The following is a 57,671-nucleotide window of genomic DNA, read 5'->3' on the forward strand; positions in this document are numbered from 1 at the left end:
CATTACGTAGATCGATGCCTTGTTCTTTCTTAAACTCGTCAACCAGATAGTTGATCATGCGGCTGTCGAAGTCTTCACCACCTAAGTGGGTATCACCATTGGTTGCCAGAACTTCATACGTTTTTTCACCATCAACTTCATCGATTTCGATGATAGAGATATCGAAAGTACCACCACCCAAGTCATAAACCGCGATGGTACGGTTGCCCACTTCTCTGTCCAGGCCGTAAGCCAGTGCAGCCGCAGTAGGTTCGTTGATGATACGCTTAACTTCCAGACCTGCGATACGGCCAGCATCTTTAGTTGCCTGACGCTGTGCGTCGTTGAAGTATGCAGGAACGGTGATAACCGCTTCGGTTACTGGTTCACCCAGATAGTCTTCCGCTGTTTTCTTCATTTTTTTCAGAACTTCAGCAGAAACCTGAGGGGGTGCCATTTTTTGGCCTTTTACTTCCAGCCATGCATCGCCGTTATCCGCACCTGTGATTTTGTATGGCATGATAGATACGTCACGCTGTACTTCTTCGTCCTGGAAACGACGGCCAATCAAACGTTTAATGGCGAACAACGTGTTTTGCGGGTTAGTAACAGCCTGACGTTTAGCTGGTTGACCAACCAGAGTTTCACCATCCTGAGTATATGCGATGATAGAAGGTGTGGTACGGTCACCTTCGCTGTTTTCAAGCACACGAGTGGTTGTGCCGTCCATAATTGCTACACAAGAGTTGGTAGTTCCCAAGTCGATACCAATGATTTTACCCATCTAAACGCCTCCACAAAGAATTCATATATTCGGTCAAGTTACTAAGCTATATGAGGACGAATGTTTACTTTTCAATGGCTCTGTTCGCCAGACATTCCTCATTTTGTTTTCCAGCTAATGCTGAAATATTCAGTAGTAACTGTAGTTGAGACTTAGATGGGGTCATTCATCTCATCATCAAGGGGAGAATTGAAAAAAAATTGAGATTTAATAAAAAAATTTTTCGCAGGCCATTGTGTAGTTGATGTCATCACATTATGATTCGCCGCCTTTTATGATTTCTTGGTGCAGGAAAGCGCCACGATAAATTTTTTAATATTTTGTTTTATTTGTATTTTCTAGGGGAAGTATGCATTCTAATCAGTTGGCGAACCCAGGCCCATTGGGTTTAATGGGTTTTGGCATGACAACCATTTTGTTGAATTTGCACAATGCAGGTTTTTTCCCATTGGCATCAGCAATTTTGAGCATGGGAATTTTTTACGGTGGTTTGGCTCAGGTGCTGGCCGGCATCTTTGAGTACAAAAAAGGAAATACGTTTGCTGCAACCGCATTTACCTCTTACGGCCTGTTCTGGTTGAGTCTGATCGCTTTGCTTTTCCTGCCAAAGATGGGGCTGGCTGACGCAACCAGTCATGAGTTCCTTGGTGTTTATCTCGCCTTGTGGGGAATCTTCACACTGTTTATGTTCTTTGGTACGTTGAAAGCTAACCGTGTCCTGCAATTTGTCTTTGGCAGCTTGACGCTGCTGTTTGCATTGCTGGCAATTGGCAACATCACCGGCAATGCCAGCATCTTGATCTTCGCGGGTTTTGAAGGTGTTATCTGTGGTGCGAGTGCTTTCTATCTGGCAATGGCTGAGGTTCTGAATGAACAATATGGCCGTACTATTCTGCCAATTGGTGAAGTGAAACACGCTTAACCGTTTTTAACAGGATGAGTCATTCATGCTCATCCTGTGCTTTATCAATCCTCTAATTTCTTACCTACTTCTTCAGATAGATTTTTTCCGCAAGTAAAACCCCAATAACAGGCCAACAGCCGATAAGGTCATCATATAGTAAGCGGGTGCCAGTGCGGTATATGTCAGTAGTAAGGTGACGAAAATTGGTGTCAATCCACCAAAAATGGCATAAGCCAAATTATATGCAAATGAAATGCCACTAAACCTGACTTCTGGCGGATAGCTTTTCACCATAACAAAAGGAGTGGCGCCAATCACACCGACAGTCAGACCAGCGAGGGAATAAGTACTAAATAGTTTAAGTGGTTCATGGCTGATATTGTGGTAGAAAAACCATGTTGTGGCAGCCAATAGAGTGCAACCGATAATCAGCACGATACCGGCTCCCCATTTATCGCATAAATATCCGACAGAGATACAGCCAATCGCCAATGAGATAATAGCCAGACTGTTTGCTTTCAAAGTCAGTGATTGTTCCAGATTAAATACCGACTGCATATAGGTTGGTGTCATCAAGATAACGACGACAATGCCTGCGGAAAGGAGCCATGTCAGCAGCATGGAAATAGAGATGGCGCGTTTGTGATTAAAAACAACAGTTTTTAGTGGCAGCTCTCCTGCCAACGCTTTGCGTTCTTGCATTTCCTTGAAGACAGGGGTTTCATGGAGCCAACGGCGCAGATACATGGCGCATAAACCGAAAATACCGCCTAAGAAAAATGGCAGACGCCACGCCCAATCTAAGACTTCTTGTCTGGAATAAATCGAAGTAATAATGGTTGCGACGAGAGAACCAAATAAAATCCCCAAACTCAATCCTGCCGTTAAAACACCACAGGCAAATCCGATGCGTTTATGAGGAACATGCTCTGCCACAAAAACCCAGGCTCCGGGTACTTCTCCACCAATTGCGGCTCCCTGCATAATCCGCATCAGTAGCAGCAGGATAGGGGCAGCAATGCCTATGGCGTCATAGGTGGGCAACAGGCCGATGGTCAGTGTTGGTACAGCCATCAACAATATGCTGAGTGAAAACATTTTCTTACGCCCAATGAGATCGCCAAAATGGGCCATGACGATCCCACCTAAAGGCCGAACCAGATAACCCGCAGCAAAAATACCAAATGTCTGTAGTTGCCTGAGCCATTCAGGTATATCAGCAGGAAAAAAGAGTTCCCCAAGCGCAACAGCAAAGAAGATAAAGATAATAAAGTCGTAAAATTCCAGAGCGCCACCTAAAGCCGCCAAGGACAGCGTTTTATAATCTTGTTTATTTAATGGACGATTGTGATGTTGTGACATAAGTTACCGGTTTATAGTTATAAAATGGGTTCTAAGGTGATTATTTTCAATGTCCTGACCAGACTCAAAATAGATGAAAATAAAACTTACACTATATTAAAAGATATTTATTCTACAATTTTTAAAAAGAACCCATTGTGGTGATATGTAACTTAGATTTGAACAGAGGAAGAATTTACAGCTATATATCAGGGAAAATGTGAAATAGAAGAGTACCCAGCCCACATATTAGATCACTTTCATGTCGAATATTTTTTGTCAATTAAGGGGCGAAATACTCTTCCATAACGCGATTAATCTCGAACTTATTCTGACAGATATTGTTTCAGTAGTGAAATAACGGTTTCAATATCTGGTAATGAAGGATGTCCAACCATTCGTTGTAGTGAAACATCAAAATTTTCGTGCCATACAGGTTCAATAACGTGATAGCCATCATCACGTAATTGATTGATATTGCGACGTGTTGCTTTTTTTTCCCACATTACGTGTCCCATGACAGGAAAAAACAGCACAGGAAATGTGGAGGCCAGCACGACAGTTGTTAATCGATTGGTTGCGCCACCACAAGCAACGGTCGCAAGCGTGTTAGCTGTTGCAGGTAAAACCGCCATAATGTCATGATCCGCGACAATGCGTGAAGGTTTGTCTGTTGGCCAATCGTGGGGCATCTCTCCGCTAATGACCCGATCGGCATAGAGCGCTATGGTTGAAGCGGGTAAAAAGGTGGTGGCATTGTTTGTCATCAATACTGTTAATGTACAGTCGATCGCCGCCTTAATTGCTGAAAGATATTTGGGGAGGAGGGTGATATCTACTGACCCGGTTGTCCCAATTAAGATCCGAGGTTTTATCTGTGGAATTATTTCATCATTTTTCATCGTTAAATTAGCCTCTTATTATAAAAATAGATGATTAGCTATACGCGTTAGCGTGTTCCAGTAATCCGTCTAGTTGTACTAAGTAAGAACTTCTGCCACGCTCTTGCCATTCCCGCGGATATCCCAAAGAGACTTCCAAATGAGCAACATCTTGAATATATTCGAGATTAGGAATGTGTAGGTGTCCATATACCACCATGCGAACCCCTTTTTTTGATGCCCATTGGTGAGTTTTTTCACTGCCACACCAAATGGAAAATTCACTGTTGCGTAAGGATTCGAGCGGCTTACGGATAATGGGGAAATGGCTTATCAGTACGATATCTTTGCCATCTGGAATGGTGTTCAAGCGTTTGGCGGTATATTGGATACGTTCCCGACACCAATCGATAATATTTCTATGGGGATAGGTTTTCAGGAAGAATTCGTCAGAGCTAATGACACCACAACGACGAGCGCGTTCTATAGCCTGTTCCGCCGTATAGTCATAGGTATTTCTAAATGAATAATCGTATAGGGTAAAAATAGGGGCAATGGTAACCGTTGTACCATTCCCCATGCGGTAATGACGAAACTCATCTTCGGGGGTGAGTACGTTATGCTGCCGACAGATATTGACCAGATGTTCATAACGCAGTACGCCAGGCAACTTTAATTGATCTTTTGGTGTGCACCAGAGTTCATGATTTCCTGGCGTCCAGACGACTTGAGCAAACCGTTGGGAAAGCATACTGATGACCCATGTAAAATCTGACTCCTGCTCTGCGATGTCGCCTGCCAGCAGCAGCCAATCGTCAGGTGTTGATGGCCTGAATGATTCGACTATAGCCCTATTTGTTGCATGAGATACATGTAAGTCACTGACGGCCAACAACATAAGCTCACCTCTCTAACTTTACCTGTAAGTTTCTTTAAAAATCAGGGCGTTCCTGGAGGAGCTTCTCCCCATCCCCACTTGGGTACGGTTTCGCGACGTGAAGGAGCAGCATTGGGTTGAGAATTGGCCTCAGCCCTGCGTGAACCCCATTCGATGTAACCGGCGAATGCTGCGCGAAATTCAGGATCAGAAGGTAAGCCGATTTCATCAGCAGATTCCATCAACAGTTCTACCCATCTCTTTCTTTGTTCAGGTTGGATGCTTCTGCCTCTGTGACGGCTTATCATAACCTTGAAGCCACCACGATCTTTGGTATAGCGATTTTCTCCGCCGAGTACTTCTTCCAACCACATGGCGACGTGACCAGGGTGATCGGATTTCATATTTTTAAACAGCGGAGCAAGCAGCTCATCTTTTTCAACCTTGGCATAAAAGGTGTCCATGAGTTTCATGAGCACCTCACGACCGCCCATCCATTCAAATAAGGTCGGTGTTTCATTTGCCATAACATAACCTCTCGTATGAATATATTAATGATGTTGCGACTCAGGTAACGGCTATTTGTTGATATCCATTACCCTAACTCCAAAGATGCAATGGCCTTGACCTTATCCAGCCGCCCCTTTGGTATGAGATTGCCTTTGTACATTCTGTATGTGTTAAACAGTCCCTTTAGCCCATATTCGTTAGCCAATTGGAGAAACTCGTTGTTATCGGTTTCGGGAACATCGACCGATACAGGTAAACCATCAGGGATCTGTGCGAATGCGGTAAGAGCTAATGTTTCAACAGCTTCAGCGTTATCGGCAAAGAAAGGGCCTATTCGGTAGCCATTTTGCGATCGTCTTATGCCAATAACGCCGGAAATTCCCGTTCTGGAATAAGTACAAAATCCATAACGTTCTTTTCCCCAAAACCAATTAGCAAGTAATGCCCCTCGATGAACACCAATGCATTCAGTATCATATTTAATGACTTCATCAATATTGGCTGGCGTAATTAGAATAGCGCCAGCTGGTGGAGTGATTTTTTGCTTGATGAGTCCGGAAAGCCGGACATTACGATAATGGATGGCAAATCCTCTTCTTTCGTAGAGTTGCGTTCTATCCCAGTTACCATCACAGCCAATGGTGCGATGTTCTGCATAGTCCATAGAGCATTTCCATATTTTTCCTGCACAAACATGATTGCGGAATTCTGGTTGTATAATGAAATTGCCACCGAACGAATAAAAATCTGAATAATTCACCATCGATATTGATGCGATGGGTTGAATACCACGATAGGCAATAAAAAAAGCCTCTGGATCTACCCTAAAGAAACAGGCTGCATCGTCCACATTCATATCCCAGTTTTCGGCCTTTGCCCAATTAAGAATGATTGAGTTCCATTGACTGACATTGACCGATCGAATGAGACACGACTTGCTGTTCATCTTATTCATAACCAATATATCCTCTCCAACCGCGTATTATTATGCTTTAAAGTCCGATTGATTTACTGATGATTTCTTGCAGTACCTCGCTGGTTCCACCGTAAATAGTCTGGGCGCGGCTATTCAACCAATTCTTGCCCGCAATGGAATCACGCATATAACCCAAGCCGCCGTGCAATTGCAGGCAACGATCTGCCACTTTCATTTGCAGTTCGGTCGTCCACCACTTGATGCGGGCTGCATCTACTAAACTGAAAAGCCCCTGATTAAAGAGATCAACGGCGTTATCCAGGTAGATTCGGGCAATTTTTACTTCGGTATCTAATTGCGCCAGAATAAAACGGTTGTATTGAAAGGAGCCGATCGGTTGATTGAAAGCTGTTCTTTCTTTCACATATTCCAGTGTGCTCTGCAATATATGTTCTGCACTGGCAACCGCCACAGTTGAGATGCTGAGGCGTTCGCGGGGCATTGCTGACATAAAGTAATAGTTACCGAGGTTTTCACGGCCAATCAGGTTGGTAACAGGGACCTTACAGTCATGGAAAAAGAGTTCAGCCGTGTCGCTGCCATTCCAGCCAATTTTCTTTAATGGCGCTCCTCTGGTGAATCCGGTCATATCCCGTTCTATTGCCAGTAAACTGATACCCTGGCCTTGTTGCCCCTCTTCTGTTTTTACCGCTACCACGATCAGATCCGCATTGATACCATTGGTGATGTAAGTTTTGCCGCCATTCACCAGATAGTGATCACCTTGACGTTTAGCCACAGTTTTGATGTCTGCGGTATTGGAACCACCAGTTGGCTCTGTCATAGCAATGGCGGCAACCCGTTTTCCGCTACACAATTCCGGCAGCCATCTTTTTTTCTGTTCCTGATTACCGAGGGCAAAAATGTAGCTGGCAACAATATCGTTATGAGCAACGATGCCTGGTACAGTTACACCTGCCTTGATGAGTTCTTCTGTCAGAATGACCGCAAACCGATAATCGTTTTTTCCCAGTCCCCCAAGCTCAGGGCTGACGCTCATACCTAATAACCCTGACTGGCCTAATTTCTCCCAAAAGGTGCGTTCAACCAGCCCATGCTCTTCCCACCTCTGATGTTCAGGGACGATTTCACGCTCAAGGAATTCACGACAGGATTTCCGGTAATTATCAAAATTATCAATCTCAATACGCATATTTACTCCAGTTCTTTGTCAGCCCAAATGGTTTTTCACTCAGCAATATTTGTTTAATAACATCCCAGTGGTGGTACACAGCAAAGTGATCCCCTTCAATATGGATGAGTGAAATATCGTCAGCGGTGTAATTTTTCCAGGCTTCCATGTCTGCCAAAGTGACATAACTGTCGAGAGTGGCGGAAACCAGCACCAGTGGATAACTCACCTGTATATTGCCAAGTTGGGGAAATTGGCTGCGTATCAGGTAATCATTGCGCAGTTGCCGGATGATGGGTTTTATCAGCGCCGGTTCGTTCAAGATTGCGTCAGGTGTCCCTTGATCCGCTTTGGTTTTCTGAATCAATTGTTCATCTGTCCATTCATGTCGTTCATCTTTGGGTTGACGATGAGGGGGGACAGAGCTGGATACCACGCCAAATAAAGGGGAAGTGCCATAGTTTTTCATTATCGCCTGACCTACCGCGATGCTCAGCACGCCACCAAAGCTATGACCAAAGGTGATCCACTCCGTGATACCCTGTGTTTGTTTCTGCTGAAAATCTGCCCAGATATCTGATGCCAGTCGTTCAGTCAGGGCATCGAGATCGTGAATTTCAGGTTCTTTAGCCAGATAACCACGACCTGGGATCGCAACGGGTTGTAAGATCGCAGATTGGGTGGTCATGAGATCAGTTAGCCAGGGGCGATAAATCGCTGTTGTTGCTCCTGCATGGGGAAAGGCATAAATCACCCGTCTGCAATTAGTTGCCATTTATCCTCCGCTCGCTGGTGGTTTCTCTTTCTATTAAAAAACTGACAATGCGTTCAGCCGTCATAATGGTTGTCAGATTAGTTGGCATAGAGGGAATAGTGGGGAATAGAGAAGCGTCAGCAACTGTCACACCCGTAACGCCATGGACTCGACCGTCTTCTTGCGTGGCGCTATCAGGATCATCATGGGTGCCCATTCTGAGCGTTCCAGACGCATGCCAGCCTGGATTAACCAGGTTTTTGATTGCACTGTTCATGATTTCATCGTTATGAATCATGGAGTCAGACCAAAATTGGATGCCATCAAGGAAGGTATCCACTTCCGGGTGGCGTAAAACCTGCCAAATTTTACGCACTCCCCCGACAAGGCGTGCGATATCTGATGGGGAGTGAGTCAACGGCAGATCAATTTGGGGTAATCCTGTGGGCGTGGCGGAATTGATGAAAACCCGTCCTTGAATCTCTGGACGCATTAACATGACGGAAGCACCAACCAGCATTGGATAAGTAACGCGATCTCTGAACCCCGGTACGGTGTCACTGGCAACATTGTTCAGCAAGCCAATTTGTACATCGACTTTTGCGTCATAACCGCTTCTAATGCGAGCAGCAATTTGCCGCCACGGCAGGCCCGTGGTACAGACACCGGCTTTAGGCAGCGCCCAGAGCACCACGGAAGCATGGTCAGTTAAATTTCTGCCAACGGCGGGCACTTGCGCAACGACAGGGATACCTAATCTGCTCAGATGTTCTGGATCACCCACACCTGAGCGCTGTAATAATGTTGCCGAACCAATTGCGCCAGCGCAGAGAACAATTTGTTTGGCCTGATAAACCTGCTCTTCTCCCGCCTGAATAATTTTTACCCCTGAGGCGACAGTGCCGTTGAAAATGATCTGCGTGACCAGGGCATCCGTCAGCACATGCAGATTTTCTCTATTCAGGATCGGTTCAAGGTATGAACGATAAACATCGACTCTTTCTGCGCCGTTAACGACATTGGCGGGCACAGGGCCGACAGCAGGATCTTCACCGATATTGAGATCATCGGCGTAAGGTACACCAAACTGTTCGCAGGCATGGGCAAAAGCCATATCAAGAGGGTGGATCTCGTTATTTGCCGGTCTGCGCAGACACATCGGCCCCTGTGAACCGTGGTTATCATCACCGATATAATCAGTGTCATTTTCCAAATGCTTAAACCATGGCAGGACTTGTTCCCAAGACCAATTAGGGCAGCCCATTTGGGTCCATTTATCAAAATCGCTCGGAAATCCTCGCAGGGCAATAGCACCGTTAACAGCGGAGGAACCCCCAAGGACTTTCCCCACACGATAATTGAACGGCTTGCGCTCTTTGTGCTTGCGAGTTTGTTGTTTGTTATCTTTTCCATGGGCAGGAGAAGCCATGAGATCGGCGAACCGATCACCATCATTGCGCACATTGGCTTCGTAATCCCAGTTATATCCTTCCAGCACCAGCCTTGACGCATCTCTGAGTGGACTGGCAGGGTTGTGTACATCAGATTCGTGACCTGCTTCAATCAGCAGTACGGACTTCGTGCTATTTTCAGACAGGCGAGAGGCAGCCACGCATCCTGCTGAACCACCGCCTACCACGATATAATCATATGCTTTGGTCATAGCTCATTCACCGCTTGAGATTGGACGATGGTTTCGATGATGCGAGAGAAAGACTGAATATTAGAATTCATGAACAGCCCTTCGATAATGTCCTGTTCGCCAACTGGCGTAATATTAAATTCCTGTCGCAGAGCACTCAGTAAACCAACGGCATGGAGTGAATCACCGCCAATATCAAAAAAGCCATCGGTGACATCAAAATCATCGTGTTGAAGTTGTGCTTGCCAGAGTTTCAGGATCTTCGCTTCTATTTCATTAGCGGGGGCAACCGGAGCATCTGCATGTTCTTCGGTATCAGACCAGGGAATAGGCAGCGCTTTACGGTCAATTTTTCCATTACTGGTTAACGGCATATGGGGCAATAAGATGTAATAACTGGGCACCATATAAGAGGGCAATGTTTTGCGGGCAATTTCCCTCAATTGATCCTGAAAATGGGTCGGATCATCCAACGTTTCTTGCGCCTCAGGCACAACATAGGAAACGATATGTCGTTGTCCGGTTTTGGCATGAACGGGAGCATCAATGACGACATGGCTGGCATTTTCGTGGGTCAGAAGGCAGGCTTCAATTTCGCCTAACTCAATGCGGTAGCCGTTGATTTTTACCTGATTGTCTTCACGCCCTAAAATTTCTATCAAGCCATCGGTAATATATCGTCCCAAATCTCCAGTTCTGTACAGCCGTTCACCTGTGGCGGGATGAATAATAAAGCGTAATGCGGTTTTTTCTGCATCGCCCAAATAACCTTGAGTCACTCCGTCTCCGCCAATATAGAGTTCTCCGGTGACCCATTTGGGGCAGGGAAGAAGCCAGTTATTCAAAACATGGAATGTTTGATTTGCTAGCGGCTTACCATAAGGAATGCTTTTCCAGTTTTTATCAATTTTCTCAATGGGATAATGTATCGACCAGATAGAACCTTCAGTTGCTCCACCGAGACTGATTATCGCAGTATTTGGCAAACTTTCCCGAATACGTTCAGGGAGATCGACAGGTATCCAGTCTCCGCTCATAAGGATTAGCCTTAATTGGGTCGCGGATAGTGCGGAACCATTTCTGTCTACCAATACTTTCACGGGAGCAGGGACACTATTCCAAATCGTAATTTGATGTTTGATCAGCATGTCTAGCCAGATTTTTGGGTCATTAGCCGTTTCTGGCATGGAAAAAATAACTTTTCCTCCTACGCTTAATAGCCCGAAATAATCATAGACGGACAAATCAAACCCGGCAGGCGCGACAGACAACACAACATCTTTTTCTGTTACCCGGAATTTATGATTAATATCAAATACGGTATTGGCGGCATTACGGTGGGAAGCCATCACCCCTTTCGGCTCTCCTGTTGAACCAGAGGTAAAGATGACATAGGCCAGATCATCTAATCCTTGCATTGAAGGCATGGAAGACCAATGTGCCGTAGCCATTTGTTCTGTATCCATTGCCTGATGCATAGAACACTCATCCAGATTGATACGAAGTAAATTCGTAAATTCATCATGTGCAAAAACCGTGCTGTCAGTGACAATCCCTTTGGCTGAACAGCGGTTGAGCAAACTCATTCGACGTTCCGCAGGCAGTTGGGGATCAATGGCCACGTAGGCCGCACCTGACATAAGAACACCCAGCAACCCAATGACTAACTCTGGGCTTTGTGGCAGGGAGACAGCGACAATATCATTGGGATGAATTAGGACAGAGCTTCGTAGTTGTTGTGCTATTGCATAAGCTCTGTTAGCCATTTCTGCATAGGTAACTTGTTTTTCGCCCTGAATAAGTGCAATTGCATTGGGAAATTTGTCAGCAGCTTGTAAAACCATTTCATGCAGTAGCTTGAGATCAAATTCGGTATCTGTTGCATTGGCTTTTGTTCTTTCCACTAAATCTGAGGCAGGCAATGTCACCAGTGGTGCGTTTTTATCCCATACTGAATTGTCTTCTGCACAAGTCGTTATCAGTGCCAGATACGCATCCAACATGGCTTCCACCATGCCATCAGGGAATAGCTCATTGACTGTATTCCAGTTAATTTGCACCAGATCATCAACACGAACAATCTGGTTCTCTAACCAAACTTGGGGGGTTTGATTACTGCTATAAACTTGGGTCGCTTCCGTCCAACTGATATCTGTCACGACATTATCCAAATTGGCCGTCAGGGTATTGCTAAATACTACGGGGGCGGTTGCTGCTCGGTTGCCATGATTTCGGCGGGTCAGTTCTCTGAGAACTTGAACACCATTATAGGAACAGTGCCAGCGGTTCATCATCAAATCAGTCTGGATCTGTACCAAACGATTATTGAGGCTTTCTTCTCCTGTTCCTCCAATACCCAGTAACATGGGTTGCAGGAAATTGCCGACAACATTTTCAATGCCATCAAAATAAGGACGGCGTCCAAATTGAGTGACAGTCAGTGTAAAAGTCTGACGTTTCGACCATTGACGAAGCACTTCTGCGTACATACCGAGCAGTACAGTTTCCAATGTTAATTTGCGTAATTCCGCTTTTTTTCTCAGAGCTAATAATGTTTCAGAAGAAATTGTTCGGCTGTAACGTTTGAACACTGGTGGAGAAAGTATCTCTGGTGCATTTTTTAAAGGTAATTCCGGTGGTTGAGGTAAATGCTCTAGCTGTTGTTCCCAATAAGTTTTATCACGTAATCCTTGTGGCTGCCCCTGTAGATAACGTTCTAATTTGATATAACTGGGGAAATTCATATTATCAGGTAGAGCAGGCAGCTCATAACCTTGATAAACTTGCCACCAGTCACGTAATACCAAACGGACACTATGAATGTCGACAAACATCAGGTCGAAATAAATATGCAGACGGGTAATATCATTATTAAGTATTGTTGCCCGTATATCGAATGTAGGGGCTTTATCTACAGGTAATAATTGCGTTTCCATTTCCCGACGAAGTTTTTCCAGCCTATTATCTTTTTCTGACTCTGACCACTTTCTACAATCCTGAATAGGAATGATGTAATTTAATGGTGTGGGTAAAATCCGCTGTTGTCCATCTAAAGATAAAGTCGCCCTTAACATAGGGTGATATGCAATGATTTTGTTTAATGCGTTATTTAATAAATTGATATCTAATGAATTAATATCTAATTCAGTATATAGGCAACTGGTTAAACCTCCTAGTTCCAGTCCGGGGTTACGCCCAATTAAATAGGCATATTGAATATCTGTTAATGGAAAACTTTCTGTCTCAATCGTATTTTCTTGTAGAGTTACAGGAATGATAATATTTATTAATGGTAATCTGTTTTGAAGTATCCCATTAACCTGATTTTTCAATTTTGATAGCTCTACTTCTAAATTTTTATTTTCTGGTTTATATAATTCAGGGGGATTAGAGGTTTCTAATCCGGATTCTTGTAATGCCTGGAGGAAATTTTGCATGCATTATCCCTTGTATTTGATTGATAAGTTAACTTATGTTTTTTTGAGGTTGTTTTTTATCTTTGAAATAAAATAGTGCCGGGAATAGGGTTGGAATTCTTAACAAAGAATCTTTTTACAGTTCACCAATTTATTTTGGTGAAAATAAACATCATTTACTATCAGATTAATATATTGACTCATGAGTTTAAAATAAAAGCAGTGCATATTCAGACGCCTCATTAATCTTAGTAAGGTGTTTAGTTTTATTTGTTGGTTTGCTTTTATGCAAAAATAACATGTTTATAACTAAATGTAATATCAAATAATAATATTTTATTAACGATTATTGTTATGTGAAATATATGGATACTGATCAAATTCAAGTTGGTAGTCGCATAATAATTTCTGACGCCTCACCAACCTGCTAATCTCCTGTGGGTAAATTAATAACTCCCTGGCAAAATATTATTACGTTATTTTTTGATTTTTTAATAGTCAATATATGAAATCATCGTATTTATAATTAGCAGATTGCCCATTGGTTTTTTCTCTGGTTAAAGTTATTAGTCAGAATTTATGTGATTGATTTTTTTTGATTATTATGTTTATCCAATATTGAATGAATAAATTTTGTGTGATTTATTTTAAGGATTTTAATAACTGATTGTTATTAATTGATAGCCTATTCCTATCTTCCTGATAGGAAAAGATCTATTGATCTAACTATAATATTCAATATAATAATTGAATTGAGGGTATCGAGTATTCTGAGTTAGCGATTATCTTGTACATGGATTCATAAAATGAATGTTCCAATATCAAAGTTAACAAATATACATGCGCATACCCCACATTTCATTTATGAGCTGCATTTTAGTAACTTAAAAATTTTTACTGAGGATTCAATATGAGTACATTAATTGAATTAACCGAAGATAATTTTGATAGTGTAGTCGGTTCTAAAGGGATCTGTGTTGTTAGATTCTGGGCGCCATGGTGTGGCCCGTGTCGTGCGGTAGCACCAACGTTTAATCAATTATCAATTGATATGAAAGATAGTGCCACTTTCGGGGAAATCAATATTGATGATGCCAATAATATCGCTATGAAATATGGTATTCGCAGCATACCAACGACATTAGTATATAAAGATGGGCAACCTGTAGATTCTCTTGTTGGCGTCGCTTCATTATCACAATTTAAGAATATGGTTTCTAAAAATTTGTAATCCAGGTTGAGTTAAATTTGAGGAGCCTGCCTTAATTAAAAAATTTAATGTTTTTGTGTCAGGCTCAATTTATCAAAAATAAGCGCTTAAAAATAACAGTGAAAAAATTTGGCCGATGAGTTTTGGTTCATCTGTTTCGGGTAATCAGATTAATTCATTGGGAAAATATCCATGGGAATACCTAAAAATCATGATGATTTTTTCATCTGATGAACCAGCAAAATGGTCGCTTTCATTGGAAAGTGCTTATGTCATCAAAGAGTTTTTGTAAAAATTATAGATAAGATCCCAAATTGGATAACAATAATAAGAAAATAGATGGAAATAAAATGTGTATTCCGTCGATAAATAATGAAAATTTATCGACGGTCATTTAAAAATGAAATCAAGAAAATAACGTTAATAATAACGCAGCTAAATACAGACCAACACCATAAGAAGTGTGTGCCATCAGGCTTCTTAGTCTGGTTGTATTAGGGGCAGGTGTTTTAGATGCAGCCATCCCCATTCCCATACCTGGTTGCATAATGAAGAAAGGGGCAACTAAAGTAACGATGCCGATAATTAAAGCTGGCAGAAAAGTGGGGTTTCTTGCCCAATCTAATCCATAAATGAGTAATAGTACGCCGGCAAAAATGATCCCAATCAAATAGTGGGCAAACCAACCAATTCCGGTTTCACCTTTCACAGGCTCAGCTTGTAGAATGCTTGTATGGATAAATTTCCCTTTGGGAATATGTCCAATCCAGCGTCCTACCATGCTATAGTTCAGTGAGGGAATTCCGAAACACCGTTTTATGAAAACCGCCCAAAGATCCATAACAACCGTTGCACCAACGCCAATCAGTACAGAATAAACAATAAACTCCAATCCTTCATTCATCTGTTGCGATCCTCCGAATTGTGGCTATCTATTAATGGTCAATCAATCAGCGAGTACTCGAAATGACTAAAAAACTTTGCTACCATGATGGTCAATTAAATTATTGAATATAATAATGATGGAAGTAGAAAGTCAATGTTTGATAAAGAAATTCTTGTTGAGATCGCGGAAATTGCTAAGGTGTTGGGAAATTCCCATCGATTGATATTGCTTGAGTGTCTGATAGATACTGAACAATCCGTGGAAAATTTGTCGGAGCTTTCCGGTTTGTCGATTGCCAATACTTCCCAGCATCTCCAGCATCTCAAACGTGCAGGGTTGCTCCAGTCTCGCAAATCAGGTAAGCATGTACTTTATCGTCGGAGTGAAGGGCCTATCATAGAGGTTATCTCTGCGATCCAGCAATATGCCGAATTTAACCGCAAAGAAATGCGTAGGTTGATCGATGATTCGAGCAATCAGGAAGCCGTTTCGTGGGAAGAGCTGCTGGAGAGGATCAAAGCTAAGAGTATGACTTTACTCGATGTCAGACCAAAAGAGGAGTTTGAACAGGGTCATTTACCCGATGCTATTAATATTCCTGTTGATGAGCTGGAGAATAGGCTGGATGAACTGGCATCTAATAGGGAGTTGATCGCCTATTGCCGTGGCCCTTATTGTGTACTTTCTGCCAATGCCCTCGCATTGCTTCGTGCTAAGGGAATTCAAGCCCGTCGGTTTAAAAAAGGATTTTCGGGTTGGAAAGAGGCCGGAATGCGAATCGAGACAAAATCTTAATAAATATCTAGCGATCACAATCACATTTTTGTTGATTAAAAATTGAGCTGGCATTAAAAGTAAATAAAATCAAAAACTGATTGTTACTGCTTAGATAGGAAAAACCTGACATCGGCTTTCTCCACGGTATAGAGACTGACGTTGTCAGGTTTTTTTCATTGGTAGCCAATAGATTTTGACAGCACAGGCAGTGCGGAAAACGAGGGAAGTGGCATGACATACCAGATACTGACCCAAGAAATCATTGCAGGTGTTGGTGGTAAAGAAAATATTGTCAGTCTCGTTCATTGTGCGACTCGGCTGCGTTTTAAACTATGGGATAGCACACTCGCCGATATCAATAAACTAAAAGCCCATCCTAATATCATTACGGTTGTTGAAAGTGGAGGGCAATTTCAGGTTGTGATTGGTAATCAAGTCAAAGAGGTATATCAGGCTATTCAGCAAGTGTTGGCACCTTCTGATGAAGCACCCTTAATGGCAAATCCAACTGGCAAGCGAGATAATTTATTTAACCATTTTATCGATATTATTTCGGGTATCTTTACCCCATTTTTAGGGGTAATGGCAGCTTCCGGGATCTTAAAAGGCTTGCTTGCAGTTGCCATTGCATTTCATTGGCTAACGCTTGATAGCGGTACTTATCGTATCTGGTATGCAGCCAGTGACTCGCTGTTTTATTTTTTTCCTTTATTACTTGGCTATACCGCGGGTAAAAAATTTGGGGGTAATCCATTTATTACGATGGGAATTGGCGGAGCTTTGGTACATCCCATGATCATCTCTGCTTTCGAGGTATCAATGGTTGCTGGCAGCGCAACTAAATACTTTATGGGGATCCCTCTCTCATTTTTGAATTATAGCTCTTCTGTGATCCCAATTATTTTTGCCTCATGGATAAGCTGTAAAATCGAGAAAAAATTGGATGCACACCTGCCAGCCACTATCAAAACCTTCATTACTCCCCTTGTCTGTCTGATGTTGATTGTTCCGCTCGTATTTATTGTCATTGGGCCAGTGGCGACATGGTTAAGTCATTCACTGGCTTATGCTTATCAAGCCGTATATGGATTTGCTCCGGTTCTGGCAGGAGCGATTATGGGGGCAATCTGGCAAGTTTGTGTCATTTTTGGCCTGCATTGGGGACTAGTGCCAGTCATATTCAACAACTTAACTGTGTTGGGGCATGATACGTTAGTCCCTCTGTTGTTGCCCGCCGTAATGGGACAAACGGGAGCGGCATTGGGCGTTTTCCTGCGTACCCGCGATGCTAAATTAAAAATGCTATCTGGCTCTGCTGTTACTGCCGGTATATTTGGTATCACTGAGCCTGCGGTTTATGGGGTTACCCTGCCTTACCGGCGACCGTTTATCTTTGGTTGTCTTGCTGGTGCGATCGGTGGCTCTGTTGTTGGTTATTACCAAAGTGCCATCTATTCAATAGGACTGAGCAATATTTTTACCTTCACTCAAATGATCCCGCCATCAGGAATCGATAATACTGTTTGGGGTGCAATTATTGGCACGTTGCTGGCATTTATTATTGCGGCTATTTTGACGTGGATGTTTGGTCTGCCTGCCGTTACCAATCCGCCTACAGAAACAATACTTACTGATAAAAACCAGTCTGAATTCCCACATAAGCCTTAAATGTCCATGAGAGGAGGGTTTGCATGAAACAGTTTCCAATGCATTTTTTATGGGGAGGCGCGATTGCTGCCAATCAAGTTGAAGGTGCTTATTTGACGGATGGAAAAGGTCTTTCTACTTCAGATGTTTTGCCGCAGGGGATTATTGGCCCTGTTGTTGAACGTGCTCCTTCGGATGAAACGCGATATCTCAAAGATATTGCTATCGATTTCTATCACCGTTACTCCGAAGATATCGCCTTGTTTGCGGAAATGGGATTTAAATGCTTACGTACATCTATTGCCTGGAGCCGGATTTTTCCTCATGGGGATGATAAGCAACCCAATGAAGCAGGCCTGGCATTTTATGACAGGTTGTTCGACGAAATGGCCAAATATGGCATTCAACCTTTGATCACATTATCTCACTATGAAATGCCGTGGACGTTAGTCAAAAAATATGGCGGGTGGGGGGATCGTAGACTGATTGCATTTTTTGAACGTTATGCGCGCACGGTATTGACTCGCTACCAGAGTAAGGTGAAGTTATGGCTGACATTTAATGAAATCAATATGTCGCTGCATGAACCGCTGACAGGTGTTGGATTGCTGAGAAATAGCACTCAATCAGAGATCTATCAGGCTATTCACCATCAATTGGTTGCCAGTGCCAGAGTGGTGAAATTGTGCCGAGAAATCATTCCTGATGCCCAGATTGGTAATATGTTGCTTGGTGGTTTGATGTATCCATTAACCTGTAAACCAGAAGATGTATTGGCAACTCTTCAGCAAAATCAAAAGTGGTTGTTTTTTGGCGATGTCCAGAGCCGTGGGAATTATCCTGGCTACATGCTGCGTTATTTTCGCGAGAATGGTATTGAACTTACTATTACAGAGCAAGATAGGCATGATCTGAAAAATACGGTCGATTTTATCTCATTTAGTTATTACATGAGCGGCTGTATGATCGCAGATAAAGCGGAATACCAGAAACAGCGGGGCAATATTCTGCATATGGTGGCTAATCCTTACTTGCCCAGTTCAGAATGGGGTTGGCAGATAGATCCCCTTGGTTTACGCACTATATTGAATTTGCTATGGGATCGCTATCAGAAGCCCTTGTTTATTGTTGAGAATGGCTTGGGGGCGAAAGATACACCGGAAGCAGATGGCAGTATTCGGGATGATTATCGTATTCAATACCTTAAAGAGCATCTTATCCAGGTCAGAGAAGCGATTGAAGATGGTGTGGATATTATGGGGTATACCAGTTGGGGGCCGATTGATTTGGTCAGTGCTTCAAAAGGTGAGATAACCAAACGCTACGGTTATATCTATGTTGACCAGAATGAACAGGGAACAGGTACGTTGGAGCGACGTCGTAAGAAGAGCTTTTATTGGTATAGACAAGTGATTGCAACCAATGGCAGTAGCTTGAGTGAATGATTCTATTTTTGATTCATAAGGTTCTGAGTCTGTTCAGAACCTTTATGGTCTTCAATGATTAATAGCAACAAGCAACATGTGGATTTTTAACGACGTGCACTTTTCGGCCTGAATGCGGCTACAACGCTTTCATCTGTTTCTACATAAGGGCCATCCAGCAATTGGATGCAGTAGGGAACACTGGCGAAAATTCCCGCTACCAACACCTTGCCATCTTCGTTTTTTAATCCTTCTAGTGTTTCTGCGATGGCTTTCGGTTGTCCGGGAAGGTTTAGAATCAGCGCTTGATTGCGGATCACGCCAACTTGCCGGGACAGAATGGCTGTTGGTACAAATTGAAGGCTGATTTGGCGCATTTGTTCCCCAAATCCTGGCATTTCACGATCAGCAATTGCCAGCGTTGCATCCGGCGTTACATCGCGACGTGCGGGACCCGTCCCCCCAGTGGTCAGTACCAGATGACATCCCAATTCATCGACCAGTTCACACAATGTTTGTTCAATCAGGATTTGCTCATCAGGGATCAGGCGGGTTTCTACGCTAAAAGGTGTGGTAATCGCTTTTTTCAGCCATGTTTCCAGTGCGGGCAGCCCTTTATCCTGATAAACGCCATTTGACGCACGATCAGAAACAGACACGAGGCCAATGCGCAATACATTCATACAAACCTCAATTAATTATGAAAAATAATAAAACTTTTTGGCTGCAACTTGAAATTTATTGGGTATAAGTTATAGCTAAGTCGATGGTAGCATGGCTCCAACTTCGTTGCAGCGTAATAATATTTCTACTATTCACCTATATGGTATTGTGGCAAATTTTTATCGTCCACATCCATCTCCTGGTACAGATAAAGGTGCTGTTGCGGGAAAGCAGATGAAGTTTAAAGCTATAAAATCACGCTGTACTGCTTTAATCATAGCCTGAGGAGTTCCACTATTCTGTTTTCTTTAACAAAAATTTTGATCGTTCCTCAGGCTCTGAGTTTCCTTTCTTAAGCAGAGTTCGGGTTATTTAATCAACTTTATTTGATCAAAAAGTCGCCGTTATACCTAACCTGAATGTACGACCAGGAGAAGGAATATAACCTACATTAATTGGTTGTATATAATATCTATCAAAAACATTATCCACAGTAAAATCTGCTATTATGTTTTTATTTATAATTAATGAACTTCTAAAATCAACGATTGTTGCCGGTTTATAGTCGATAGGTGCTAACAATGGAGCAGAACCTCGTCCAACCCTAGCGGTTGGTATTGCTCTTTTATCAAAGTACGATATTCGTCCACCAATAGATAATTTGTTGTTAAGGAACCCTTGATTTACATCGAGTGAATAGCTTTTTTTAGGCGGAATGTGGTTTGTTGCATAATCAGATGGAAGGTTCTCATTAATGCATCCTTTTTCTTTTTTACAAAACTCAATATTTATATAGTAATTTGCTGATGCTTTTACTGTAAAATCCTTAATCTTATAGCTTGTCTCTAGCTCAATTCCTTCAAATTTTGCTTTATTGATATTATCAATATGCATTGAAAATTTATCCCATTGCCAGCTACGACTAATATAATTATCAATGTTAGAGTTAAAATAACCGATGCTTAATTTTAATTCATCATTTGCTATCAGATTTTCAAAGCCAAACGCAGATCCTATTTCAATATTTTTCATAGTCTCATGTTGTAGGTTATTATCAGCTTTCATAAAAAAGCCATTTGTCCCTTCAACTAATGAAGGAAATCTTGGACTTTGAGAATAACGACTATACAGCATTATTTGTTTTGTTGGTCTATATTCAACGCCGAAACTATATCCATAAGCCGTTCCATCCTTAGGTATTGATGGGGTATCACCTTTATCTTTTAATGAATAACCTTTATGCTCAAAAGAAGATAGTAAATTAATGTTATTGGTTAATTCATACTTCCCATTAACAAAAATACGGTATTCTTGTCTTGTTCCTTCTCGCTGGTGAGGATGCTGAGACCAAAAACCTTTGGCTGGCCCCGTTTTTTCGGTAAGATAACTCCCTCCCAGAAGTACATTTGTTGGTTTATTATACATGTCAAATTCTAAGTCATTAGAAAGATTAACCCCCCATGTGTCAGATTTCTTTTCATCACCTAATGTATTTTGGGATGTTTTAGGTCTGTCTTTTAAATCTAAATGCCATAGAGAAAAGTTAAAATCAATTAACGGGTTACTTGATTTCCAATCATAACCTAGTTTATATCTTGCTAAACGAACATAAGCATTTGGTCCTTGTGATACTGGGACCGTAGTTCCTTTATCTATAGTTGTTGTATCTGCAACATATGTTTCACCAAAAGTACTATCATATAGGCTGTAAACAGCACTAACTCTGTGCTCATCATTAATCCATGCGCTGGTTTTTAATAAATAAGAACGTGTATTCTCTGATGTATTAGGTACTGCTGCACCTTTAGGATAAATGGTATAACCAGCATCTTGGACAGTTTCGGCTGTTACGGGGCAAGGCGCTATATTGTCATTATCATCATAATATTCATCCGGACATAAATACCCTGGTCGCGTATAATTATTTGTACCAAATCCTTTTTTTCCTGAATGATAATTTCCTCTGATGCGTTTTGATACCCCAGCTAAAAACTCGAAATTTTCATCTGCATAAGCAACCACTACACTTCCAGTGTTGTTTTTTCCATTAAATATGTTTTCTTTTTTTGGAGACGGTTCATCATTCCATGTGTAATTATTATAGTTTGAGTGGTTACTTAAAAGACTACCTTTTAGGCGTATACCAAAGTTATCACCTGGAATTAATATATCAGCAGGAGATATTGTTTTCATATTCACAGTACCACCTATCCCTGTAATACCGGAACCGCCATAAAATCCTTTTTTTATATCTACTTCACCGATGAAGTCTGGATCAATATAAGTACGGTTAGATACCCCCTGATAGCCTCGATATAAGGCTGTTTGATTTATAGTATCATCAACACTAGTAGAAATTCTTCCTTGACCTTGTAAACCTCGGATATTGACATCTATTGCTCCTGATGATCTGGATTCACCAGACAGAACTCCCGATGTACTTTTAAATATATCAGCAGGATTAATGATTATTTGTTTATTTAATTCCTGACTATCTAGTAATACTTCATTATTCTTCTTTAAGTCTAATGAAGAATAAACATATATAGTATCGCTTGAATGTTCGGTAGTTGATTCATTCGCAGCGAAAGAGTAAAGCGGGCTGACTGCAAAAAGAGTGATAAAAAAGTGTGGATTATTCATAAGATTACTACATTTGTTGATAATAATAACTATTATCATTATGCATTAATAATGTTCTTTGAACAACTTATCTTTAGGGGTTTTGTACGGAGCGAGCAGGAGCCAAAATGTCAAATAGGGGCAGGACAAATCGGTTTGATGGCAAGGCAAAAAAACAAACTCCATTAGTTTTGAATGGAGTTTGTCAGTGGCTTAAGGCGACCAATTAGTCGCCTTTGTGCAAGAAAAAATAGCGTATCGCTTGAGATTACAGCAGATCAGCAATCATGCTCTCAAGTTTGCCTTGGTCTACTGCAAACTTACGGATACCTTCTGCCAGTTTTTCAGTTGCCATTGCATCTTGGTGGTGGTTCCAGTAGAACTCGGCTTCAGTCATTGGCGCTGGACGTCCTTTGGTTTCGCCTTCGTAACCCAGTTTGCGCTCAACTTCACCTTCTGTCTCAGACAGTTCTTTTAGCAGTGCTGGAGAGATTGTCAGGCGGTCACAGCCTGCCAGTTCCAGAATTTCACCAGAGTTACGGAAACTTGCACCCATAACAACCGTGTTGTAACCGTGCTCTTTGTAGTACTGATAAATTTCAGAAACAGAAATCACACCTGGATCTTCATGCGGTGCGAATTCTTGCTTGCCACTATTTGCTTTGTACCAGTCAAGGATACGGCCGACAAATGGAGAAATCAGGTAGACACCGGCTTCTGCACAAGCACGTGCCTGGGCAAAGGAGAACAGCAGAGTCAGGTTACAGTTGATGCCTTCTTTTTCCAGTTGTTCCGCAGCACGGATACCTTGCCAGGTGGAGGCCAGTTTGATCAGGATGCGATCGTTGCTGATACCTGCTTCGTTGTACAGTTTGATCAGACGTTTTGCTTTCGCTACGCTTGCTTCGGTGTCATAAGACAGGCGTGCATCAACTTCAGTGGAGATACGGCCAGGGATCAGTTTCAGAATTTCCAGACCAATGTTAACAGCCAATTTATCGCTGGCATCAATAACTTGTTGTTCACGGGAATCGCTTTGACCACGCGCCCATTCAACAGCTTCATCGATCAGTTGGCGATATTCTGGAATTTGAGCTGCATTCAAAATCAGGGAAGGGTTAGTGGTCGCATCTTGCGGCTGATACAGTTTCATCGCCTCGATATCCCCGGTATCTGCTACTACTGTTGTCAGTTTACGCAGGGAAGTCAGTTTATCGGTCATGTTTAATATCTCATCGTTATACGTAAAATCTTTGGCAACGTTGCCTCGCCATCTTGTGATAATAACATGGTCAAGCGCGGCTGTAAGGTAGGAAAATTCTATCGCTGAGATTCTCCGCTTTTTGTCTTTTTTGCTAAAGTGAGGGAAGTCTGGATTATTAGGAAAAAATAATGCTTATTATCATTTCACCTGCAAAAACACTCGATTATGAAAGTCCACTCGCAACAGAAAAATATAGTCAACCGCTGTTATTGACGGAATCCCAACAACTGATCGAGATTTGCCGGACGTTAACACCCGCACAAATCGGTAGTTTGATGAGTATTAGTGATAAATTGGCGGGATTGAATGCTGCTCGTTTTGCAGAATGGCAGCCCGATTTCACGCCAGAAAATGCCCGTCAGGCGATTTTGGCATTTAAAGGCGATGTTTATACCGGTATGCAGGCTGAAACTTTTTCTGCCGATGATTTTGATTTTGCCCAAACACATTTAAGAATTCTATCTGGCCTATATGGGGTTTTGCGTCCTCTCGACTTGATGCAGCCTTATCGTTTGGAAATGGGCATTAAGCTGGAAAATCCACGCGGTAAAGATCTGTATCAGTTTTGGGGTGATTGTATTACTGAAAACTTAAATACAGCATTGGAACAGCAAGGTGATGATGTTCTGGTCAATCTGGCATCAGATGAGTATTTCAAATCAGTAAATACCAAAAAGCTGGCAGCCAGGATTATCAAACCTGTTTTTCTGGATGAAAAAAATGGTAAATACAAGGTCATTAGCTTCTATGCTAAAAAAGCTCGTGGTCTGATGAGCCGTTTTATCATTCAAAACGAACTGACCGATCCAGCACGGCTGGTAGAGTTCAATCTGGAAGGATACGTTTTTGATGAATCTCTCTCTAAGGGAAATGAATTGGTATTTAAGCGTTCTGCGCAGAATTAGTTTCTTAGTGTAACCAATTTTAGTCTATAAAGCCCAGTATGGAATCACTCCACCTATAAATGGGTGGAGTGATAAATGCCAGGTTATTTCGATGCTTTTTCCATCAAAAATTCACGTAACGTTAAGAAATCAGCGGGCATAAAGTGGGATAACAAGTCCAGATCTGCGCGTTCAGCTAACGCTTGTGGCAAGGACAATGGTTGGCCGAGTGTTGCTTCGACGCTTTCCTTAAATTTGGCTGGATGAGCAGTACCCAGGAACAAGCCATATTCCCCTTCTTGTAATTGATCACGCAAAACACGATAAGCGACGGCAGCATGTGGTTCGGAAATATAGCCTTTTGCCGCCAGTTCGCGCATGGTGCTTTGAGTGGTTGTATCATCCACAACCCCGTTGGCCAGTTCACTCAGTGCCCAGCTTTTGCGTTCGAACAGTTCTTCAATGCGCGGCCAGTTATTGGGCTGGCTGACATCCATGGCATTGGATAATGTTGGAATGGTTTGATGTGGTAGCCACTTACCTTCCGCTAAATAACGAGGAACAGTGTCATTAACATTAGTTGCCGCGATAAAACGTTTTATCGGCAATCCCAGCGATTTTGCCAGTAGCCCCGCGGTTAAATTACCAAAATTTCCGCTTGGGACGGAAATAACTAATTGTTCACGTTTTTCTGCTGGGATTTGTGCAACCGCTTCAAAGTAATAACAGATTTGTGCCAGTAGGCGGCTGATATTAATTGAGTTGGCTGAGTTGAGATGTAAAGCCTGCTTCAATTCTTCGTCATCAAAAGCCTGTTTGACCAATGCCTGGCAAGCATCGAAATCCCCCTTGATAGCAACCGTATGAATGTTGCCACCCAGAGTACAAAAGAGTTTTTCCTGCAATGGGCTGATTTTGCCTTCGGGATAAAGGATCACAACCTGTACGTTATTCAATCCATAGAAAGCATGAGCAACTGCGGCGCCGGTATCACCGGATGTTGCAGTCAAAATAGTGACGGGTTGTTCTCCTGCAATCTGGGTAAGAATTTGGGCCATGAAACGGCCGCCAAAGTCTTTGAACGCCAGTGTTGGGCCGTGATAAAGCTCCAGTGAAGCGATGTCATCTTCGACAGTCGCTACAGGGGCAGGGAAGGCAAATGCATTTTTCACGCGAACTGCCAATTGCTCTGCGGGAATTTCATCGCCGATAAAGGCAGTGAGAATGCGTTGGCTGCGGCTGACAAAATCCAATTGCAATAAGTCATCAATTTCATTACGGCTGAATGCTGGTAAATCCTGTGGAAAAAAGAGGCCTTGCTGTTTACCTAATCCCTGTTTTACCGCCTGTGAAAAACTGACCTGCTCGCTGTTGTCTTTTAAATTATATAATTTCATGGTTACTTTACCTGTCGTGCGCCTGCGAGATCCAGACGGCAAATGTGTACAAAGCCTTCATCATTCTGTACGTAATGTTGTTGCAGCCAGTGTGCAACCTCTTCTGCTACAGCTTTTTTATTACAAATTGCAAAAAGTGTTGGGCCAGAACCGGAAATGCCGCACGCCAGTGCCCCTAATTTTTTGACTGCATCGCGTGCATTGGCAAATCCCGGTAAGAGTTGTGTGCGATAAGGTTCTGCCACAACATCTTGCATTAATTTGGCAGCCAGTTCTGATTGCTGGGTATGGCAGGCATGGATAAAACCAGCAAAGTGACGTCCATGCTCAATGATGTCCTTACGGGCATAGTGATTGGGCAGGATTGCACGGGCTTCCGCTGTCGATACTTTGATGCCAGGATAAGCCATTACCCATAGCCAATCATCAAATGTGGGAACAGGCAGACAGGAGGTATCTTCCTGAGATAATATCAATTGCAATCCTCCCAAATAGCAGGGAGCGACATTATCATAATGAACACCACCGGAAATGCGCCCTTCTAATTCTCCCATCATGCCCAGCAACTGGTGTTGGTTAAATGGTCGGCCTGCATGTTCATTCAATGCCACTAAACCGGCGACGACAGAGCAGGCACTGGAGCCTAATCCTGAACCGATCGGCATATTTTTCTCTAATGTCATGGCAACGGGCAGTTCTTTTCCCAGTTGTTGACAAAAAAGCTGCCAGCATTGGTAGACAATGTTTTGTTTGGGATCGGCAGGTAATTTGCCAACAAATCGCCCTTTATTATTCAGGCTGAAACTTTCAGCTTCACTTACGGAGACACAATCTCCAAGTAACGAGCCATCAATGGGAGAAACTGCTGCGCCAAGCACATCAAATCCGACGCCAACGTTCCCGATAGAGGCAGGCGCATAAACCCTGATAACCATTAAACCCCCAATTTCCATGACAGAGTGCGTAATATATCAGCAAAAACGCCGGCTGCCGTTACATCATTTCCTGCGCCATAACCACGTAATACCAGCGGAATGGGTTGATAATAACGGGTGTAGAAAGCCAGAGCGTTTTCGCCATTTTTGACTTTATAAAGTGGATCGTTGCCATCAACAGAGACAATTTTCACTGTACAACGGCCTTGCTCAATTAAGCCAACATAACGCAAGACTTTCCCTTGTTCTGCGGCTTGTTCCGCACGTTGGCTAAATTCCTGATCCAGTTGCGATAAACGTTGCAGGAAACTGTCAACTTCGCCACTGGCGTCGAACGATATGGGTAAAACGGGTTCGACATGAATATCTTCCAGTTCCAGTTCATAACCTGCCTCACGCGCTAAAATCAGCAGCTTTCGGGCAACATCCATGCCAGAGAGATCATCGCGTGGATCGGGTTCAGTAAAGCCTTTCTCTTTGGCGAGCATGGTTGCTTGTGACAGCGTCATACCTTCATCCAGCATACCGAAAATATAGGATAGAGAACCCGACAGGATGCCACTGAACTGCACTAGTTCATCACCGGCATTAAGCAGATTTTGTAAGTTTTCGATAACAGGCAATCCAGCCCCTACGTTAGTGTCATACAGGAACTTACGTTTCGATTTTTCTGCGGCCTGACGGATTTGGCGATAATAAGCCATTGATAAAGTATTGGCTTTTTTATTTGGTGTGACAACGTTAAAGCCATCGCTGAGGAAGCTCGCATACTGTTCCGCAATCGACTGATTGGAAGTACAGTCCACAATGACTGGATTCAGGAGATGGTACTCTTTTTCAAGGCGGATCAGACGACTCAAGCTAAAAGGCTCAGTTGCTTCTGAGAGTGCTTGCTGCCAGTTATCCAGACAGATACCTTGCGCATCAGTCAATAAAGCACGGGAATTGGCAATACCACAGACGCGCAAATCGATATGTTTCTGTTTGAGCCAGGTTTGCTGACGACGTATTTGCTCGATCAACGCACTGCCTACACCACCTACACCGACAACAAAGACCTCAACAACTTGAGCGGTGTTAAACAGCATTTGATGGCAGAGACGAACAGCCGTAGTCGCGGCATCATTTTCAATGACGGCGGAAATGGAACGTTCGGAAGAACCTTGCGCAATGGCAATGATGTTGATATTGGCGCGTGTTAATGCGGAGAAAAAGCGGGCAGAAGTCCCCGGCTGAGTACGCATACCATCGCCAACGACAGAAATAATGGCAAGATTATCGATCACGTCAATGGGATCAAGCACACCATCTTTCAGCTCCAGATAAAATTCTTCTGTCAGTGCCTTCTGTGCTTTTGTCGATTCTTTTTGTGGTACACAGAAGCTGATGCTGTATTCTGACGAGGACTGCGTGATTAACACAACGGAAATACCTTTGCGTGACATGACGGAAAAGATCCGTGCTGCCATCCCGACCATACCTTTCATGCCAAGGCCGGAAACGTTGAACATTGCCATATGATCCAGATTGGTAATGCCCTTAATCGGCATGTTCTGGTCTTTTTGCCCATCATCAATGAGCGCATCGCCAATAAACGTACCCGGTGCATCGGGATTAGCCGTATTTTTTATCAGGCAAGGAATTTGAAACTGGGCAATCGGGGCGATAGTACGAGGATGAAGGACTTTCGCACCGAAATAAGACAATTCCATCGCTTCTTGATATGACAGGCTTTTCAGCAAGCGTGCATCTTTCACCGCTCTTGGATCACAAGTATAAACACCGTCTACATCCGTCCAGATTTCACAACAATCTGCACGCAGGCATGCTGCCAATACTGCGGCTGAATAGTCAGAGCCGTTGCGTCCCAACACAACCAATTCGCCATTTTCATTGCCCGCAGTGAAACCAGCCATCAGGATGATGTGGTCAGCAGGAATGTTAAGTGCCGCAATGCGTTTGGAAGATTCATGGATATCGACGGTGGATTCGAGACAATGCCCATGCGCCAAAAGGTTTTTGACCGGATCAATGACAGTCACTTTATGACCACGAGCTTGTAGCACGGATTCCATGATGGCAATCGACAGTTTTTCACCACGACAGATCAGAGATGCATTAATGCTGTCTGGGCATTGTTTTAACAAAGAAATGCCGTGCAGAGTCTGTTTAAGGCTGGCAAGCTCACGCTCTACTAGCCCTTTCAGGCGTTCATAATCAAACCCTGGTTGTTGTTCTTTCAATCCTGACAGCAAATCAGCAAAGATTTGGGTAGCATCGCTCATATTGGAAACAATATCTTGCCCAGCAACCGTTTTTTCGATCATCGCCACCAGATGGTTTGTGATTTTTGCTGGTGCAGAAAGTACTAAGGCAACTTGTCCAAGGGATAACTCATTCTCGGCGATATCTGCAACACTCAGTACACGCTGGTGATTCGCAACTGAGGTTCCGCCAAATTTCAATACTCGCATTAACGTTCTTCTCCTGATTTCTGTCCAAAAAAAAGCCCGTATCTTGTGGGATACGGGCTCAATGTTGTTTTATGTGTATACGTCAGCCCGCACCGTAACTCATGGTTCCGGTGGTAATCGTGGTTGTAGTAATGGTTATAGTGGTGTTTGCAAGAACCATTTTTTTCGGGCTGATGTGGTGCATAGTTTCCTGTCTGTCTTTTTAATTCGTTTGACCCCCTATTGGTTAAATTAAATTGTGGTCAATGTCAAATATTTTTTATGGTGAAAGAAGAAAAAAACGTCATTTTCCGTATCGAAATTATTCAAAATATAACCCAAATGACAAATCATTATTTGGTTAGTCAGCTTATTTAATAGCATTTAATTTTACAAAAAACATATTTTGTAATTATTTTGTCTTTATGATAAAAACGTGTCATCTGGATATTTCAGTGTCGAGCGAATCTCTCTTCAAGTATTCACGACATTTCAACATCCATTAACATAACTTATTCAAGTTAATAACAAACAACCCAAATTAAAATTAACAATTACAATTAATGTTAACGTGCTACAATTGATTTTGATATGTATCAACAAAAGTTAGTTTTTTTAGAAGGCAAATGCATTACTAGCTGTTATATTGCTGTTAATAGACTAATATAGAAGCCTCGTTTAAATCGGGTTTTTTCGGGTATGTACCCTCTAGGAAAGCGACGCTGGCTTTTAGCGTAAAACATATCAAAACATTTATTTCGGGCATAAGCTGGTTTTCTGTCATTCAGAACAAGATCAGCATATTTTCTTTTAATAATAACAGCTTGTGTCATACAGATTCTGTTTTTTAGCGATTTTAGGTAGCAACCATGCAAACCCCGCACATTTTGATTGTTGAAGACGAAATTGTCACACGCAATACCCTTAAGAGTATTTTTGAGGCTGAAGGGTATGTTGTTTATGAAGCCAATGATGGTTCAGAAATGCACAACATTCTGTCAGATAACGATATCAATTTAGTCATTATGGATATCAATTTGCCAGGTAAAAATGGCTTACTGCTTGCCCGTGAATTACGTGAGCAGGCAAATGTTGCATTGATGTTCTTAACCGGCCGTGATAATGAAGTGGACAAAATTCTTGGTCTCGAAATCGGTGCTGATGATTATATAACTAAGCCATTTAACCCACGCGAACTAACCATCCGTGCTCGTAATTTGCTTTCGCGGACAATGAACCTGAGTCATCCAGGAGAAGAGCGTCGCCAAGTTGAAAGTTATAAGTTCAATGGATGGGAGCTGGATATCAATAGCCGCTCTTTGGTTAGCCCGATGGGAGATCATTACAAACTGCCGCGTAGTGAATTTCGTGCGATGCTCCATTTCTGTGAGAATCCAGGAAAAATCCAAACCCGTGCAGAATTGTTGAAAAAAAATGACGGGCCGTGAACTGAAACCTCACGATCGTACGGTTGATGTAACTATTCGCCGTATTCGTAAACACTTCGAATCGACACCAGATACTCCAGAAATCATTGCGACCATCCACGGTGAAGGTTACCGTTTCTGTGGTGATTTAGAAGAATGATTGATACCTTTTTATAGGTATGTATTCTACATAGGATATCTGTCAAAAGCCCCGTATGTCTTATGACATCAGGGCTTTTCTTTTAGTCGGTGCTTGCTTGCCTCAGTGATGAGTTATTCACTCTTTCCACGGCATAATCGGTACAGCACTGATGGCATTTTTAGGGGAACCATCGATCACTTTGTCAGAATAAGTTAAATAAATTAGTGAATTACGATTTGGATCGTAGAAGCGTACAACCTGCAATTTTTTAAATACCAAAGAAGTGCGTTTTTGGAAGACGACGTGTCCTTTCTTGGCGGATTTTTTTATCTTATCTGCCAATTCGATCGGGCCAATTTGCTGACAGGATATGGCTGCATCAGATGTATCTTCTGCCAATCCCAATCCTCCTTTGAGTCCTCCAGTTTTGGCTCTGCTCAGATAACAGGTGACATTTTTAACGTCAGGATCATCAAAGGCTTCTATCACTATCTTGTTATCAGGGCCAAAAAGTTTGAACACTGTGTCAACAGAACCGATCTCTTCAGCATGCAACGCCGCAGGAGAAAAGAGTAAGGTAGCCGCTATCACTATTTTCTTCATTGTTGCCATATATATAGTCCAATTGAATTAAATAAATACAGTGAAAATATCTATCATTCACATATAATGTAACGCAATAAATTTAATTAAATCATTTCCAATGTGAATGTGTCTGTGATGGAAAATCAGGGCATTATAGCTGAATATGCACCCAAGACGAGTAAGTAATGGTCTTTAAAAATTTATGCCATTGGAATTAGGTCAACATCCAGCACATCAGTAGTAGATATATTTTCTCTTATAATTCATATCATTGACTTATTTATCAAGACAATGCTTGACATATTACCGATTCTGCTATTAATTTATTCCAAGTGAAAACTTGTTTAATTCATTGAGGGTTTATTGATAACATCAATGTAACAATCAATATGCCTAATGGAAGCATCTTGGCATATTGTACCTAAAGAATAACTAACTAATAGTTATAGTAAACATTGGTAATCAATTACTGGGATAGGTGTACTGCAACAACACTCAGGGAAATTGTCATCTAGGTTTATTTGGGGAAAAGTATAGGTGTTGATTATTTATCAAACTACACAATATCTTTTTTAGGAAAAAACTTTTAGTTTTCAAACTAATAAGTTGTTTTACATTTATATGATTTTCTTTTTGTCTTAATGACTGAGGGAGATGTATGGATCAAACCAACATCATTCGAGACTTGCTGCATTGGGTGGATAATAATCTGGATCGTCCATTGTCTCTTGATAACGTTGCAGCAAAAGCAGGTTACTCCAAATGGCACTTGCAGCGCATGTTCAAGGAGGTAACAGGCCAGGCAATAGGTTCTTATATCCGTGCGAGAAGATTATCCAGAGCCGCCGTTGCATTACGTTTAACCAGCCGTCCTATCTTGGACATTGCCTTGCAATATCGCTTTGATTCTCAACAAACTTTCACAAGAGCTTTCAAAAAACAGTTTGACCGAACGCCAGCAGCCTATCGTCGCAGCGAAGAGTGGTGCGCAAAAGGAATATGTCCTCCTATCTTGCTGGATAACAAACCTTTGCCAGAGCACAAATTTGTCACGTTGGAAGAGAAGTCACTTATCGGTACTGAGCACACTTGCAGTTACACGCTTGAGCAGTGGTCAGAAGATTGCAAGAATATGCGTCATGAGTTTTGGATTAACTATCTACAAGATGCGGAAATATTACCACCGAGACTTTATGGACTACACCATACGACCCCTTGTATGGAAAGTGAAGATGAACAGACAGTGTTCTATACCACAGCCATAGAACCAGAATATGCTACCTTTGATACCAAAGATAGCCGTCCAGTCGCCTTGCCGAGTGGAGATTATATTTCATTCAGTTATTTTGGTGATAAAGAGCAGTTACAAGAGTTTCTCTTTACCGTTTATGGTGTCTGTTTGCCTACACTAAACATAACTCGCAGAAAGGGATACGATGTCGAGCGATATTACCTCACTAATCTTGAATGGAAAAATCTTGGGGATGAGACACAAAATCATGTTGTGGAATTTGAGTATCTCATCCCAATTGAACGTTAACCTTGTAATTCATCCAAGGCGGGCATATCCAGATGAGTGATATCGCCCGTTGTTTCAACTATCCAACCTGGGGCCAGCCACGGGCTATCCTGATAATCCACCCGTGAGATGGAACAGTTTCTCAACCGTAGGCGGCGTTCTGAGTTAGCGGGAAGGCCCAGAATAGAGCAGATCAAACCGACGAGTGCTATTCCATGACTGACCAAAAGTGGACGGCTACCCGTAGGCAGGTTAAGGCAATTTTCCAGTGCGGCCCGCATACGGGTAGATACTTCATGCATCGATTCACCTTCTGGGATCCGTCCATTTGGTGTACCATCAACAAGACTTTTACGCCAAGATTCTTCTTCTGGTGTGAGGGAAGTTAGTTCGCGATTTTCCAGAACGCCCATATTTAACTCTCGCAGGCGTGGTTCCAGTATGACGTCACAGCCACAGGCTCTCGCGATGATTTCTGCTGTTTGGCGTGTCCGACCAAGGTCACTGGTGATAACATGGGTAATGTTTTCTGATTTAATTCTCTGCGCGACCAAGTGAGCTTGGCGCTGACCCGTTTCAGTCAAAGGACTGTCAGATTGCCCCTGAATACGACGAGCCACATTCCATTCGGTTTCGCCATGACGAACAAGATAGACCTGTAACATAGTTATTTTCCGTTATACTGCATCATGAAATAATTCAAAGGATAATTTATTTATATGTACCACGTTATTGCAGCAACAACTAACCCTGCGAAGATAAAAGCGATTAGCCTTGCATTCGATGATGTTTTTGGCCCAGGCACTTACCACATAGAAGATGTTAATGTAGACAGTAGCGTACCTCAACAACCCATTGGTAATACTGAGACTCGTACAGGTGCTCGTCATCGAGTTATGGCTGCTCGCCAGGTCCGGCCTGAAGCTGATTTCTGGGTTGGAGTTGAAGCAGGAATTGAAGATGATATGACGTTTGCCTGGATGGTCGTTGAACATAAACAAATTCGGGGAGAATCGCGTTCTGCTAGCCTGATGTTGCCAGAAAAAGTTCTGGAAGGCATTCGTAAAGGACGCGAACTTGGCCATGAAATGGCGGATGTCACTGGCGTCGATAATATCAAGCAGAAAGGTGGTGCGATTGGCTTTTTTACCAATGGTATTCTGACGCGTACCAGCGTTTATCATCAAGCTCTGATACTGGCTCTGGTGCCTATTCATCATGAAATTTACAAAGAGTCGAATAACTAATCTTAACGGTACATCGTTGTTTGGGGGCGCGATTGGACGGCCCCCGCTGCATTATCTAATTTGTTATTTTATCGTGGTTATTGTCAATCAGTTATTAACTGATTTTCCAGCCATTTCTTAACATGAGCCGGTGCGTTCTTTAAGCTATTGGAACCACGTGTAATTGTCGCAATACCAACGCCTAGCTCATTTTTCAGTTCGCGCTGGTTCATTTGACCACGCATCAATTCCTGAATAATCCGAACCCGAGTTGATAAAGCGGTACGTTCATCGGGAGTCAATAATAGCTGCAAAATAGAATGTTGCAAATTTTGTTCAAATGCTATTTTTAACAACTCAACAAAAGTGAGCCAGTCATCACCATCTTCCGGGGAAAGCGCCGGATCAATCAAATGATTTTGTGCCATAATTAACCGCCATACTATTCAACTAGTACAGTAGCATATCATATTTATCTTAAATTAATAACGTCTTTGCCATTCCGCATTTGTCAGCACATTGGGCATTTTCCCCATAAAATTATGGTAGAACATGTCGTAGGCAAGAACATTTTTGACATAAGAACGTGTTTCCGCAAAAGGAATGCTCTCAATAAAGGCGATGGGATCGATGTTCCCAGCGGTGTTAGCTAACCAACGCTCAACATTTGCAGGGCCGGCATTATAAGCGGCACTGGCAAGAATACGGTTATTGTCAAAACGCTGATAGACGGACTCCAGATAAGCGGTGCCAATTTTAATATTCGTAATCGGGTTCATTAATTGATTGCTGCTGACATAACCCTGAATTTTCTCACTCTTCACGGTATGTTCGGCGGTTTTGGGCATGATCTGCATTAATCCACTGGCTCCTTTGGAAGAACGGGCCTGTGGGTCCCAGGCACTTTCCTGACGGGCAATTGCCATTGCATAACTTTGTGAAATATTTTTATCTGATGTGAAGTTTGCAAATTCGTTTTGCCACGCCATCGGGAAACGCTCTTCAAGGTGATCCCACATTTTTCCCGCAATGGTAGCTTGTACACTGAATGCGGGCCAGCGCTGCTCAAATGCATAACGAGCCAACTGTTCTTGTTTCACGCGATCTTGCGAAGAAACCAGGAGGAGCCATTCTGAGCGTGCCAAATTATCCATATTCCAATACAGCAACTCCCGGATACGTTTAATTGCTGGCATATTGGCAATGGAACGATCGGGTCTCTCTGATTTATTGATGGTCAGAGGATAAGAAATATGTAATTTCTGGGCGGCCACCATGGGATAAAAACCACGATGTTCGGTCAGTTTACGTAATATCGCGTTGCCTTCTGCGCTTTTCCTTTGATTGAGCAGAATAATAGCTCTCCAATATTGCCACTCATCTTGTTGCAACGTTTTTTGCGGCAACAACGAAATCCATCTTTCAAGCCCAGAATGATCGCCATCCCTCAATGCTAAGCGAGCACGTCTCTCAATCAATTTGATAGAGTGTGAATCGTGAATGGTATCATCCCGCCATTTTGCCTGCTCTGGTGTAATGTCTCCCATCAATTGCCATGCGACGATATCTTTTAATTGTTGTCGTTCGGCGTCATTCATCTTTTGAGAGCGGACAAGTGTAGGGATGCTTACTCTGGCAAGTTCAGCATTTATGCGGGCAAATCGGGAGAAGTTCGTTATGATAACTGAGCGGGTGAAGTCGGTTGGTGTGGCAGTTGTGGCAACTTGTTCAATTAACGTTGGATCATGTTGCAGCTTCAGTAAATTCGTACTCAAGCTTTGATAACGCAATGGCAAGCGTTTGGCAAGATAGGTAACAAGTGTGGTGTTATTGGCTTTCATCGCCAATTCGATACGCTGCAAAATTAAATGTGCAGACAGGTATCCAGCCTGATCCCAGGCAGTGAGTAGTTTATCGCAACTAGCAGGTAATGAGTTGCCATTGAGCCAAATTTCTTGGGCACCTTGCCAGGCGACTTGTTGGTGTCCTGTGGCCCATTGTGCAAAGTAATAATCACAGCGTTCTGCCACTGTATTTGGCGGGTTGGGACTGAATGCCAGGATGCCGCTCCAATCACCATTGTTTGCCAGTACACTGATAAATCGAGATGCCAGCGAACGTGCTGGTGGCAAGGTAGGGTGAGTATTAATAAAGTGCTGAACTTGCTGAGGAGTGGTAGTTGCCAGATCCTGAGATAATTGACGATATTCGAGATAAGGATACAGCGGGTAATTTTTCAGCATTGGCATCAGACGCGTCACTTCCGCCATATTTTTGGTATCCCATGCCTGCTTTATTTCTTGATATCGTTGACGTTGGGCATTCAGAGAATCAGCATGTGCCGCTCCAGCAACAACAGAAACCAGACTTACAGCCATGACGAAATGCTGCCACTTACTCATTGCCACATACCCCTTCGGAAGACTACTATCAGTGTCCAATTGCCCTGTATTTAAATGCTTTGCTCAGGTGCGCTGTCCAAGTGAATTGTTAAGATGCTATGTAATTATAATCATATTATTGATGTGAATTATTACAATTGTCATACCAAATAGAAAACGCTGAAAAAGTGCTATTTGATAAGAGGATAGGTAAAATAAGCCATCCAAACTCGATAAACGCAGACGTTTTTTAAAATTTCTTGATTAATCAAAAGGTAAACTACATTGGCTCAATATGTTTATAGTATGCATCGGGTGGGAAAAGTTGTTCCTCCTAAAAGGCATATTCTGAAAAATATTTCTCTGAGTTTTTTCCCTGGAGCAAAAATCGGTGTTCTCGGCCTCAATGGTGCCGGTAAATCTACTTTACTGCGCATTATGGCGGGTATTGATAAAGATATTGAGGGAGAAGCGCGTCCACAACCGGGTATTAAAATCGGCTATCTGCCGCAGGAACCTAAGCTTAATCCTGAACATACTGTTCGTGAAGCGGTGGAAGAAGCTGTTAGCGAAGTTAAAAATGCTCTGACTCGCCTTGATGAAGTTTATGCTGCTTATGCTGATCCGGATGCGGATTTCGATAAGCTGGCAAAAGAGCAAGGTGAGCTGGAAGCGATTATCCAATCCCACGATGGGCACAATCTGGACAATCAGCTTGAACGAGCGGCTGATGCTCTACGTCTGCCTGCATGGGAGGCGAAGATTGAACACTTGTCCGGTGGTGAACGCCGTCGTGTGGCAATTTGCCGTCTGTTATTGGAAAAACCAGACATGCTGCTGCTTGACGAACCCACTAACCACCTTGATGCTGAGTCTGTTGCATGGCTGGAGCGCTTCCTGCACGATTACGAAGGCACAGTGGTTGCGATCACCCATGACCGTTACTTCCTCGATAACGTTGCTGGTTGGATCTTGGAACTTGACCGTGGTGAAGGTATTCCGTGGGAAGGCAACTACTCTTCATGGCTGGAACAAAAAGATGCACGTCTGGCACAGGAAGCTGCGTCAGAAGCGGCTCGCCGTAAATCCATTGAAAAAGAACTTGAGTGGATCCGCCAAAATCCGAAAGGACGTCAGGCAAAAGGCAAGGCACGTTTAGCTCGCTTTGAAGAACTGAGTAGCGTTGACTACCAGAAGCGTAATGAAACCAGCGAATTGTTTATTCCGCCTGGTCCACGTTTGGGGGACAAGGTGCTGGAAGTCACCAATCTAACCAAGTCTTATGGTGATCGCGTACTGATCGACAACTTGAATTTCTCTCTGCCGAAAGGGGCGATTGTTGGGATCATCGGTCCGAACGGTGCGGGTAAATCAACGCTGTTCCGTATGTTGTCCGGTCAGGAGCAGCCAGATTCTGGCTCAATTACACTGGGTGAAACGGTTAAATTGGCTTCTGTGGAGCAGTTCCGCGATAGCATGGATGACAGCAAAACCGTTTGGGAAGAGGTTTCTGGCGGTCAAGACATTATGCGTATCGGTAACTTTGAAATTCCGAGCCGTGCCTATGTTGGTCGCTTTAACTTCAAAGGCGTAGATCAAGGCAAGCGTGTTGGTGAATTGTCTGGTGGTGAGCGTGGTCGTCTGCATTTAGCTAAACTGTTGCAAGTTGGCGGCAACATGTTACTACTTGACGAACCGACCAACGATTTAGACGTCGAAACTTTACGTGCATTGGAAAACGCCTTGCTGGAATTCCCAGGCTGTGCGATGGTTATTTCCCATGACCGTTGGTTCCTTGACCGTATCGCAACACACATCATTGATTATCAGGATGAAGGTAAAGTCACCTTCTTTGAAGGAAACTTCAGCGAATACGAAGATTATAAGAAGCGGACTATGGGGGCGGAAGCACTGGAGCCTCACCGCATTAAATATAAAAAGATCAGCAAGTAAGCCTGCCAGAAAATAAACCTGATAGAAAAAACGGCCTGATATCAGGCCGTTTTTTGTTGCTGGTAACTAACTTGTTGTTATTGCCAAACTATTATGACACTAAAACTCGTTGTTCCAGTATGGATTCATAAGTCTTAGTTGCTTTTCCACTTGCTAAAGTGATAACGCTATCAACATGTTTCATCAGGCGTCTATCCTGGGAGGCAATGACAACCGTACCTTTCTGTTCATGGGCAATAAATTTAACGATATTAATGAACGTCTGAAATGCCTGATGATCTAAATTGCGTGTTGGGTCATCTGCAAATAAATATTCAGGTCTTCTGACTATGGCTTTCGCCATTGCTGCCAATTGTTTCTCGTTTTCAGACAGTTCCCCTGGATAATAACGGCTTTTATCGCCTAATTTCACAATATCCAGCGATTTTTGCGCGATTTTTTCGGCTTGCTCGCGAGCAAGTGACAATCCATAAGACGTTGATAATAACAAATTATCTAAGAGAGTGAGTTCACTAAATAAATTGAAATCTTGGAAAATAAACCCACTATTTTCATGATGAAACTTTCCTAATTCCACATCATTCATTAGTTTCAACTTGTTATTATTAATTAATACATCTCCTTGATCTGGTTGTAACATACCCGATGCAATCGACAACACTGTACGGTTAGTCGATGCCTTCGGCCCTGTTATCAAAGTAATTTCACCTGGTATAATAGAAAATGTGATATTTGAAATCATTTCATGATTAACTGTAGCATCAGTTAAACCATATGAAATATTGATAACCTCAATCGATTTAAATTGATTCAAGTTCATATTCTCAACACAATTAGGTTAAAAGATTAAAGCTTTTTCCTTAAACATATGCTGTCTAAATTCATTCGTAATAACACTGATATCCTTATGGTATTATACGAATAAAAATAGTCTATATGCGAAACATCTTCACCAAGGATATACTCATCTTATGTCAATTATTATTTACAATGACTATCTAATAAATGAGATGTTTCTTAGTCTTGGAATAAAAAATCAAAAATATTAGTGAATTATGCTTAAGGCAACAATGAAAAAATAAAAATAGCATAAATTCTTCTATTTTTATTCCACTTTTATAATAAGGGAAAAAGTCATTTTATATTTCGTTAATATTTTAATGTTACTTGTTATTACCTCCGTTATTGATAAAAACACCTAGAATATTTGTGGGTTTGTTAGTAACTAATAAATTTTATATAAATAAACCAATAGACCTGTTCATTAAATGACTTATTTTCCTGTAATTCAAGTCAAAACAGTAAAATTAAAGTATCAAAAAATATTATTATCACAATTTATTTTATTACATTTGTTAAAATAACTAAAGTAAACATTTAATTCATTGTTAAGTTAGGGTAATAATAATAAGATAAAGATTACACTGAATAATAAATTACTATCAATTAACCGTGATAATAATATAAGTGTAATCTATTTTATATATAAAGGTTAGTTATTCCATTAACATCTGTTGAACTAATTCAACGCAGCATAGAAAACGTTGATCATAATCCGGTGAATTGACACAGATATAATCGATATTATTTGTTTTCAACAAACTTTCAAGCAAATGTTGAAACTCTTTGCGATCTCGCTCGCTGCCCAAACTTCTTAAACCATCTGCAATCCACGGTGTGTTGTTTTCTAAAAGAATAACTAAATCAAAACGATATTCATCAATCATCGCCTGAACAAAAGGATGTTCTTTTCCTTCATAGCGTTTGCAAAATGCCTGCGTTGTTACAAAATCAGTATCGATAAACGCAACCTTATTGGCATATTTAACAGAAAAATCAATGTATTGAGCATGACCTAATGCAATTTTATCGTAATCTGAGTATTGTAAAGCCATTTCATCGCCTCCCAGATGGGAAAATACGTATTCGCGCCCATATTCCCATGCGCTGGTCGTGTTAAACATGTTGGCCAGCTTATTCACTAATGTCGATTTTCCGCTCGATTCTCCGCCAAGAATAGCCACTGTGCGTACAAAAAATGGCTTTACTTCTGTAGGAATATATTCCCAGTAACGGAAAGGCGCCTGACGGATTTGGCTACCACTAATATTCATGAATGAGCGTTGTGGGTCGATAAGCACAGTTTCAACGCCGAAATATTCTTTATAACGAGGGACATCCTGTGCTTCGCTGGAATAGATATAATTAGGATTGATGCTTTTTGCTGCCAGAAACGACTTAACACTTTGACTCCACGCTTCCCAGCCATTCGGGTAAGGTTCCATTCCTTGTTCATCAATTGCATGAATATGAATACTTTTCTGATACTTGAATGTTTGCAGCAACCATCTCAGACGGTCACTTACAGTAGGTTGTTGAGACATTGAACTGTTGATGAATAACTCACGATCACGCGCTTCGTCATAACAAAGAACAACATGTAACTCATCAACTTGACTGGATGCTCGTTGGATCAAATAAATGTGTCCAGTATGTAATGGGTAAAATTTACCAAACACAACTCCGACTGTTTTCTTTTCCATGGGATATGCTAATCCTAGATATTGATGAAGAGAAGCTAGTTTCTGTGCACTGGGACTTTTTATTTTGGCATTAATAAGTTGGCTTAGATAGCCTTTGGTCATTCCGCTGGCATCAGCAACCTGCTGTAATGTGTAACCTGCCTGTTTGATCGCCTGTTTCAAATAGTCAAATTGCGCCATAAGACCTCCTCTGTGTTTAGTATACTAAACAAGGTAGCATGTTTGTTGTGAAAGGTAAAAATAAAATTGGTTGTTTATTGATTTTTTGGGATTAAATGACGTTATCTTGACTATAATAAGTATTTAAAATTGCATAATCGGCTATTTATTTTAAATAAAATAACCAGATGCTAAATTTATAGTTAAAAAATCAAGAAGAATGACAATAGCGTTTGTTCAATGATTATTGAACAGATTGTTTGGTTTTACTCGTTATATAAATATTTGCATAACCATTTGTGATTTAGATTTAACCAGCATCTGTCATTAATAAATACCAACCTGTGGTAAGAATAGAAAAAATTTAAATAATATAGTGATTAACTATTTGATTTTTTATTTAAGTAGAATGAATAAAATATTTACCCAAAATTCTATTATCCGCCTCGTTTGATATGTGATGGTAGGTGGGAAAATATTCTGACAAATTAGGAAAAATACTTAGATTGCCGTTTAATAGATTTCAAGCAGTAACTTGAAATCTATTGGTTATATAGATCTAAAAAGAATAACAGATTGTTTCTTAATCCAGATCATCCAGAACAGATAACGCATCGGCCAGCTTTTTGACGCCAAATACTTTCATACCGAGCAGTGATTTTTTCGGCATGTTAGCATGGGGAACAATGGCCCGTTTAAAACCGTGTTTAGCGGCTTCTGAAATGCGTTCTTGTCCACTGGGAACGGGACGAATTTCTCCTGCTAATCCCACTTCGCCAAATACCACCAGATCACGGGGCAGAGGCCGGTCGCGGAAACTGGAAACTAAAGAGAGTAATAACGCCAGATCAGCACTCGTTTCCGTTACTTTTACCCCACCTACGACGTTCACAAAAACATCTTGATCAGCCATTTGCAAACCGCCATGCCGATGCAGGACTGCAAGCAGAATAGCCAGCCTGTTTTGTTCAAGCCCCACTGCTACGCGGCGTGGGTTTGACATCATAGAGTGATCTACTAATGCCTGAATTTCAACGAGTAGAGGACGAGTACCTTCCCAGACAATCATGACCGAACTACCTGAGGTAATTTCATCGCCACGACTCAGGAAAATGGCGGAAGGATTACTGACTTCCCGTAACCCCTGTTCGGTCATTGCGAATACACCTAGCTCATTAATGGCACCAAAGCGGTTTTTATGGCTGCGCAGAGTGCGGAAACGCGAATCAGTTTCACCATCCAGCATGACGGAACAGTCTATACAGTGCTCGAGCACCTTGGGGCCAGCCAACGTGCCATCTTTTGTCACATGTCCAACCATGATAATGGCAACACCACGGGTTTTGGCAAATCGTGTCAGGTAGGCTGCGGTTTCCCTGACTTGTGCAACACTGCCTGGTGACGATTGTATATCAGCTATGTGCATGACCTGAATTGAGTCAATCACCATAAGTTTAGGTTGTTCTTGCTCTGCAATCAGACAAATCTGCTCAATGCTGGTTTCCGATAGCATATTCAGTTGATCTGTCGGCAAACCCAACCGCTGAGCTCGCATCGCCACTTGTTGCAATGATTCTTCCCCTGTTACATACAGGGTTTTCATCTGGGTTGATAGTTGGCACATGGTTTGTAAAAGCAGGGTACTTTTCCCTGCACCGGGGTTACCGCCAATCAAAATGGCACTGCCGGGAACCACACCACCACCGAGAACACGGTCAAATTCTTTAAACCCCGTTGAAAAACGGGGCAGTTCTTCCAGACTGATATCAGAGAGTTTCTGCACTTTACTAATACCAGCGTTCCCGGCATAGCCACTGAGACGTTCATTACGGGATGATGAAGCTGCGGCTAAACGCACTTCCGTAATGGTATTCCATGCGTGACATGCGGTACATTGCCCCTGCCAACGGGGATAATCCGCACCACACTCGTTACAGACAAATGCCCGTTTTGCTGCTTTTGCCACTTTGGACTCCCTTAATGTAATGACTTTTGCCTGTGGGCATTAGCGTTCTTCGTGTTTCAAACCACCGCTCAACACACACAGGACGCCCATTAAATCTGCATGGCGGATAGCAACTTTGGCCTGGGTGTAAACTTTTGGCTTAGCATGATAGGCGATCCCCAATCCTGCCTTACGGATCATTTTCAGATCATTGGCGCCATCCCCAATAGCGACGGTTTGGCTCAGAGGAATATCCAGTGCTTTTGCCAATCTTATCAGAGTGGTTGCCTTGTATTTTGCATCGACAATCGGCCCTTTGACCTTACCGGTCAGTTTGCCATTTTTTATCTCCAGTTGATTGGCAACTGCATCAAAAAGGCGTAGCTGCTGGCGAAGATTATCGGCAAAGAAAGTAAAACCACCGGAGGCAATCGCGACATGCCAATCCAATGATTGTAACTTGCGAACCAGACTGGTTAGCCCTGGCATAAGCGGAAGTGTTTCCATCACTTGCTGCAAGATTGATGCATCGGCGCCTGCCAACTGAGCAACTCGCTCGCGCAGACTTTCTGAAAAATCCAGTTCGCCTTGCATTGCCCGTTCTGTGATTTCCGCCACTTTATCACCAACTCCGGCCAGGCGGGCAATTTCATCAATGCATTCAATCTGGATAGCGGTAGAATCCATATCCATCACCAATAAGCCTGGTGAGCGGAGGCGAGGGATCTGCCCCAAGGGAACGACATCCAAACGACACTCATCTGCCTGCCGTTTAATGCGAGGCGAAAGGCTACCGGCAATACGGACAACCTGATAATCATCGATCCGCCATGAAGAGACCACCACAATGGCAGCGCCCAATCGGTGCTGGAACTCGCTGATACGTTGTTTATCCAAACCACGTCCATACAGCAACCAGCCGCTATCTCCTGCCCGGTAATCCAGTGGCATGACTTCATCACCACTGAGGGATAGGGGTAATCCGGGCCATTTATGGATCTCATCCGGTAAGTAGCGATAGGCCAGATTATTAGACATGAACATTGACTCCTGTAATTCCATATAATTTGGTGCAGGCAAAAAACGCTTTTCAAACTATCCTATCATTACCGCATCTGGCAACATGTGCTTTCTGAACATGGGATGAGATAACTATGATAAAAGCCAAGCTAAAAATTAGACTGCACAAGACGGCGATTATATTAATATGTATAGCACTGCTAGGCTGTGTCCCTTAATGTAAATTGATAGTATTCTCATCTAAACTGTTTTCAATATGGGAAAAAGATGATGGCACGCTACGACATTCCTGATGACGCATGGATAGTGATAGAACCTTGTTTGCCCCCGGTCCATTCAGAGCGAGCAGGACGTCCACATGTTGAACACCGCCGTGTGATGAATGGGATGTTCTGGGTCTTGTGCTCCGGGGCACCGTGGCGTGATTTACCTGAACGCTATGGCCCTTGGAAAACGGTCTATAACCGATTTAATCGCTGGTCAAAATCGGGCATTATCAACAAGATATTTAATCGGTTACTGTCCATTCTGGATGAAAAAGGCTTGATTGACTGGGCTGAAATTTGCCTGGATGGCAGCAATATTCGCGCGAGTAAAGATGCCGCAGGCGCGAAAAAAAACATCCCGATATCACTGACGATCATGCGCTGGGTCGCTCACGCGGTGGTTATGGCACCAAAATCCACCTGGCAACCGACGGAAAGGGTTTTCCCCTCAACCTGATGTTGACCGCTGGGCAAGCTCATGAAAGTCAATCCGCCATCCCTTTGCTCGACGGCATTGGTATACAACGCAAAAATGGTTTCATGAAACGACGTGGCAAAGCCGTGCTGGCAGACAAAGGGTATTCGAGTAGAAAGCTCCGCGGTTATCTGCGTAAATTGAGGATCAAAAGCGTTATTCCTTATAAAATCAATGAAAAAGGCAGTGCTGATGGTCGTACGCAATTTGATGAACAGGCTTATCGTGACCGCAATGTTGTCGAACGCTGTTTCGGTTTTCTGAAAGGAAATCGGCGTATTGCAACCCGTTACGAAAAAACCGCCCGAAACTATTTGTCCATGGTGAAATTAGGCTGTATTCGACTCTTTTACAGGCGGTTATCTAATTAAGGGACGCAGCCTAGTACTGCTGATGCAGGGAGTTTCCTATTTCAGCCGTTCTCAACAACAGGCGCATATGGATCAATTTGAAGATCTGGCGAAAACATTGGCGAAACAGGTCGCATTCAGCTTGTCTGATTATATGGAGAATGGTAGCAAAGATCTTAATAATAAAAAGATTGTCGCTAACTTAGATTATTTGACTAGCAATAGCCGCATTTTGGATGCCAGTGTCTATCTGGAGAATGGCACACAGATAGCACGAAGTGGTGAACCGATTTCTGTTCGTGAACGATTATCGTTGGAAGGCAAAAAATCCAGTAGTTATTTCAACCAACAAATTGTTGTGCCAATACCAGGAAAAAATCATCCAAAAGGTTTTCTTCGCCTGACACTGGATACGCATCGATTGGCAACTGAGGCTAAGCAGGTCGATAATACAACGAACTTACTCAGGATAATGCTCCTGCTATCTTTGGCGATTGGATTTATTCTGGCTCATAACTTGCTAAAACTGTCTCCTAGTCGCTGGCAACAATCCCCTTATCTGCTGACTGCCAATACCAAACCTTCTGATGAAACAGAAAGTAAAGTGCAAGATGATGATAACCAAAGATAATGTGACATTACCGTTAGTTATTGTGCGGATGACTTTCCTCATTATCAATGTGCTTTCCATAATACCGCTTGAAACAAATGGAATAGAGGACGCCGTGTAGAAGTGCAATCATTACTGCGCCATAAAACACAATCGGCCGATGGGCAACATTAATATGCACAATCGGAATATTGTTAAAACGAAAGATATACATATGAAAGGCCATAGCTGCGATTGCAAGTAAGATCCCCGCTGCGTTGTGGTGGATCCGGTGTGACAGCAGGAACCATTTTAAGGTGAAGAAAAAAGGGATAAGCATTAATAAAGAAATAACTACATAAACCATTATCATTTCCTTAAGTTTTTATTTGGAACGTTGATGTAAGTAGATAGATTGAACGCTGTCATAAACATGCAGCGTGTTTCAATTATCTATTTAATATGCCTGTTATTTAGCGTTGTGAAGTAAGTCTATAACATAGTTCATACATAAATAGTAAACATAGTTATTATTAATATTTTTGATTTGTTAGATAAATTATAGTGTTTTATGGAAGAATTCTATTCAAGTACATGACCTGAACCCTGCTGAAGAACAGCGTTCAGGCCTGTTGGAATGGATAGATGAATCTATAGAGGATGATTTTACTAACTAGAATTGATTGTAAGTATCGGGATTTGGCCCTATTCGCTTCCCGATGTCCAGTTCAGCCATCGCTGTTAAGTCTTCTTTTTCCAGTCTGAAATCAAATACATCAAAATTTTCTTTAATACGGGCAGGTGTAACTGATTTAGGAATGGTAATCATGCCGCATTCAAGATGCCAACGAATGACAATTTGCGCTGGCGTCTTACCGTATTTAAGTGCCAGACGTTCAACCAATGAAGAATTAAAAACGCCTTTTCCCCCCCGTGATAACGGGCTCCAGGATTCGGTTGTAATATGATGGGTAGCATTCCATGAGTGAAGTTGTCGCTGTTGCAGCAGAGGATGCAATTCAATTTGGTTGATTACAGGAACGACACCTGTTTCCTGGATTATTTTTTGTAAATGCTCGATATGAAAATTACACACTCCAATACTGCGAGTCAGGCCAGCTTCTTTCAGTTTAATCAGTTGCTTCCATGCATCAACATAATGATCCTGTTCGGGCACTGGCCACTGGATGAGATAGAGATCAACATAATCTAACTGTAGTTTGTCCAGGCTTTCTTGTAATGCCGCCCGAGCATCCAGGTGGCGATCATTCCAAAGTTTGGTGGTGATGAAAATTTCTTCGCGTGGGATATCAGTTTCCTTTAAGGCTTTTCCCACCCCTTCTTCGTTATGAAAAATTGCTGCTGTATCAATGGAGCGATAACCGACTTCTAATGCGGTATGGAGAGACTCAACAACCTGTTCATTACTCGCTTTCCAAACGCCAAGCCCCAATTGTGGCATGTGATTCTCATCAGCGAGTTTAATAATTGTCTGTTGACCCATTATTACCTCCTTTAGGTTTGGAATTTTTTGATCATGGCTGGGACAGAACTGCCATCAAGCTGGTCATCAGAGAGGTGGACTTTTACGCCCAGACTTTCAAAAAAACCGACGGGTGGCGTGGATAACTTTATTGATTCGTTTTTCTTTTAAACCCTCCGTAAACCTGCCCAATCCTGAAGTACATCGGCATCCTGGGATGCCATTCAGCATAAGCGTTATGTCCATTCCATTCAGGGGAAGTTATTCAGCATGTTATTTGTTTTTCTTTGCTGTTTTTTTCTTATGACGCCAATACATCAGTACAGAAGCGGACAACCCACTGATCAACAGAATGACAGGTAAAATCACCAAAATATTCATGACTATATCTTGATGTGCTTTAACGAAAGGGATCTGGTTCAAAATATAACCAAAACCCACGATAATAATGACCCATAAGAAGCCACTTAACCAGTTAAAAAATTGAAAGCGTTTATTATTTAGGCCAGAAATACCGGCAAATGTTGGCAGGAGAGTGCGAACAAACGCTAAAAAGCGTCCGATAAGCAGGGCAGACAAACCGTGTTTAGAGAATAATACATTGGCACGTTGGCGATATTGCAAGGGAAGTTGAGCCAGCCAGTTTTTGACAATACGGGTATGGCCGAGCCAGCGCCCCTGTAAATAACCCAGCCAACAACCCAGGCTTGCCGCGATGGTTAGCAGCACTACCGTGGGGATGAAACTCATGACGCCTTTGGCAATTAAGGCACCGGAAAGCACCAGCAGAGTATCGCCGGGCAAAAAGGCAGCTGGCAGTAGCCCGTTTTCCAACACTAGCGTGACAAAGAGAACGCCATAAATAACCCAGATGACATCTGGATTGGCAAGTTGGTTAAAATCATGATGCCAGAGTGCATGCACGATCTCGCTTAACGTTTCCATTGTTTATCCTGTAACTTTTGCGAGTAAAAATAATTAACAAACAGATCTGCCTCAGTGTACCGCAAAATGATGAGATAGGGGGTGATTTGATTCAGCATCAGGGAAACCGTGGCCATCTGCAAATACGCAGTAAAGAGATAGCCACAATTTAAAGGTGAAAGTTACCGAGTCGCCAAACGAGCAAAACCGGCTTCTAGATCATCAATCAAGTCTTGTGGATTTTCCAGCCCGATATGGAGACGGAATAAGGTGCCCGTTTTTTGTGGCGAAGGGTATTGACGCAGTCGTTGAAGCATTTCTGGTTGAATGCCTAAAATCAATGACTCAAAACCTCCCCACGAAAAGGCCATCTTAAAATGACTCAGGTTATCGAGATAATCAGCAAATTGTTGAGGTGTAAGTTGGATATTCAGGAGAAAAGAAAATAGTCCACAGGAGCCAGTGAAATCGCGCTGAAAGAACTGATGCCCTGGGCAAGAAGGCAGGGCAGGGTGGTAAACTTCGGCAACTTCCGGCCGCTGTGCAAGCCATTTGGCAATTTTGATACTGTTTTCTTCGTGTTGTTTTAAACGAACCGCTAACGTGCGCAGCCCTCGGTTTGCCATATATACCGTATCGGGATCGGCAATTTGCCCTAGCAGGTAAGATCCTTCTCTAAGCTGATCCCAACATCGTGCATTGGCAACTGCTGTCCCCAGCATTCCGTCTGAATGGCCAATAATATATTTGGTGGCAGATTGAATGGAAATATCGATGCCAAACTCCAGGGCCTTGAACAGTACGCCAGTCGCCCATGTATTATCGATGATAATGACAATCTCAGAATTGACTTGTCGAATAGCCCGCACGATGGCAGGAATATCTTGAACCTCCATCGTTAGGGAGCCAGGTGATTCAAGAAAGATAACTTTGGTATTGGGTTGAATCAGAGAAGCAATGTTTTCTCCGATCATGGGGTCAAAATAATCGGTGGAAATCTCCATTTTTTTCAGAACGTGATGGCAAAATTCCTGTGTGGGTTCATAGGCCGTACCTGTCATTAAAACATGATCACCAGTTTTTACAAATGCCAGAATTGAATGGGTAATAGCTGCCGTACCGGAAGGATATAGTGCACAGCCAGCACCGCCTTCCAGCTCAGACATTGCTTCTTGGAAGGCAAAATGAGTCAGTGTGCCACGGCGTCCATAAAATAATTCACCCTTGGCACGGTTCTTCAAGGCTTGTTTTAAGTCTTCAACAGTATCGAAAATGACAGATGAAGTGCGTTGAATCAGAGGGTTAACAGCACTTTGCGTATATCTTTTTTGTCTCCCTGCACTAACTAATAAGGTTTCTAGTTTTTTTTCTGTCATGGCATCATTCCCCAAGTTATTTCCTGCCTGTATCTAAATAGAATCGTTCAAATAATGATTAGCAAGTTAAAAGATTTGGGGTGGTTTTACCAAAGAGATTCACGCAACTTGACGAAAATTCAAGGTGAGCTGGCGATGGTAAATCAGGATCGATTAACGAAGGAACATCATTAAGTGGTACTTTTTTATTAAATAGTAATGATAATTACTATCAAATCGCCAAATGTCTGATATCATTTGTAGCGGACTTTTTCCTCTTTCGAGGTAAGAGGCATGGATCAGGGTTCAAACGAGACCAGTATCTTCCTGAATGCACCTTGCAGTGTCGTTATCAAGCTGCAAGAGGGCAGAGATGCATGGTCAAAAAATGAGCCATGACTCAGAAAATATTAGGATTAGCAAGATGAGTAAACGTGATTCACTGCTAAGTAACAGAATCTATAAGAAAGAGAGTAAGGCTAACTGATGCGTAATTTGACAGCTTCTATTCTATTGGCACTCGGATTAACAAGTTCAGCATGGGCTGATACAACACCAGCCACACCAGAAAATCAGGCTTCTGCTCAGGTAGCCGCTCCGGCAACATCAGCATCTCCCGCAGCTGCGCAAGCGGCTGAACCAACAACTGATAAGCAGAAAACTGATGCACTATCAGTCCCAGATGCGCAAACCGTGACGACTGAAGAAACCGTTGTGGCACCAATTGAAGAAGTTTCTGGCAACCAGTCTGGTGGTTTCGCAACGGATCTGTCTGTTTGGGGCATGTATCAAAACGCAGATGCGGTAGTAAAAACCGTTATGGTGGGCTTAGTGATAGCTTCTGTCATCACATGGGCGCTGTTTTTCTCCAAAGGTACAGAACTCTTAATGGCTCGCCGCCGTTTGTGTAAAGAGCAATTGGCTTTGGCTGAAGCTGCCAATCTGGATGCGGCAGTGAAAATTGCAGCAGATTTTGGCAATCGCAGCATCAGTCGTCTGTTGTTGAGTGAAGCACAATCGGAGCGTGCCCTGTCTGCTGACAGCATTGACAAGGTTGGAACTAAAGAGCGAACTTCGTTCCGCATGGAACGTGCCGTCGCAGCAATTAGCCGCCATATGGGGCGTGGTAACGGTTATCTGGCGACCATTGGTGCAATTTCTCCATTTGTGGGGCTGTTTGGTACTGTTTGGGGGATCATGAATAGCTTTATCGGCATCGCTCACTCACAAACCACTAACCTGGCCGTTGTTGCACCAGGGATTGCGGAAGCCCTGTTAGCGACAGCATTGGGGCTGGTGGCAGCAATCCCTGCGGTAGTGATTTATAACGTCTTTGCTCGCGTTATTTCGTCATACCGTGGTCAGGTGGGTGACATGGCCGCTAAGGCAATTCTGTTGCTGGGGCGTGATCTTGATCTGGCTGAAAGCAAAGCAGAAGCAAGGTAATAAATTATGGCAATACGTCTTAATGAAGATTTGGACGATAACGGCGAACTGCATGAAATTAACGTCACGCCGTTTATTGACGTGATGTTAGTGCTGTTGATTATTTTCATGGTGGCAGCACCATTGGCAACGGTAGATATTAAAGTTGATTTGCCGGCATCAACCGCTAAGCCGCAACCACGACCAGAAAAACCGGTATTTTTGACTGTGAAAGCCGATAAGCAGTTGTATGTGGGAGATCAGGCAATTGATCGTGATAACTTGTCTGTCGTATTGGATCAAACCACGCAATCCAACAAAGACACGACAATTTTCTTCCAGGCTGATAAAACAGTGGATTATGAAACTCTGATGAGCGTCATGGATTCTCTACGCAAGGCGGGTTATCTCAAAGTGGGATTAGTGGGAATGGAATCAGTTTCCGCGCAATAACTTTTCTTTGCTCACCCGAAATATGAACTGCCCGAATCGTTAATCGGGCAGTTTTAAGTAATCACTCTCATATTCTCTCTTTTAACCCGAATGGCTGCATATTTAGATTAATGTCTTCATATTTGATTATGTATCTCAATTGAGCTACAGTGTGTTTATTGACCAATGTAGGGGATTCAACATGGCTGCAAATGCGTTTGTTCGTGCTCGTATAGATGAAACACTAAAAAATGAAGCTGCTGAAGTGCTGGCTAGCATGGGCTTAACTGTATCTGACTTAATTAGAATTACTTTGACCAAAGTAGCCAAAGAGAAGGCGTTACCGTTCGATCTGCGTAATCCTAACGCACTAACTGCAAAAACCATTGCTGATAGTGAAAACGGTATAAATATCCATAAAGCGAAAGATGTTGACGATCTATTTGATAAATTGGGTATTTAATGAGCCATGAAACAACGGGAAATTGAATACTCAAGTCAATTTCAACGAGATTTGAAACTGGTTCAAAAACGCCATAAGGATATGAACAAGTTAAAAGATTTAATGAAACTTTTAATTAACAATGAGTTCCCTTTGCCAACTATATACAAAGATCATCCTTTGCAAGGGAATTACAAAGGTTACAGGGATGCTCATATAGAGCCTGATTGGATTCTTATTTACAAAATTACTGATAACCTGATTAGATTTGAGCGAACAGGAACGCACTCCGATCTATTTTAACTGGAACTGCCCGAATCGTTAATCGGGCAGTTTTGGGAAAGCACTAATATTGATTCTTCCAGTCAAAAGGTAATAGTTCACTAAGAGATAAAATCTTTTCTTGAGTGACTTTTACTTCTGCATGGATATTTTCTGGATTTATCTGACTGATAAACTCTCGGCAACGGCCACAGGGAGGAATGATATTACCATGCCGATTGACAGCAATAATCCTGATTATCTGTGTTTCACCCTGCTTTATCATCTCAGCGATGGCACAATGCTCTGCACAAAACCCCATAGAGCAAGCAGTATCAATATTAATTCCAGTATAAATATGACCAGATTTACTTTGAATAACAGCACCTACATGACCATATTTAATATATTTATTTAATTTAGTTGGGGATATTAGGCGATGTGCCATATGCTCCATTTCGTCAAAAGAAATCACAAAATACTCCTTACTCATGATTAAAGGAATTAATAAAGTAGATGGCTCATTCTTTTATATTACGAATAAAATTAATAACTGATTGTGCCATCTCCTTCTCATTATCGCCTTCAACCCGAATAATCACTTCCATACCACTTTTGATTCCCATCGACATCACTTTAAACATGCTTTTTAGATTCGCACTTTTATCTCCTCTGATAATTTCAATTTTGCCAGTGTAATTTTTGACAAAATTACAGAGTTGAGCACAAGGCCGCGTATGCAACCCTGAAGGAGCAGTAACAACCACCGAATATTCAATCATAAAAATTACCTGTTTATATATTCTCTATCTTTCAAGCTACAATTCGCAATTTGTTAAGTACAGAAATAAGGTCAGGATTTTTTTAACGAACCACCACGGGTTTGAATAACATTCTGATACCAGTAAAACGAGTCTTTTTTATAGCGGGAGAGATCTCTAATGTCTTTATCTGTTCGATTAACATAGACAAAACCATATCTTTTTTTATAGCCATTACTGGTGGAGAGCAGATCAATAAAACTCCACGGGTTATAGGAAATCACCTTAACCCCATAATTCATTGCTCGCTGAATGGCATTTATATGTTGTTGAATATAGTTAATGCGATAATCATCATGAATAGTACCATCAGATTCCAGCTTATCATCGGCACCAAAGCCATTTTCTGTGATCATTAATGGCTTCTGATAACGGGTATGTAAATCACGCAAAAGATATTCCAATCCAATGGGATCAATTGCCCAATCCCAGTCTGTTGTATCAAGATGTGGGTTTTTATGAATTTGATAGAAATCCGGCTGAATTTCATGCCCATCTATTTGCCCTTTAATGCCAGTTGGATTAAAGCCATCCATTCGTCGTTGAGCTCCTTTTTCTGCGGCGGCGGCAGCATGACTGCAATAGTAATTAATTGCCAGAAAATCAGAATAACCTTCTTTAATCAATGCCATATCACCAACTTCTATATGCGGTGCCAGACCATGATTTTTTAGATAGATTAGTGCTGATTGGTTATAGTGCCCTTTTAGGTAGATATCTGTGAAGTAGTAATTACGCAGATCATTGGCATTTTGGGCAGCTAAATTATCTTCCGGTTTACTGGTGAGTGGATAAATGGCGGAATATCCCAAGGCAGCGCCGACCAAACCGTTGGGAACCCATTGATGAACTAATTTGCATGCGATAGCATGTGCAAGATTCATATGATGATTGATCTGATATTTGATTTGTTCATCATGCAGATAGTGATCGGGGATCAGACACTTTTTCGTCCAGAATTGCACAATAATACTTTGTTCATTGATGGTTAACCAATATTGGACTTTCTTGCTAAATTCTTTGATCACAAATTCTGCGTAATAAGCAAAATCTGCAACACTTTGCCGATTAATCCAGCCGTGATATTTTTCGACTAGCGCCATCGGCATATCATAATGATATAGCGTTGGAATTGGTGTAATTCCATTTTTCAATAATTCATCGATAAGATGATGATAAAATTTTACTCCCTCATTATTCACTTCTCCGACACCATCTGGGAAAATACGCGACCATGCAATAGAAAAACGGTAAGATTTCAAACCAAGCTCTTTCATTAATGCAATATCTTCTTTATAGCGATGGTAATGATCACTGGTTATATGGGTATCGACAAAACCTGGATTATTATTAATGACATCTTGTTGTGAAAGTTTTTTACCGTATTTTTCCGCAGCACCTTCAACCTGATAAGCACTGGTTGATGCGCCCCAAAGAAAATTCTCTGGAAATAAATCATTATTTTTTATCATAGTGTTTTCCTTTATTGACTTTTGTTAGGGATATTATGAATAAATTCATAAAGGCCAATTATCTCTTTTCGCAAATTAAGCTCACTTCGTATGGTCATTAATGTATCCTGAGCATGGATAAACAGTAGATCTAAATAAAAATTTTCACCTTGGGTTTCTTTTTGAATAATCTCAGTTTGTGCATGATGAGCAGAGAGCATCATTTTTTTTGCTTTCTCCAGATATAAATAGGCATTCTTAAAATCACCAAGATGAGCATATTTAATGGCTTCTTCACTTTTTTCTCTTGCATTACCTGCATTGAGAATAATTTCCAGAGCAACGGGGGTTAAAATATTGTCCTCACGATTCATTTTTAAACTTCCTGATGAAATTAAACAATTTAATCTTGCTGATTTGTATTAGCACTTTCTTCCTCAATACGTTTTTTCTCATAAACCTTAAAGAAGGGATACCAGGTGATAAGGAAAACGGCCATAAGTACCACATAGCAAATAATCGCTCGCCAGTCTTCCGTAATGATGACACTGGAAAATGGAGCCGGTATCTGACCAACTTGAATCATTTTCGAAGGTATATTCAGCCAATCTGAGCGCATGAAAATCCATACGATAATTGGGCTGGTAATTGCATTGATCCACATTGGCAGCATTAAGAGTGGATTAAGGACGATTGGCGTACCAAATACCAACGGTTCGTTAATATTGAAAAAAGAAGGGCCGATACAGATATAGCCTGTTGTTTTTAGTTCTCTGGATTTTGAAAACAGCATTAAAAGATTCAAGGCAAGTGTTGCACCCGTTCCTCCCATGGTGATTAAAGCGGCGGTAAATAAGGTTTCGTAAGTCACGATATTAGTGGCTGGCTGACCAGCAGCAACCAGCGCAATATTGGCAGTGATCCCAAGCATGAAGATTGGCATTTGTAGACCTGTAAATGTCCAGACGGAAATGCCCATAGACATGGCTATCGCAGGAATTAGCGCCATGAGAATAAAGCCGGGTAGGGTTTGCCCGAATGCAGCGATGGGAGAAAAGAGCGATAACAGTTTGGAAAAAACATCAATATCAAAAGTGAAGACCAACAATGTTCCGCAGCCAATGGAAATCAGTATGGGAATAATCGCGTGTATCCAGCCGACAACGAAATCAGGTAAAGAACTTTCTTTCAAGAATCCTAACTTGGTATATAAATGAAAGAGATAAGAAACAAACAGCCCGGTGACAATACCTAATAATATTCCCGCTGGGCCAAAGCGATCAAAACTGACGAGCATATTGCCATCGGTAAATTCTGGCTTAATGAACATCATGTAAACACAAATCGAAGTGAGTCCGGCAATAAGCGTATAACGAAAGTGATATAGCTTCTCCATCATTTGATTTGCAATCATAAAAGCCGTAATTAAACCGAGCATTCCAAAAGAATAATTGGCAATCTTGCCAAGATCGGGCAAAAACAAAAAATGAGAACGAAATACGTTATAAAAAAAGATAAGTGAACCTGCTAAGATAAAAGGGATATTTTTTTGCATTGCCCCAGAAATTGCTGCTACCCAAGGCCGTTTGGTAAAATTTTGCATAGCAGGTGCAAATGAGTCAGATAACCAAGACATAAATGCTTGCATTTTGTATCTCTCTTTAATTTTTTTTCTAAAATTCCCTGGTTAAATTTAATTTAAATAGTTAATTTAGTTTTTCAGGATCTTTATGGCTAACTCAAGTAATGCTTTACCATCTAATCTTCCATAGATTTCTTGTGGTACAACCATGACAGGAATATGATAACGGTCGGCATGTTTCTGAAACTCTTTTTGCTGTGAAGCATAGTGTGGCCCAAGGAATAAAATATCGATTACAGAAAAATACTCTGCGACCTCACTTTCACTTCTGGCTTCAACAGTGACAGGGATAGCCTTATCTTTTGCTGCATTGCGGGTTCTGGTTGCCAGCATTCCGCTAGAAATACCTGCCCCGCAGCATAACATAATAAATATCTTTTTCATGTAATCCTCTTGTTTCTTGTTATTGCGTAGTTCATTGATTGCTATTTTTTATGTGGATACACTCTCTACTATTTTTCTTGCATATTCAAATTAATATTTGCACTCATAGAGGGCAGGTTTTTATTTTTAAATGAAAATATTAACAGTAATATGAAGTCATTATTTTTAATTTTATGGGTATTGTTATGCTAAGAATTAAACTGAAATATTTATTAGATTACCTATTAACTCAGAAGGTCCCTGTTTCAGCATTAAAATTATCTCAAGTCTTAGGGGTATCAATAAGATCTGTAAAAAATTATGTTGCAGAGATTAATGGGGCACATGAACAAAAAATTATTATTTCCAGTCGGCAGGGGTATTTATTGTCACAAAGTTTATTATCACACAATATAGTAAAGCAGTTAAATTGCCAGAAGAACAGTTTGCCCAAGACGTATCAAGAAAGAGCACATTTTATTATTAAAGCGATCTTGTTATTTAAGAGAAGCAGTAATATATATGACCTGAGCAATGATTTATGTATAAGTGATTCTACAGTAAAGGCATTAGTATATAAGATGAATACATCATTTCAACGCTTCAACGTGCAATTTTTATGTAAAAACAGTCATATTGAAATATTAGGCACTGAACATGATTTAAGAAAATTAGTTTCTTACACGATATTTGAACAAACAAGCTATCGTTTTATTGACTCAAAAGTATTGGAAAAAATATTTGATAAAAAACAAGTTAAAGATGTTATTGAAATAATGACCAACGTTTTTGATAAATGGGAATTGTATCTTAGTGATTTTTCGTATACCAATCTTATTTTACACTTTCTGATTCTGATAGAACGCCTGAAGAAGGGCAGGTATCTGGAGAATCGGGCATTACCTATAGAAAATAGTGATCTAAGATTGATCTCAGATGAGTTATGCGACAAACTGCAACTTTGTTTTGGGATTCTTATTCCTGAAAATGAAAGAAGATCTTGCTATCTTTTTTTGAAAACCAATACAAACCTTAATAAGGTAGATAATGAAGTCATTGACTTAGTTGGCGCTAAACTTTATCAATTTACTCGGCAATTAACTGAGTCCGTGCAAGAAAATTATCTGATTGATT

Annotated in this window: 49 protein-coding genes, 3 pseudogenes and 1 other annotated feature (2 of these 53 cut by a window edge); of the genes and pseudogenes, 17 read left to right on the top strand and 35 right to left on the bottom strand. The window is 41.9% G+C overall.

Features of this window, described 5'->3' with window-relative positions:
- Positions 1–763: the beginning of a molecular chaperone DnaK gene (gene dnaK, locus BDE27_RS01955; protein WP_099132737.1), read on the bottom strand. 1,148 nt of this gene lie to the left of the window's left edge; only the first 763 of its 1,911 coding nucleotides appear in the window; its start codon is at positions 761–763; its stop codon lies beyond the left edge, outside the window.
- A 349-nt stretch (positions 764–1,112) separates the two neighbouring features.
- Between dnaK and satP the strand changes: the two genes are divergently transcribed.
- Positions 1,113–1,685 carry an acetate uptake transporter gene (gene satP / locus BDE27_RS01960; protein WP_099132736.1) on the top strand — a complete coding sequence of 191 codons (573 nt, stop codon included), beginning with the start codon at positions 1,113–1,115 and terminating at the stop codon, positions 1,683–1,685.
- A gap of 72 nt (positions 1,686–1,757) precedes the next feature.
- Here the strand turns inward: satP and BDE27_RS01965 are convergent, their stop codons facing one another.
- The 9 genes from BDE27_RS01965 to BDE27_RS02005 form a co-directional block, all read right to left on the bottom strand.
- Complete coding sequence (locus BDE27_RS01965) at positions 1,758–3,029, bottom strand: MFS transporter (RefSeq protein WP_099132735.1); 1,272 nt, start codon at positions 3,027–3,029, stop codon at positions 1,758–1,760.
- A gap of 305 nt (positions 3,030–3,334) precedes the next feature.
- Entirely contained in the window at positions 3,335–3,910 is a 576-nt protein-coding gene (locus BDE27_RS01970; protein ID WP_099132734.1) for a flavoprotein, read from the bottom strand.
- Positions 3,911–3,944: 34 nt separating this feature from the next.
- Positions 3,945–4,787, bottom strand: a complete 843-nt coding sequence (locus BDE27_RS01975) for a metallophosphoesterase family protein (RefSeq protein ID WP_099132733.1) — start codon at positions 4,785–4,787, stop codon at positions 3,945–3,947.
- A gap of 41 nt (positions 4,788–4,828) precedes the next feature.
- Positions 4,829–5,293: a group II truncated hemoglobin gene (locus tag BDE27_RS01980; protein WP_099118060.1), complete on the bottom strand. Its 465-nt coding sequence runs from the start codon at positions 5,291–5,293 to the stop codon at positions 4,829–4,831.
- Between the two features lie 68 nt (positions 5,294–5,361).
- Positions 5,362–6,231, bottom strand: coding sequence for a GNAT family N-acetyltransferase (locus tag BDE27_RS01985; RefSeq protein ID WP_099132732.1), 870 nt, complete (start codon positions 6,229–6,231; stop codon positions 5,362–5,364).
- 37 nt (positions 6,232–6,268) lie between these two features.
- Positions 6,269–7,405 (bottom strand): acyl-CoA dehydrogenase family protein, encoded by a 1,137-nt coding sequence (locus tag BDE27_RS01990; protein WP_099132731.1) that lies wholly within the window; start codon positions 7,403–7,405, stop codon positions 6,269–6,271.
- Entirely contained in the window at positions 7,395–8,159 is a 765-nt protein-coding gene (locus BDE27_RS01995; RefSeq protein WP_099132730.1) for a thioesterase II family protein, read from the bottom strand. The genes BDE27_RS01990 and BDE27_RS01995 overlap by 11 nt, the downstream gene beginning before the upstream one ends.
- Positions 8,149–9,801 carry a GMC family oxidoreductase gene (locus BDE27_RS02000; protein WP_099132729.1) on the bottom strand — a complete coding sequence of 551 codons (1,653 nt, stop codon included), beginning with the start codon at positions 9,799–9,801 and terminating at the stop codon, positions 8,149–8,151. Before BDE27_RS02000 ends, BDE27_RS01995 begins: the two co-directional genes overlap by 11 nt.
- Positions 9,798–13,217, bottom strand: coding sequence for a non-ribosomal peptide synthetase (locus BDE27_RS02005; protein ID WP_099132728.1), 3,420 nt, complete (start codon positions 13,215–13,217; stop codon positions 9,798–9,800). Before BDE27_RS02005 ends, BDE27_RS02000 begins: the two co-directional genes overlap by 4 nt.
- 889 nt (positions 13,218–14,106) lie before the next feature.
- On the opposite strand from BDE27_RS02005, the gene trxA reads away from it, so the two are divergent.
- Complete coding sequence (trxA, locus tag BDE27_RS02010; protein ID WP_099132727.1) at positions 14,107–14,427, top strand: thioredoxin; 321 nt, start codon at positions 14,107–14,109, stop codon at positions 14,425–14,427.
- 385 nt (positions 14,428–14,812) lie between these two features.
- Here the strand turns inward: trxA and BDE27_RS02015 are convergent, their stop codons facing one another.
- The gene (locus BDE27_RS02015; protein ID WP_099132726.1) at positions 14,813–15,310 is read right to left on the bottom strand and encodes a DUF2938 domain-containing protein; all 498 of its coding nucleotides are present in this window, start codon (positions 15,308–15,310) and stop codon (positions 14,813–14,815) included.
- Positions 15,311–15,445: 135 nt separating this feature from the next.
- Here BDE27_RS02015 and BDE27_RS02020 point away from each other — a divergent pair, with 135 nt between their 5' ends.
- From BDE27_RS02020 to ascB, 3 genes and pseudogenes are all read left to right on the top strand, one after another.
- Positions 15,446–16,087: an ArsR/SmtB family transcription factor gene (locus tag BDE27_RS02020; RefSeq protein WP_099132725.1), complete on the top strand. Its 642-nt coding sequence runs from the start codon at positions 15,446–15,448 to the stop codon at positions 16,085–16,087.
- A 213-nt stretch (positions 16,088–16,300) separates the two neighbouring features.
- A pseudogene (locus tag BDE27_RS02025) lies at positions 16,301–17,689 on the top strand (PTS transporter subunit EIIC); the annotation flags it as partial.
- Positions 17,690–17,760: 71 nt separating this feature from the next.
- On the top strand, positions 17,761–19,161 hold the full coding sequence (gene ascB / locus BDE27_RS02030) for a 6-phospho-beta-glucosidase (RefSeq protein WP_099132723.1): 1,401 nt from the start codon (positions 17,761–17,763) through the stop codon (positions 19,159–19,161).
- 86 nt (positions 19,162–19,247) lie between these two features.
- Here the strand turns inward: ascB and mog are convergent, their stop codons facing one another.
- The 3 genes from mog to tal all read right to left on the bottom strand — a co-directional run bounded on the left by mog (position 19,248) and on the right by tal (position 23,647).
- Positions 19,248–19,823 carry a molybdopterin adenylyltransferase gene (mog, locus tag BDE27_RS02035; protein WP_099132722.1) on the bottom strand — a complete coding sequence of 192 codons (576 nt, stop codon included), beginning with the start codon at positions 19,821–19,823 and terminating at the stop codon, positions 19,248–19,250.
- A 370-nt stretch (positions 19,824–20,193) separates the two neighbouring features.
- Positions 20,194–22,446 (bottom strand): TonB-dependent receptor domain-containing protein, encoded by a 2,253-nt coding sequence (locus BDE27_RS02040; protein ID WP_167450518.1) that lies wholly within the window; start codon positions 22,444–22,446, stop codon positions 20,194–20,196.
- A gap of 247 nt (positions 22,447–22,693) precedes the next feature.
- Positions 22,694–23,647 carry a transaldolase gene (gene tal, locus BDE27_RS02045; RefSeq protein WP_099132720.1) on the bottom strand — a complete coding sequence of 318 codons (954 nt, stop codon included), beginning with the start codon at positions 23,645–23,647 and terminating at the stop codon, positions 22,694–22,696.
- A 170-nt stretch (positions 23,648–23,817) separates the two neighbouring features.
- Between tal and yaaA the strand changes: the two genes are divergently transcribed.
- Complete coding sequence (gene yaaA / locus BDE27_RS02050; protein ID WP_099132719.1) at positions 23,818–24,594, top strand: peroxide stress protein YaaA; 777 nt, start codon at positions 23,818–23,820, stop codon at positions 24,592–24,594.
- A gap of 83 nt (positions 24,595–24,677) precedes the next feature.
- Here the strand turns inward: yaaA and thrC are convergent, their stop codons facing one another.
- The 3 genes from thrC to thrA are packed head-to-tail and all read right to left on the bottom strand — an operon-like array spanning position 24,678 to position 29,379.
- Positions 24,678–25,970, bottom strand: coding sequence for a threonine synthase (thrC, locus tag BDE27_RS02055; RefSeq protein WP_099132718.1), 1,293 nt, complete (start codon positions 25,968–25,970; stop codon positions 24,678–24,680).
- Between the two features lie 2 nt (positions 25,971–25,972).
- Entirely contained in the window at positions 25,973–26,923 is a 951-nt protein-coding gene (thrB, locus tag BDE27_RS02060) for a homoserine kinase (RefSeq protein ID WP_099132717.1), read from the bottom strand.
- Positions 26,905–29,379 (bottom strand): bifunctional aspartate kinase/homoserine dehydrogenase I, encoded by a 2,475-nt coding sequence (thrA, locus tag BDE27_RS02065; RefSeq protein ID WP_099132716.1) that lies wholly within the window; start codon positions 29,377–29,379, stop codon positions 26,905–26,907. Before thrA ends, thrB begins: the two co-directional genes overlap by 19 nt.
- A gap of 25 nt (positions 29,380–29,404) precedes the next feature.
- Positions 29,405–29,521, bottom strand: a sequence feature (Thr leader region).
- A 706-nt stretch (positions 29,522–30,227) separates the two neighbouring features.
- Between thrA and arcA the strand changes: the two are divergent.
- A pseudogene (gene arcA / locus BDE27_RS02070) lies at positions 30,228–30,945 on the top strand (two-component system response regulator ArcA).
- A gap of 117 nt (positions 30,946–31,062) precedes the next feature.
- On the opposite strand, the gene creA reads toward arcA, so the two are convergent.
- Positions 31,063–31,539, bottom strand: a complete 477-nt coding sequence (creA, locus tag BDE27_RS02075) for a protein CreA (protein ID WP_099132714.1) — start codon at positions 31,537–31,539, stop codon at positions 31,063–31,065.
- Between the two features lie 631 nt (positions 31,540–32,170).
- On the opposite strand from creA, the gene robA reads away from it, so the two are divergent.
- On the top strand, positions 32,171–33,052 hold the full coding sequence (gene robA / locus BDE27_RS02080; RefSeq protein WP_099132713.1) for an MDR efflux pump AcrAB transcriptional activator RobA: 882 nt from the start codon (positions 32,171–32,173) through the stop codon (positions 33,050–33,052).
- On the opposite strand, the gene gpmB is transcribed toward robA, so the two are convergent.
- A complete protein-coding gene (gpmB, locus tag BDE27_RS02085) occupies positions 33,049–33,696 on the bottom strand; it encodes a 2,3-diphosphoglycerate-dependent phosphoglycerate mutase GpmB (protein WP_099132712.1) in 648 nt (215 codons plus the stop codon). The genes robA and gpmB overlap by 4 nt on opposite strands.
- A gap of 54 nt (positions 33,697–33,750) precedes the next feature.
- Here gpmB and yjjX point away from each other — a divergent pair, with 54 nt between their 5' ends.
- A complete protein-coding gene (gene yjjX, locus BDE27_RS02090; protein WP_099132711.1) occupies positions 33,751–34,278 on the top strand; it encodes an inosine/xanthosine triphosphatase in 528 nt (175 codons plus the stop codon).
- Between the two features lie 83 nt (positions 34,279–34,361).
- On the opposite strand, the gene trpR is transcribed toward yjjX, so the two are convergent.
- Positions 34,362–34,685 (bottom strand): trp operon repressor, encoded by a 324-nt coding sequence (gene trpR / locus BDE27_RS02095; protein WP_099132710.1) that lies wholly within the window; start codon positions 34,683–34,685, stop codon positions 34,362–34,364.
- Positions 34,686–34,739: 54 nt separating this feature from the next.
- Positions 34,740–36,659, bottom strand: coding sequence for a murein transglycosylase (gene sltY, locus BDE27_RS02100; protein ID WP_099132709.1), 1,920 nt, complete (start codon positions 36,657–36,659; stop codon positions 34,740–34,742).
- A gap of 264 nt (positions 36,660–36,923) precedes the next feature.
- On the opposite strand from sltY, the gene ettA reads away from it, so the two are divergent.
- Positions 36,924–38,591 (top strand): energy-dependent translational throttle protein EttA, encoded by a 1,668-nt coding sequence (gene ettA, locus BDE27_RS02105; RefSeq protein WP_099132708.1) that lies wholly within the window; start codon positions 36,924–36,926, stop codon positions 38,589–38,591.
- A gap of 91 nt (positions 38,592–38,682) precedes the next feature.
- Here ettA and BDE27_RS02110 read toward each other — a convergent pair whose 3' ends face one another.
- The 4 genes from BDE27_RS02110 to serB all read right to left on the bottom strand — a co-directional run bounded on the left by BDE27_RS02110 (position 38,683) and on the right by serB (position 44,276).
- Positions 38,683–39,411: an ATP-binding cassette domain-containing protein gene (locus tag BDE27_RS02110; RefSeq protein ID WP_099132707.1), complete on the bottom strand. Its 729-nt coding sequence runs from the start codon at positions 39,409–39,411 to the stop codon at positions 38,683–38,685.
- Between the two features lie 676 nt (positions 39,412–40,087).
- A complete protein-coding gene (nadR, locus tag BDE27_RS02115) occupies positions 40,088–41,314 on the bottom strand; it encodes a multifunctional transcriptional regulator/nicotinamide-nucleotide adenylyltransferase/ribosylnicotinamide kinase NadR (RefSeq protein ID WP_099132706.1) in 1,227 nt (408 codons plus the stop codon).
- Between the two features lie 562 nt (positions 41,315–41,876).
- Positions 41,877–43,259 carry a DNA repair protein RadA gene (radA, locus tag BDE27_RS02120; RefSeq protein ID WP_099132705.1) on the bottom strand — a complete coding sequence of 461 codons (1,383 nt, stop codon included), beginning with the start codon at positions 43,257–43,259 and terminating at the stop codon, positions 41,877–41,879.
- 39 nt (positions 43,260–43,298) lie between these two features.
- Complete coding sequence (serB, locus tag BDE27_RS02125) at positions 43,299–44,276, bottom strand: phosphoserine phosphatase (protein WP_099132704.1); 978 nt, start codon at positions 44,274–44,276, stop codon at positions 43,299–43,301.
- Positions 44,277–44,528: 252 nt separating this feature from the next.
- On the opposite strand from serB, the gene BDE27_RS02130 reads away from it, so the two are divergent.
- Both BDE27_RS02130 and BDE27_RS02135 read left to right on the top strand, forming a co-directional pair.
- Positions 44,529–45,370 (top strand): IS5 family transposase gene (locus BDE27_RS02130; protein WP_120211323.1). Its coding sequence is split into 2 segments (ribosomal slippage): positions 44,529–44,871 and positions 44,871–45,370, totalling 843 coding nucleotides; the frame shifts between segments, so codons are not numbered across the junction.
- Between the two features lie 10 nt (positions 45,371–45,380).
- Positions 45,381–45,980, top strand: a pseudogene (locus BDE27_RS02135) (YtjB family periplasmic protein); the annotation flags it as partial.
- Between the two features lie 13 nt (positions 45,981–45,993).
- Here the strand turns inward: BDE27_RS02135 and BDE27_RS02140 are convergent.
- From BDE27_RS02140 to metC, 4 genes are all read right to left on the bottom strand, one after another.
- Positions 45,994–46,305 carry a hypothetical protein gene (locus BDE27_RS02140; RefSeq protein ID WP_099132703.1) on the bottom strand — a complete coding sequence of 104 codons (312 nt, stop codon included), beginning with the start codon at positions 46,303–46,305 and terminating at the stop codon, positions 45,994–45,996.
- Between the two features lie 306 nt (positions 46,306–46,611).
- Positions 46,612–47,442 (bottom strand): 2,5-didehydrogluconate reductase DkgA, encoded by an 831-nt coding sequence (gene dkgA / locus BDE27_RS02145; protein ID WP_099132702.1) that lies wholly within the window; start codon positions 47,440–47,442, stop codon positions 46,612–46,614.
- A 252-nt stretch (positions 47,443–47,694) separates the two neighbouring features.
- Positions 47,695–48,366 (bottom strand): DedA family protein, encoded by a 672-nt coding sequence (locus tag BDE27_RS02150; protein WP_099132701.1) that lies wholly within the window; start codon positions 48,364–48,366, stop codon positions 47,695–47,697.
- 161 nt (positions 48,367–48,527) lie between these two features.
- On the bottom strand, positions 48,528–49,721 hold the full coding sequence (gene metC, locus BDE27_RS02155; protein ID WP_099132795.1) for a cystathionine beta-lyase: 1,194 nt from the start codon (positions 49,719–49,721) through the stop codon (positions 48,528–48,530).
- Positions 49,722–50,186: 465 nt separating this feature from the next.
- Here metC and exbB point away from each other — a divergent pair, with 465 nt between their 5' ends.
- The 4 genes from exbB (at position 50,187) to BDE27_RS02175 (ending at position 52,302) form a co-directional block, all read left to right on the top strand.
- Positions 50,187–51,146: a tonB-system energizer ExbB gene (gene exbB / locus BDE27_RS02160; RefSeq protein ID WP_099132700.1), complete on the top strand. Its 960-nt coding sequence runs from the start codon at positions 50,187–50,189 to the stop codon at positions 51,144–51,146.
- A gap of 6 nt (positions 51,147–51,152) precedes the next feature.
- Positions 51,153–51,578, top strand: coding sequence for a TonB system transport protein ExbD (gene exbD, locus BDE27_RS02165; protein WP_099132699.1), 426 nt, complete (start codon positions 51,153–51,155; stop codon positions 51,576–51,578).
- Between the two features lie 181 nt (positions 51,579–51,759).
- The gene (locus BDE27_RS02170; protein ID WP_099132698.1) at positions 51,760–52,020 is read left to right on the top strand and encodes a type II toxin-antitoxin system RelB/DinJ family antitoxin; all 261 of its coding nucleotides are present in this window, start codon (positions 51,760–51,762) and stop codon (positions 52,018–52,020) included.
- 6 nt (positions 52,021–52,026) lie between these two features.
- The gene (locus BDE27_RS02175; RefSeq protein ID WP_099132697.1) at positions 52,027–52,302 is read left to right on the top strand and encodes a type II toxin-antitoxin system YafQ family toxin; all 276 of its coding nucleotides are present in this window, start codon (positions 52,027–52,029) and stop codon (positions 52,300–52,302) included.
- Positions 52,303–52,345: 43 nt separating this feature from the next.
- Here the strand turns inward: BDE27_RS02175 and BDE27_RS02180 are convergent, their stop codons facing one another.
- The 6 genes from BDE27_RS02180 to BDE27_RS02205 all read right to left on the bottom strand — a co-directional run bounded on the left by BDE27_RS02180 (position 52,346) and on the right by BDE27_RS02205 (position 56,558).
- Positions 52,346–52,735, bottom strand: a complete 390-nt coding sequence (locus BDE27_RS02180; protein ID WP_208638549.1) for a cytidine deaminase family protein — start codon at positions 52,733–52,735, stop codon at positions 52,346–52,348.
- Positions 52,736–52,781: 46 nt separating this feature from the next.
- Positions 52,782–53,042: an HPr family phosphocarrier protein gene (locus BDE27_RS02185; RefSeq protein ID WP_099132696.1), complete on the bottom strand. Its 261-nt coding sequence runs from the start codon at positions 53,040–53,042 to the stop codon at positions 52,782–52,784.
- Positions 53,043–53,113: 71 nt separating this feature from the next.
- Positions 53,114–54,553 (bottom strand): glycoside hydrolase family 1 protein, encoded by a 1,440-nt coding sequence (locus BDE27_RS02190; RefSeq protein WP_099132695.1) that lies wholly within the window; start codon positions 54,551–54,553, stop codon positions 53,114–53,116.
- 11 nt (positions 54,554–54,564) lie between these two features.
- Positions 54,565–54,906, bottom strand: a complete 342-nt coding sequence (locus BDE27_RS02195; protein WP_099132694.1) for a PTS sugar transporter subunit IIA — start codon at positions 54,904–54,906, stop codon at positions 54,565–54,567.
- Between the two features lie 29 nt (positions 54,907–54,935).
- Positions 54,936–56,180: a PTS transporter subunit EIIC gene (locus BDE27_RS02200; protein ID WP_099132693.1), complete on the bottom strand. Its 1,245-nt coding sequence runs from the start codon at positions 56,178–56,180 to the stop codon at positions 54,936–54,938.
- A 63-nt stretch (positions 56,181–56,243) separates the two neighbouring features.
- Complete coding sequence (locus tag BDE27_RS02205) at positions 56,244–56,558, bottom strand: PTS sugar transporter subunit IIB (protein WP_099132692.1); 315 nt, start codon at positions 56,556–56,558, stop codon at positions 56,244–56,246.
- A gap of 185 nt (positions 56,559–56,743) precedes the next feature.
- Between BDE27_RS02205 and BDE27_RS02210 the strand changes: the two genes are divergently transcribed.
- Positions 56,744–57,671 carry the start of a BglG family transcription antiterminator gene (locus BDE27_RS02210; RefSeq protein ID WP_167450519.1) on the top strand. It continues 986 nt past the right edge of the window, so 928 of the gene's 1,914 nt are visible here — the first part of the coding sequence; it begins with the start codon at positions 56,744–56,746; its stop codon lies beyond the right edge, outside the window.

Source organism: Xenorhabdus ehlersii (assembly GCF_003610465.1).
Classification (GTDB): Bacteria; Pseudomonadota; Gammaproteobacteria; order Enterobacterales; family Enterobacteriaceae; genus Xenorhabdus; species Xenorhabdus ehlersii.

What these genes read in the sequence shown, in the direction of transcription:
- BDE27_RS02175 (WP_099132697.1), top strand. Translation starts at nt 52,027, where the DNA reads ATGAAACAACGGGAAATTGAATACTCAAGTCAATTTCAACGAGATTTG.
- thrC (WP_099132718.1), bottom strand. Translation starts at nt 25,970, where the DNA reads ATGAAATTATATAATTTAAAAGACAACAGCGAGCAGGTCAGTTTTTCA.
- BDE27_RS02140 (WP_099132703.1), bottom strand. Translation starts at nt 46,305, where the DNA reads ATGGTTTATGTAGTTATTTCTTTATTAATGCTTATCCCTTTTTTCTTC.
- BDE27_RS02040 (WP_167450518.1), bottom strand. Translation starts at nt 22,446, where the DNA reads ATGAATAATCCACACTTTTTTATCACTCTTTTTGCAGTCAGCCCGCTT.
- exbD (WP_099132699.1), top strand. Translation starts at nt 51,153, where the DNA reads ATGGCAATACGTCTTAATGAAGATTTGGACGATAACGGCGAACTGCAT.
- BDE27_RS02205 (WP_099132692.1), bottom strand. Translation starts at nt 56,558, where the DNA reads ATGAAAAAGATATTTATTATGTTATGCTGCGGGGCAGGTATTTCTAGC.
- robA (WP_099132713.1), top strand. Translation starts at nt 32,171, where the DNA reads ATGGATCAAACCAACATCATTCGAGACTTGCTGCATTGGGTGGATAAT.
- BDE27_RS01970 (WP_099132734.1), bottom strand. Translation starts at nt 3,910, where the DNA reads ATGAAAAATGATGAAATAATTCCACAGATAAAACCTCGGATCTTAATT.
- creA (WP_099132714.1), bottom strand. Translation starts at nt 31,539, where the DNA reads ATGGCAACAATGAAGAAAATAGTGATAGCGGCTACCTTACTCTTTTCT.
- thrA (WP_099132716.1), bottom strand. Translation starts at nt 29,379, where the DNA reads ATGCGAGTATTGAAATTTGGCGGAACCTCAGTTGCGAATCACCAGCGT.
- thrB (WP_099132717.1), bottom strand. Translation starts at nt 26,923, where the DNA reads ATGGAAATTGGGGGTTTAATGGTTATCAGGGTTTATGCGCCTGCCTCT.
- BDE27_RS01995 (WP_099132730.1), bottom strand. Translation starts at nt 8,159, where the DNA reads ATGGCAACTAATTGCAGACGGGTGATTTATGCCTTTCCCCATGCAGGA.
- BDE27_RS01990 (WP_099132731.1), bottom strand. Translation starts at nt 7,405, where the DNA reads ATGCGTATTGAGATTGATAATTTTGATAATTACCGGAAATCCTGTCGT.
- sltY (WP_099132709.1), bottom strand. Translation starts at nt 36,659, where the DNA reads ATGAGTAAGTGGCAGCATTTCGTCATGGCTGTAAGTCTGGTTTCTGTT.
- gpmB (WP_099132712.1), bottom strand. Translation starts at nt 33,696, where the DNA reads ATGTTACAGGTCTATCTTGTTCGTCATGGCGAAACCGAATGGAATGTG.
- BDE27_RS02150 (WP_099132701.1), bottom strand. Translation starts at nt 48,366, where the DNA reads ATGGAAACGTTAAGCGAGATCGTGCATGCACTCTGGCATCATGATTTT.
- tal (WP_099132720.1), bottom strand. Translation starts at nt 23,647, where the DNA reads ATGACCGATAAACTGACTTCCCTGCGTAAACTGACAACAGTAGTAGCA.
- exbB (WP_099132700.1), top strand. Translation starts at nt 50,187, where the DNA reads ATGCGTAATTTGACAGCTTCTATTCTATTGGCACTCGGATTAACAAGT.
- BDE27_RS01985 (WP_099132732.1), bottom strand. Translation starts at nt 6,231, where the DNA reads ATGAATAAGATGAACAGCAAGTCGTGTCTCATTCGATCGGTCAATGTC.
- trxA (WP_099132727.1), top strand. Translation starts at nt 14,107, where the DNA reads ATGAGTACATTAATTGAATTAACCGAAGATAATTTTGATAGTGTAGTC.
- BDE27_RS02170 (WP_099132698.1), top strand. Translation starts at nt 51,760, where the DNA reads ATGGCTGCAAATGCGTTTGTTCGTGCTCGTATAGATGAAACACTAAAA.
- serB (WP_099132704.1), bottom strand. Translation starts at nt 44,276, where the DNA reads ATGTCTAATAATCTGGCCTATCGCTACTTACCGGATGAGATCCATAAA.
- BDE27_RS02005 (WP_099132728.1), bottom strand. Translation starts at nt 13,217, where the DNA reads ATGCAAAATTTCCTCCAGGCATTACAAGAATCCGGATTAGAAACCTCT.
- yjjX (WP_099132711.1), top strand. Translation starts at nt 33,751, where the DNA reads ATGTACCACGTTATTGCAGCAACAACTAACCCTGCGAAGATAAAAGCG.
- nadR (WP_099132706.1), bottom strand. Translation starts at nt 41,314, where the DNA reads ATGGCGCAATTTGACTATTTGAAACAGGCGATCAAACAGGCAGGTTAC.
- BDE27_RS02110 (WP_099132707.1), bottom strand. Translation starts at nt 39,411, where the DNA reads ATGAACTTGAATCAATTTAAATCGATTGAGGTTATCAATATTTCATAT.
- mog (WP_099132722.1), bottom strand. Translation starts at nt 19,823, where the DNA reads ATGAATGTATTGCGCATTGGCCTCGTGTCTGTTTCTGATCGTGCGTCA.
- BDE27_RS01965 (WP_099132735.1), bottom strand. Translation starts at nt 3,029, where the DNA reads ATGTCACAACATCACAATCGTCCATTAAATAAACAAGATTATAAAACG.
- BDE27_RS01980 (WP_099118060.1), bottom strand. Translation starts at nt 5,293, where the DNA reads ATGGCAAATGAAACACCGACCTTATTTGAATGGATGGGCGGTCGTGAG.
- BDE27_RS02190 (WP_099132695.1), bottom strand. Translation starts at nt 54,553, where the DNA reads ATGATAAAAAATAATGATTTATTTCCAGAGAATTTTCTTTGGGGCGCA.
- ascB (WP_099132723.1), top strand. Translation starts at nt 17,761, where the DNA reads ATGAAACAGTTTCCAATGCATTTTTTATGGGGAGGCGCGATTGCTGCC.
- BDE27_RS02195 (WP_099132694.1), bottom strand. Translation starts at nt 54,906, where the DNA reads ATGAATCGTGAGGACAATATTTTAACCCCCGTTGCTCTGGAAATTATT.
- BDE27_RS02020 (WP_099132725.1), top strand. Translation starts at nt 15,446, where the DNA reads ATGTTTGATAAAGAAATTCTTGTTGAGATCGCGGAAATTGCTAAGGTG.
- BDE27_RS02015 (WP_099132726.1), bottom strand. Translation starts at nt 15,310, where the DNA reads ATGAATGAAGGATTGGAGTTTATTGTTTATTCTGTACTGATTGGCGTT.
- BDE27_RS01975 (WP_099132733.1), bottom strand. Translation starts at nt 4,787, where the DNA reads ATGTTGTTGGCCGTCAGTGACTTACATGTATCTCATGCAACAAATAGG.
- satP (WP_099132736.1), top strand. Translation starts at nt 1,113, where the DNA reads ATGCATTCTAATCAGTTGGCGAACCCAGGCCCATTGGGTTTAATGGGT.
- BDE27_RS02000 (WP_099132729.1), bottom strand. Translation starts at nt 9,801, where the DNA reads ATGACCAAAGCATATGATTATATCGTGGTAGGCGGTGGTTCAGCAGGA.
- trpR (WP_099132710.1), bottom strand. Translation starts at nt 34,685, where the DNA reads ATGGCACAAAATCATTTGATTGATCCGGCGCTTTCCCCGGAAGATGGT.
- yaaA (WP_099132719.1), top strand. Translation starts at nt 23,818, where the DNA reads ATGCTTATTATCATTTCACCTGCAAAAACACTCGATTATGAAAGTCCA.
- dkgA (WP_099132702.1), bottom strand. Translation starts at nt 47,442, where the DNA reads ATGGGTCAACAGACAATTATTAAACTCGCTGATGAGAATCACATGCCA.
- BDE27_RS02185 (WP_099132696.1), bottom strand. Translation starts at nt 53,042, where the DNA reads ATGATTGAATATTCGGTGGTTGTTACTGCTCCTTCAGGGTTGCATACG.
- BDE27_RS02200 (WP_099132693.1), bottom strand. Translation starts at nt 56,180, where the DNA reads ATGCAAGCATTTATGTCTTGGTTATCTGACTCATTTGCACCTGCTATG.
- metC (WP_099132795.1), bottom strand. Translation starts at nt 49,721, where the DNA reads ATGACAGAAAAAAAACTAGAAACCTTATTAGTTAGTGCAGGGAGACAA.